Here is a 56,995-nt window from a genome sequence, read left to right as displayed (position 1 = left end):
AGCGCCGCGCCCACGCGCTCCGGCGCGCTGTCGGCGAGCGCCTCCTGCGCCACTGCGGACTGGAGCGTCACCACGGACATCGTGTGCCCCAGGGTGTCGTGCACCTCCCTGGCGATGCGCAGCCGCTCCGCCTCCACCTGCCGGGCGGCCTCCCGCCGCCGGTCCTCGGCCGCCACGAGCGCCTGCCGGGCCAGTTCGGCCCGCAGCGAGCGCCGGTTGCGGACGGCGTCGCCGAGGGCGACGACGGCCAGCATCAGCGCCGCCTCGGACCCGAGGCCGAAGCCGAGGACGATGGCGGTGTCGTCGCCCTCGGCCAGCCGCGTCACCACCGACACCACCAGCAACGCCCCACCGACGACCGCCGCCCATCGCACCCGGCCCCGCTCCGCCGCCGCGTACAGGACGGCGGCTGCCGGGGCGGCCAGGCCGATCGGCGGCAGGCCGAGCGTGTAGTACGCCGTGATGCCGAGCGCGGTCGCCAGCAGCGCCGGCACCGGCCAGGACCGGGCGACCAGCAGCAGGGCCCCGAAGCCCACCGCGAAGCCGTACGCCGCCGGGGCGGCCGGCCGGTCGCCGGTGGCCACGGCCGTCGCGACCAGGCAGAAGGTCGCCAGGCCGAGCAGGGCGTCGGTGCGGGTGGGGCGGGATACCGGCACGCCACGAGCGTAGGGCCAACCGGGCGTCGGCACCGTCGCCCGAGGGCGTCCGTTCGCGGTCGCGGGCTACGTCGGGAAGCGACCGCGAACGCGCGGGCGGGCGACCGGCCGGCGTCGACGTACGCCCGGAAGCGACCCGGATTCGCGCTTGCGGGCGGCAGACCGGCGACGGCCGGTCGGCCTAGCGTCGGCGACGACCACGCGGACGGCGCCCGCCGGCGCGACGGATCGGCAGGAGGAACCATGACCCGCAACAGGCTGACCTGGACGGTGCTCGTCGCTCTGGTGTGGGCGTCGATGCTGTCGTTCGGCGGCGTCGCCGCCGAGACCGTGATGCTCTACCCGAACATCTTCGACGACCCGCCGGCGTCGCTGGACCGCGCCCGTGAGTTCCTGGTGGCGGGCGGGCCGAGTGACTACTTCCCGCCGCTCGGCGCCGCCGTCGTCCTCACCTGTCTCGCCGCGGTGGTGCTCACCTGGCGGAACCCCCGGCTGCGGTGGTGGATCGTCGGGGCGGCGGCGGTGTTCGTCGGCTGTGAGTTCCTGTTCTCCGTGTTCTTCTTCTGGCCGCGCAACGAGATCATGTTCGTCGACCCGGTCGGCACGCACTCCCCGGAGTACCTGCGTCAGGTCGCCGCCGAGTTCGTCGCCGGGCACCGGGTGCGTCTCGTGGGCGGCGCGGTGACGTCCGCGCTGGCCTTCACCGCGCTGCTGCGGTGGGCTCGGGACACCGCGCCACGGACCTGAGCCGGACGGCCATCGGGGCGGGCGCGCGAGCGTCCGCCCCGTTCGTGTTCGCCCGCCCCGGCGGGCTCCGCACCCGCGCCCCGGACGGATGCACCTCTTTCGGTCGGGCTCCTGCCGTTCACCGGTGCGAACGCCGGCCGGGCCGGGCGAGAGCGGTCGGCGCCGGCACGTACTCGGCGGACAGGCCTTCCCGCGGCCGGCACGTGTCCGGTGGCGACCATGATCCGTTAGGTAGTGTCCCGCTCATGATCGCGCTGCCCCTCGCCTCGCGTTCATGGCGATTCCGCGCCGCATTGGCCCGCGCCGTCGTCGTGTCGTGCCTCGCGGTCCCCCGTCGGGCGGAGGCGGCCAGCCCTTCTTCGAGGAGGATCTGGTGATCAGAGCCAACGCGAAGGTCCTAGCCCTGATTGTCGGTGTGCTCTTCGTCCCGTTGAGCCTGGTCGGATGCGCGAGGAACGAGGACTCGGGGGAGACCAGGATCTTCGAGATCGAAAACACGGAGGAGGTCTTCGGCAAGGGGGATGAAGTAGACGTGACCGTCAGGAAGCACTACATGATCCTGAACCCACCCGAAGACCTGACGGAATTGAAGGAGTTGGTCGAGGAGTACGGCAAGGAGCACCCGATCGAAGGGGGGATCGACGTGGCGGAGGGGAAGTCCCGGCTCTTCCACATGTACTTCTACCGGGAGAGCGACGATTTGCCGAGGGACTGGCAGCCCGATGAGGGTTACCTGAGCACGGACCGGCTGGAACATCACAAGAACGATCTCATCGCGGCGATGAGATGGTCGGATGTCGACCCGCGGAAGAGATACGACATCTACGACAAGAGCAAGGACGGAAAGGTGGTCGAGAGGCTGCGGTTCGTCGAGGATCAGCTTGTCGAGTAGGGCCCGCGCCGAAACTTCGGCGCTTCGCACAGACACTCGCCGTCAATCGCTCACGGCCGGACGCCCCCGGCGAGCCTGTGCGCGGACACCCGTCGCCGGCCGCTTGATGGCCGGACACAGCCGGGCACACGAGAAAGGCCGCTCACCGGGCTTGCCTCGGTCAGCGGCCTTTGGTCGACTCTGGTGCCCCCGGCAGGATTCGAACCTGCGCCCCCGCCTCCGGAGGGCGGTGCTCTATCCCCTGAGCTACGGGGGCTCAGCGACTGGAGAAGAGTAGCAAACGCCTCCTGCGATCACCGAATCGGTATCCGCCATCCCGCCGTGTCGGGCACCCGCGCCGGGTTCCGCCGTCCAGAGCCCCGGCCCCGGCCGCCCCTTCGGTTGACCCTGACGCGGCGTCAGTGTCTAGCGTCGGCGGACATGACGATCACGGTTCTCGACACCTACCCCGCCATGCAGCGGATCCTGCGGGCCCCGGTCACGGATCGCGTCACCATGCTGCGCTCGATGCTCGAGCCGGCCAGGGGCATGTACCGCTACTTCCCCGGAGAGGTCGATCTGGTGGCGATGCACCGGATGGCGTCCGGATTTCCCCTCGACCGCGACGAGGCGCGTTGCCTCGACGCGCTGGAGACGCTGGCGACGGCCGGGGCCTGGGAACGGGTACGGCGCGCCCTCGACGACGCGCTCGCCGTGCAGTTGGCGGCGACGCCGGGGCTGGAGGTGCCGGACATCACCGTGCTGGTCGTGCTCGGTGACCCTGGTGACGACCACTTCATGGGGCCCAGCCTCGGCGTCACCGGGAACGGCGGGATATCGGGGTACATCCTGATCACGCTGTGGCCCTACCCGGAGAACGTGGCACGGTTGGCGGTCACCGCCGCGCACGAGCTGCACCACAACCTGCGCTACGGCCCGGGCGGGGTCGTGTGGAACCCGACGACCGTCACGGTCGGCGAGCACGTGGTCTCGGAGGGGCTGGCCGACGCGTTCGCCCGCCAGCTCCACGGTGACGAACTCGGCTACACCCGCATCGGGGTGCCGCACCTGCACGACGAGGCGGTCTTCGCCAAGGTGGTGTCCGGGCTCGGCGTGACCGGCATGGAGAACTTCACGGCCTGGGTGCACGGCGACGCCAGCGCGGAGCGCTTCGGCGCCGCTCCGGTGGGACTGCCGACCGGGGCCGGGTACGCCGTCGGCAACAGGCTGGTCGACACCTACCTGGCCGCGACGGGGCAGACGGCGGCGCAGGCCCTGCACGCGGACAGCTCGGAGATCATCGCCACGGCGCTGCACGCGGTCACGGGCCGCCCGGCACGTCCGGTGGCTGCCCCGTAGCCGTCACGGGCACGCGCCCGCCGCGCCCGAGGGGGCGGCGGGCGCCCGCGTCCATCCGGGGGCCGGGGCGCGTCGCCCTCCCCGGCGGGTGGATCGATCAGGCGGCGAGCGAGCGACCGCAGCTCGGCAGCGGGTGCAGCACGATGCGGCGGGGCAGGCGGCGGGGCCACTCGTTGCGGGGCCAGGAGCCGTCGACGATCAGGTGCACCGTCCGCTGCTCCTCGCCGCTGAGCCGCAGCACGAAGTCGCGGGGGAGCGGCGGGTCGACCGACGGCGTGGTGATCATGAAGCGCACCCGGCCCCGGGACGAGACGGCGGAGATGACGTCCGCCGCCGGCATGGTGCCGCGCAGGCGTACCCGGCCGATCCAGTAGACCTCGGCGAGGTGCTCCTGCGCCGCCCGGGTGATGGCCGGGTACTCGCTGCGCACCCAGCGCTCGACCGCACCGACGCAGAGCCCGCAGGCCCGCTCCCGGGGCTCCCGCGGACCCAACCCCCAGGCCCGCAGGTACGCCCCGACCGCCCCGGCGTCCATGGCCGCCTCGAAGCGGCCCTGGATGAGGGTGTGCAGGCTCTGCCGCGTCCACAACTCCTCGTCCAGGCCCAGGTCGTCGGGGTAGACGCCCCGCAGGACGTCGATCAGTTCGAGTTCCTGTTCGCGGCTGAGCGTCCCCGGCTCGCCCTGCCGCTGTCCGCGACGGACGGCTGCCACCGCCCCGTCACCGCCGATGGTGTGGCGCCGGCACCAGCTGGTGACGGAACGCCGTGCGTCTCTCAGTGCAACCCCCACGTCCTGCGCAACGAGCCCGAATCGCAACTGGTCACGATATGTGTGGAGAAAACTCTCTTAGTGTCGTAATCGGTCGGACCGCACAGTCGTCTCGTATGGCACCAAACCGGGCAGGGGGGACTGCGGCGGAACGGGCGAGAGGTCCGCGTCGGCCGGAAACCGGCGGTGACGCGGACCTCTCGACGGACAGCGGACGGGCGGCGGGGTCAGCCGCCCAGGCGCTCCAGCGCGTTCTGGAGGTTGGTCAGGTCGTTGCGCTGGGTGTTCTTCATGGTCTGGGCCGTCCTGACCACGTCGGCCTCGTCGCTGGCGTCGAGCACGCCGTCGATCATGTGGATGCCGCCCAGGTGGTGCTTGATCATCATCCGCAGGAAGAGGGTGTCCAGCTCGCGGCCCTCGGCCGCGCGCAGCTTCGCCATCTCCTCGGGGGTGGCCATGCCCGGCATCAGGCCGTCCTTGACCAGCCCGGCGCCGTCGGACATCCAGGACATCGCCGGCTGGCTGCCCGTGGGGTCGAGCCCCCACGAACGCAGCCACGTCTGCATCGTGCCGATCTCACCCTGCTGGGCGGCGGCGATGTCGCCGCCGATGCTGCGCACCTCGGGGTCGGTGCCCTTGTCGAAAGCGATCATGCCCATCTCCACCGCCTGCGCGTGGTGGGTCATCATGTCCCGGGCGAAACCCGCCTCGACCGAGGCGTCGCCCGGCCGGGTCAGCCGGGGCGTCAGCAGGCCGCCGGCGTACCCGAGGAGCAGCCCGACCACGACGGCGAGCGCCAGCGCGGCCGTGCCCCAGCGGCGCCCGGACGGCCGCCGCTGCTCCGGAACCGGGCCGTCCAGCTCACTGGCCTCGATCGTGGTCGGGATGCTCATCGCTCTCCTCAGCCCTGCGGCATCTGGTTGCCGTCGCGCGGGGTGGTGCCGGTGGCGGTGATGCCCTCGCTGCACAGCGCGGTCGGGCCCTCGATCGAGGCGTTGACCCGCAGCGTCTTGATGAACTCGTCGATCCGGCTGTCGTCGGCGTTGTCGACCTTGAGCTGGTAGCCCCAGGCCTGCAGGGAGATCGGCTTGTCCAGCCCCTCGAACGGGCTGAGCATCATCTTCTCCTTGCCCTGCACCTTCTCCTTCAGCTTCGCCACCTGGTCGGCGGGCAGGTCGGGCCGGTAGGTGATCCAGACCGTGCCGTGCTCCAGGCTGTGCACCGCGTGCTCGTTGGCGATCGGGGCGTCGTAGGCCTCGCCCATGCAGTTCTGCCAGGCCGCGTTGTGCGGGCCGGCCACCGGCGGGAGCACCGAGTAGGTGATGGCACCCGCCTGGTGGTTGCCGCCCTCGACGAGCTTCTTGTCCTTCTCGCGGAAGTTGACGATGCCGTCGATCGCGGCCGCCCGGTCCTCCCACGGCTTGGAGCCCTGGAACGCCGCCCAGGCGCCGTAGCCGATGATCGACGCGGCGAGCACGCCCACGGCGACGAAGAGCGCGATCGGGCCCCAGGAGCGGCCCTGGCTCACCTTCACCGGCGTGACCGGCTTGCGGCCCTTGCCCCCGGCGCCCGGACGGGGACCCGTCGGCTTGCCGGACCCGGCCTTGGCGCCGGCGGCCGGCCGGCCCGCCGCCGGCTTCTTGCCGGTGCTGACCACGGTCGGACGGCGCTCGGGGCCGCCACCCGGTGTGCTGATGCTCATCGTGCCTCGTCAGGTCGGTCGGTCAGGGGATCCGGCGGGCCGGTTCACACTCTGGGTCGCCGCCGCGGGTGCCGAGTCTACCCCCGATAACATGGATCGGTGACTCCCGCAGAACTCGCCGAGGTCGTCCTCTCCGCAGCCCACGCCGTCTTCACCGAGCGGGGCCTGGACCGCTCCGCCCTGCCGGGCTCCACGGCGGTGGAGCGACCCCGCAACCCCGAGCACGGCGACTACGCCTCGACGCTGGCGCTCCAGCTCAGCAAGAAGGTGGGCGTCCCGCCGCGCGAGCTCGCCACCGCCCTCGCCGAGCAGCTCGGCCGGGCCCCGGGGGTCAAGTCGGTGGAGATCGCCGGTCCGGGATTCCTCAACATCCGGCTCGACGCGGCCGCCGCCGGCCAGCTCGCCCGGACGATCGTCGAGGCCGGCGAGGAGTACGGCCGCGGCGACCGGCTCGCCGGCCAGAAGATCAACCTGGAGTTCGTCTCGGCGAACCCGACCGGCCCGGTGCACATCGGCGGCGTCCGCTGGGCGGCCGTCGGCGACGCGCTCAGCCGGCTGCTGCGCGCCACCGGCGCCGACGTCGGCACGGAATACTATTTCAACGACGCCGGCTCGCAGATCGACCGCTTCGCCCGCTCGCTGCTGGCCGCCGCGAAGGGTGAGCCCGCCCCCGAGGACGGCTACGCCGGGGCGTACGTCACCGAGATCGCCGGCGCCGTCCGGGGCATCCGTCCCGATGTGCTGGAGCTGGACGACGCCGCCGCCCAGGAGGTCTTCCGGACCGAGGGCGTCGCGCTGATGTTCGCCGAGATCAAGTCCTCGCTGCGCGGCTTCGGGGTCGAGTTCGACACCTACTTCAACGAGAAGGACCTGCACGACCGGGGCGAGCTGGACCACGCGCTCAACCGGCTGCGCGAGCAGGGCCACACGTTCGAGGCCGACGGCGCGACCTGGCTGCGCACCACCGACTTCGGTGACGACAAGGACCGGGTGTTGCGCAAGTCCAACGGCGAGTGGACGTACTTCGCCGCCGACTGCGCCTACTACCTCGACAAGCGCGAGCGCGGCTTCGAGCGGGTCGTGATCATGCTGGGGGCCGACCACCACGGCTACATCGGCCGGATGAAGGCGATGGCCGCGTGCTTCGGTGACGATCCGGAGCGCAACCTGGAGATCCTGATCGGCCAGCTGGTCAACCTGGTGCGCGACGGGGCTCCGGTCCGGATGAGCAAGCGGGCCGGCACCGTGGTGACCCTGGAGGACCTGGTCGACGCGATCGGCGTGGACGCCTCCCGGTACGCGCTGGCCCGCTACTCCAGCGACTCGCCGATCGACATCGACGTGGAGCTGTGGACCCGGGCCACCCGCGACAACCCCGTCTACTACGTGCAGTACGTGGCGGCCCGGACGGCCAGCGTGGGCCGCAACGCGGCCGAGGTGGGGCTGACCCGGGGCGACGCCGAGGCGTTCCGTCCGGAGCTGCTCGCCCACGAGAAGGAGAACGAGCTGCTCAAGGCGCTCGCCGAGTTCCCGGCCGTGGTCGCCACGGCGGCCGAGCTGCGGGGGCCGCACCGGGTGGCGCGCTACCTGGAGGAGCTGGCCGGGGCCTACCACCGGTTCTACGACGAGTGCCGGATCCTGCCGCGCGGCGACGAGGAAATCACCGACCTGCACCGTGCCCGGCTCTGGCTCAACGACGCCACCCGCACCGTGATCGCCAACGGGCTGCGCCTGCTCGGCGTCTCCGCGCCCGAGAGGATGTGACATGCGAGCTCACGAGGCCGGCGCCCTGCACGGGGACATCGGCAGCCGGGGGCCGGCGTGGCTGCGTACCCCGGCCGACGTCAACGCCCTGGTGCCGCAGCTGTGGCCGCGCAACGTGACGCGCGGCGCGGACGGCGCGCTCGCCGTGGCCGGGCTCGGCGTCCGCGACCTCGCGGCCGAGTTCGGCACCCCGGTGTACGTGCTCGACGAGGGCGACCTGCGCTCGCGCTGCCGCGACTTCCGCGACGCCTTCGCCGGCGTCGACGTCTACTACGCCGGCAAGGCGTTCCTCTGCCGCGCGGTGGTGCGGATGATCGACGAGGAGGGCCTGCACCTCGACGTGTGCAGCGGCGGCGAGCTGGCCACCGCGCTGGCCGCCGGGATGCCGGCGGAGCGGATCGGCTTCCACGGGAACAACAAGTCGGTCGCCGAGCTGACCCGGGCGCTCGACGTCGGGGTGGGGCGGATCATCGTCGACTCTTTCACCGAGATCGACCGGCTCAGCGCGCTGGCCCGCGAGCGGGGCGTCCGGCCGAAGGTGCTGATCCGGGTCACCGTCGGCGTCGAGGCGCACACCCACGAGTTCATCGCCACCGCGCACGAGGACCAGAAGTTCGGCTTCTCGCTGGCCGGCGGGGCCGCCGCGGCGGCCGCCTTCAAGATCCTCGACGAGGACGTGCTGGAGCTGCGCGGCCTGCACTCGCACATCGGGTCGCAGATCTTCGACGCCAGTGGCTTCGAGGTCTCCGCCCGCCGGGTGCTCGCCCTCCAGGCGCAGATCCGCGACGCGCGCGGGGTGGAACTGCCCGAGCTGGACCTCGGCGGCGGCTTCGGCATCGCGTACACCACCCAGGACGACCCGTCCACGCCGCAGGACCTGGCCAAGCGGCTGCGCAAGATCGTCGACGGGGAGTGCGCGGCCGAGCAGCTCGCCGTGCCCCGGCTCTCCATCGAGCCGGGCCGGGCGATCGTCGGGCCGGCCGTGTTCACCCTCTACGAGGTCGGCACGGTCAAGGACGTCGACGGAATCCGCACGTACGTGAGCGTGGACGGCGGGATGAGCGACAACATCCGCACCGCGCTCTACGACGCGTCCTACTCCGCGACGCTGGCCTCCCGGGCGTCGGCTGCCGAGCCGATGCTCGCCCGCGTGGTGGGAAAGCACTGTGAGTCCGGGGACATCGTGGTGAAGGATGAATTCCTGCCCGCCGACGTGCAGCCCGGAGATCTTGTCGCGGTGCCCGGCACGGGCGCCTACTGCCGGAGCATGGCCAGCAACTACAACCACGTGCCCCGGCCCCCCGTGGTCGCGGTGCGGGACGGCCAGGCACGCCTGATCGTCCGGCGGGAAACCGAAGAGGACCTGCTCGCATTGGATGTGGGATGACGTCACCTGTGCGCCTGGCGCTGCTCGGCTGCGGCACGGTCGGCAGCGAGGTGGTCCGGCTGCTGCACGAGCAGTCGGCCGACCTCGCCGCCCGGATCGGCGCCCCGCTGGAGATCGCCGGCATCGCCGTACGCCGTCTCGGCCGCGACCGGGGCGACCTGCCGGTCGACCCCACGCTGTTCACCACCGACCCGCTCGGGCTGATCAAGCGCGACGACGTGGACGTGGTGGTCGAGGTGGTCGGTGGAATCGAGCCGGCGCGGGGCTGGCTCGTCGAGGCGCTGCGGGCCGGCAAGAGCGTGGTCACCGCCAACAAGGCGCTGCTCGCCGAGGACGGCGCGGCCCTGCACGACGCGGCGGCCGAGGGCGGCGGCGACCTCTACTACGAGGCGTCCGTGGCCGGGGCGATCCCGCTGCTGCGCCCGCTGCGCGAGTCGCTGCACGGTGACCGGATCAACCGGGTCACCGGCATCGTCAACGGCACCACCAACTTCATCCTCTCCGCCATGGACGCCACCGGCGCCGGCTTCGCCGAGGCGCTGGAGGAGGCCACCGAGCTGGGGTACGCGGAGGCCGACCCGACCGCCGACGTGGAGGGCTTCGACGCGGCGGCCAAGGCGGCCATCCTCGCCTCGCTGGCGTTCCACACCCGGGTGAGCGCCGCCGACGTGCACCGGGAGGGCATCACCGAGGTGACCGCCGCCGACGTGGCCAGCGCCAAGGCCATGGGGTGCACCATCAAGCTGCTCTGCATCGCCGCGCGGGGCACCGACACGGGTGGCCGGGAGACGGTCAGCGTGCGGGTGCACCCGGCGATGATCCCGCTGACCCACCCGCTGGCCAGCGTCGGCGACGCGTTCAACGCGGTCTTCGTCGAGGCCGAGGCGGCCGGCCAGCTCATGTTCTACGGCCGCGGCGCGGGCGGCGCGCCGACCGCCAGCGCGGTCCTCGGCGACGTGGTGGCCGTCGCCCGCAACCGCCTCGCCGGGGTGCGCTCGGCCAGCGAGTCCGCGTACGCGGACCTGCCGGTGCGGCCGATGGGGGAGGCGCTGACCCGCTACCACGTCAGCCTCGACGTGGCCGACCGTCCCGGTGTCCTGGAGGCGGTGGCCGGGGTCTTCGCCCGGCACGACGTCTCGATCGCCACGGTGCGGCAGGGCCCGGCGGGCGGCGGCGCGGCCGGTCGCGGCGAGGACGCGGACCTGGTCATCGTCACCCACGTGGCGCCGGACGCGGCGCTCGCCGCCACCGTGCGCGAGCTGCGCGGGCTGGACATCGTCCGTTCCGTGGCGAGCGTGCTGCGGGTCGAGGGCGAGGCGTGACCCGTTCCGGCCCGCCGGTGCCCCCGCGCGTCGCCGGCCCCGGGCAGCCCGGGGGCCGGTCCGCGCGACGCGCGCGGGCCGGCGGGGGCCCGGCCGCGTTCGCGTCTCGCCAGGTGGTTAACGCCGGGTGCGCCGCCGTCGGGCCGGGCAGGCTGGTCCACGCTGAGGGTGCCCCCGGCCCGACGGGGCGATAGAGCGAGGAGAGCGACATGTGGCGGGGCCTGATCGACGCGTACCGGGATCGTCTGCCGGTCACCGACGCCACCCCGGTCGTGACCCTGCACGAGGGGAACACCCCGCTGCTGCCCGCGCCGGTGCTCTCCGCCCGGCTCGGCTGCGACGTGCACCTCAAGGTGGAGGGGGCCAACCCGACCGGCTCGTTCAAGGACCGGGGCATGACGCTCGCGGTCTCCAAGGCGGTCGAGGCCGGCAACAAGGCGATCATCTGCGCCTCCACCGGCAACACCAGCGCCTCCGCGGCGGCGTACGCGGCCCGCGCCGGCCTGACCTGCGCGGTGCTCGTGCCGCAGGGCAAGATCGCGCTGGGCAAGCTGGCCCAGGCGCTGGTGCACGGCGCGAAGCTGCTCCAGGTCACCGGCAACTTCGACGACTGTCTGGCGCTCGCGGCGAAGCTCGCCCAGGACTACCCGGTCGCCCTGGTCAACTCGGTCAACATCGACCGGCTGCACGGCCAGAAGACGGCCGCGTTCGAGATCGTCGAGGCGCTCGGCGACGCGCCCGACATCCACTGTCTGCCGGTCGGGAACGCCGGCAACGTCTCCGCCTACTGGTTGGGCTACTCCGAGGAGCTGCGGGAGGGCAACGCCACCCGCGCCCCGAAGATGTACGGCTTCCAGGCGGCCGGCGCGGCGCCGATCGTCACCGGCCAGGTGGTCCGCGAGCCGTCCACGATCGCCACCGCCATCCGGATCGGCAACCCGGCGAGCTGGACCAGGGCCCTCGACGCCCGCGACTCCTCGGGCGGCCTGATCGCCGCCGTCACGGACCGGGAGATCCTGGCCGCGTACCGGCTGCTGGCCCGCGAGGTCGGGGTCTTCGTCGAGCTGGGCAGCGCCGCCAGCGTGGCCGGTCTGCTCCAGCAGGCCGCCGCCGGCAGGATCCCGCCCGGCTCCACGGTCGTGTGCACGGTGACCGGCCACGGCCTGAAGGACCCGGAGTGGGCGATCTCCACCGCCCCCGCCCCGATCACCATCGCCAACGACCCCCTCGCCGCGGCCCGTTCGCTCGACCTGGCCTGAACCACACCTGCACCGCGCCCGGTCCCGCCCGTCCTGTGAGCGGGACCGGGAGCGGGGGCGGCCGGTGCGGGGCGGAGCGGGTGGGGGACACTTTTCCCGCCCCGCAACCGTTTCCTCCAGGAGTGAGCCACGCCGATGTCGCTGCTCGCCAGATTCAGCCTCGCCAATCGAGGGCTGATCGCCCTCATCGCGGTGGTGACCACGGCGTTCGGACTGTTCGCCGTGCCGTCGCTGAAGCAGCAACTCCTGCCGTCGCTGGAGTTCCCGGCCGCGTTCATCGTGGCGGCGTACCCGGGCGCCGGCCCGGAGGTCGTCGAGTCGCAGGTCACCGAGCCGATCGAGAACAGCCTCCAGGCCATCCCCGGCCTGGACAAGATCACCTCGACCTCGCGCGAGGGCTCGACGACCGTCCAGGTGCAGTACGAGTTCGGCACCGACCTGGACGACGTGGTCAACAAGATGGAGACCGCGCTCAACCGCATCGACACACAGCTGCCGGAGGGCGTCGACCCGCAGGTCATCGCCGGCAGCACCGACGACCTGCCCGCCGTGGTGCTCGCCGCGTCCGGCGGCGGCGACCAGCGAGCCCTCGCGGAGAAGCTGCGCGGCGCGGTCGTGCCGGAGCTGGAGGCGATCGACGGCGTGCGGTCGGTCGACGTGACCGGCGCCCGGGACGACGTCGTCGTGGTCACCCCGAACCCGGCGAAGCTGGCGGCGGCGAAGCTCCAGCCGACCGCGATCGGCGCCGCGCTCAAGACCAACGGCGTGACGGTGCCGGCCGGCGCGGTGGCCGACGGCGGCCGGGCGCTCCCCGTGCAGGTGGGCACCCCGCTCGCCACGCTGGACGACCTGCGCGGCATCGTCGTCGCGCCGGCGGCGGGGAAGACGGCGCCGGTCCGCCTCGGCGACGTGGCCGCCGTCGAGCAGCAGCTCGCCCCGGCGACCGCGATCACCCGGACCAACGGCAGGGACAGTCTCGGCATCGCGATCACGGCCGCCCCGGACGGCAACGCGGTGGAGATCTCGCACGAGATCCGGGACCGGCTGGCCGAGCTGCGCGAGGCCTCCGGTGCCGAGCTGACCGTGGTCTTCGACCAGGCGCCGTTCGTCGAGAAGTCCATCGAGAGCCTGACCACCGAGGGCCTGCTGGGCCTGGTCATGGCCGTCATCGTCATCCTGGTCTTCCTGCTGTCGATCCGCTCCACCGTGGTCACCGCGGTCTCCATCCCGCTCTCGGTGGTGGTCGCCCTGATCGCGCTCTGGATCGGGGACTACTCGCTGAACCTGCTCACCCTCGGCGCGCTCACCATCGCGGTCGGGCGGGTGGTCGACGACTCGATCGTCGTGCTGGAGAACATCAAGCGACACCTGGAGTACGGCGAGCCGAAGCGCGAGGCGATCCTCGCCGCCGTCCGCGAGGTGGCCGGCGCGGTGACCGCGTCCACGCTCACCACGGTCGCCGTCTTCGCACCGATCGCGCTCGTGGGCGGCTTCGTCGGGCAGCTGTTCGCGCCGTTCGCGATCACCGTCACCGTGGCCCTACTGGCCTCGCTGCTCGTCTCCCTGACCGTCATCCCGGTGCTCGCCTACTGGTTCCTCAAGCCCTCCGGCGGCACGGCCGACGACGCCGCGGTGCGCCGGGCGGCGGAGGAGAAGGAGCTGCGCAGCCCGTTGCAGCGGGCGTACCTGCCGGTGATCGGGTTCGCCACCCGCAAGCGGGCCACCCGCTGGATCACCCTCGGGCTCGGCGTGCTCGTGCTGTTCGGCACGTTCGGCCTGTCCCGTCAGCTGGAGACCAACTTCATCGACGACTCCGGCCAGGACACCCTGAGCATGACGCAGGAGCTGCCGGCGGGCACCGGGCTGGCCGGCACCGACGCGGCGGCCCGCCAGATCGAGGCGGTGCTGGAGCGCACCGACGGCATCGAGACGTACCAGGTGACCGCGGGCGGCGGGGACAACCCGTTCGCGGGCGGCGGCAACAACGTCGCCACCTGGTCGCTGGCCCTCGGCGGCGAGACCGACGCCAAGGAGATGCGGGAGGTCCTGCGCAAGGAGATCGACGCGCTGGGCGCGGCCGTCGGCGAGGTCAGCTTCGGCGCCGGGCAGGGCGGAGCCGCCGCCAACCAGCTGGAGGTCGTGGTCCAGGCCACCGATCCGGAGGCGCTGACCCGGGCCGCCGACGAGGTCCGGGCGGCGATGGCCGCGGTGCCCGACGTGGAGGACGTCTCCACCAGCCTCGCCACCCGGGTGCCGCGCGTCGACGTCACCGTCGACCGCGTCGCCGCCGGCCGGGTCGGGCTCACCGAGGCCGCAGTCGGCCAGTTCGTGGCGCAGGCGTTCCGGGGCGCGCCGCTGGGCCAGGTGACCCTGGACGGCGGGCAGCGGGACGTGGTGCTGCGGTACGCGGGCAAGGTGCCGGTCTCCGTCGAGGAGCTGCGCGCGCTGCCGGTGGGGCCGGTGAAGCTGGACGACATCGCCGAGGTCACCGTGGCCGAAGGGCCGCAGCAGGTGACCCGGATCGCCGGTGAGCGCAGCGTCTCCGTGACCGGTACGGCCACCGGCTCCAACCTCGGCGCCACCACCCAGGAGCTGCAGAAGAAGCTGGACGCCATCGACGTGCCGGGGGCGACCTTCGCCATCGGCGGCGTCAGCGCCGACCAGGAGGAGGCCTTCGCCGACCTGGGCCTGGCCGTGCTCGCGGCAATCGCGATCGTCTTCCTGATCATGGTGGCGACGTTCCGTAGCCTGACCCAGGCGCTGATCCTGCTGATCTCCGTCCCGTTCGCGGCGACCGGCGCGATCGGCCTGCTGCTGGCCACCGGCACCCCGCTGGGCGTGCCGGCGTTGATCGGCGTGCTCATGTTGGTCGGCATCGTGGTGACGAACGCGATCGTGCTGCTCGACCTGATCAACCAGTACCGGGCGCAGGGCATGGGGGTCCGGGAGGCGGTGGTCGAGGGCGGCCGGCGCCGGCTGCGACCGATCCTGATGACCGCGGTCGCCACCATCTTCGCGCTGCTGCCGATGGCGTTCGGCCTCACCGGGGAGGGCGGCTTCATCTCCAAGCCGCTGGCGATCGTGGTGATCGGCGGCCTGCTCAGCTCGACGCTGCTCACCCTGATCCTGGTGCCGACGCTCTACACGATGGCGGAGAACACCAAGGAGAGCATCCGCTCCTGGCGGGCCCGCCGCTCCGGTGGCGCGCCAGCCGCCCCCGCCGCCCCGCCGACCGACGCCCCGGCGACGGGGCCGGAGTCCGGCGAGCCGGCCCGGGTGCCGGCGGCGGCGTCGACGGCGGCGTCGACGGGCGCGGAGGCGTCCGCCCAGCCGGCGTCCCGGCCGGCGCCGTCGGCCGCCCTGCTGGACGGCACCGACCAGTTCGAGGTGCTGCGGCTGCCGAAGAGCCGCCGGTCCCCGCTGCCGCCGGCGGAGTAGCACCCGGCACGTCCGCGAACGCCCCCGACGGGTCCGCCGTCGGGGGCGTTCGCGTTCGGTCAGGTACCCGCCGCAGGTCGTGGCGGGTCGGCCGCCGCCGGGTAGGGTCCGGACGTGCCGTCCACCGTCTCGGTCCTCGCCCGCAACCGCAACTTCCGCAACCTCTTCCTGGCGGAGCTGGTGGTCTTCGGCGCCGACTGGTTCGTCATGGTGCCGCTGCTGGTGCTCCTGCCGGACCTGACCGGCAGCGGCGTGTGGGGCGCCCTGGTGCTCGCCGTGGACACCGGCATCGTGGCGCTGCTGCTGCCGTACACGGGCACGGTCGCCGACCGGTTCGACCGGCGCAAGATCATGATCGGCGCCAACGTCGCGTCCCTGCTCGGCGTGCTGCTGCTGCTCGGTGTGCGCAGCGCCGGCACGGCCTGGCTGGCGATGGTCGGGATCGGCGTGGTGGCGGTCGCCAAGGCGTTCTACTCCCCGGCGGCGCAGGCCGCCCTGCCCAACGTGCTCGACCCCGACGAACTGGCCGCGGGCAACGCCGTCGCCGGGTCGGCCTGGGGCACCATGACCGTCGTCGGCGCATCGCTCGGCGGCGTGCTCAGCGCCGCCGCCGGCCCGTACGCCTGCTTCTGGGTGGCGGCGGTCGGCCTGGCGGTCGCGGCGGGCCTGGCCGGGCTGATCCGCCGGCCGTTGCAGGCGCCCCGCGACGCCGACCGGCCGGCGCAGCAGACCTGGGCGGCGATCCGCGAGGCGCTCGGCTACATCGGGCACCGCCCGAGGGTGCTGGCGCTGGTCACCGTCAAGTCCGCGGTCGGCCTGGGCAACGGTGTGCTGACGGTCTTCCCGCTGCTCGCGGCGGTGTACGGCGTCGGGCCGGTCGGGACCGGGCTGCTCTTCGCGGTCCGCGGGGCGGGGGCGCTGGTCGGGCCGATCCTGATGCGCCGGGTGCTGACCAACCGGGCCTGGCTCCTGTCCGGGCTGGCGCTGTCCATGTCCCTCTACGGCCTGGCCTACCTCGGCATCTCGGTCGCCGGCTGGTTTCCCCTGGTGCTGGCCCTGGTCTTCGTCGCCCACTTCGCCGGGGGCAGCAACTGGGTGATGTCGAACTTCGCCCTGCAGGGCGAGGTGCCCGACCGGTTGCGCGGCCGGGTCTTCGCCACCGACATGATGCTGGCGACCCTGGCCATCTCGGTCAGCCAGCTCGCGGTGGCGGCCGTCGTGGACGCGGTGGACGAGCGGGTGGTGCTGGCCGGCTGCGGCCTGGTCACGCTGGTCTACGCGGTCGGCTGGCGCGTCGCCACCCGCGGGCTCTCCCTCACCGACCCGGTCGGGGACCCGACCCCCGCGCGCTGACCCGTCCGACGGTCAGAGCTGTCCCGCCCCGCCCGTCCCGTCCGGCCGGGACCGGCCGCCCCACTGACCCGGCGCCCCCGGCACGGCGGAGGCGTCCGCCGTCCACCCGGGGGTGGGCGCGGGCTGCCCGGTGGGGGCCGGCGCGGGCCCGCCGGGCGGCCAGCCGCCCCAGGGGCCGGCCTGCGCGTCGCCCGCCCGGCGCCCGGTCAGCACCGCCGCGATCACCAGACCCAGCCCGAGCGGGTAGGCCAGGCCCTGCACCACGCCGTACGCCGTGTTGACGAGCTGGAAGTTGGACCGCCCCCAGTCGGCGGTGAACATGCGGGGCATCAGCACGATCCAGGCCAGGCTGAGCGCCGACGTGACCAGCAGCACTCCCAGCCCGGACAGGGCCAGCAGCCGGGGTCGCCGGGGCAGCCGGCGCCCGGCCGTCGCGGTCAGCACGATGCCGACCAGCAGCACCAGCACCGTGGGGGCCTCGACGGCAGTCACCGTCGCCACGTACCCGAAATCGCGCACCCTGCCTCCCGCCGCCGACGCTCGGGTCAGGCTAGCGGAGCGGCGCCAGTCCGACCGCCCGCTGCCGCCCGGCGGTGCCGGGGCGCGATCGTCCGGCCGGCGCGCGACCCGTCCCACCCGGCGGGCGGAAGGCCGCGACGTCGGTGCGGAGCCCTAGCATGAGCCCGTGCCGACATTCGCCTCCGATCCGGTCCGGGTCCGGGTCCCCGCCACCAGCGCCAACCTGGGGCCGGGCTTCGACGCCCTGGGGCTCGCCCTGGCGCTCCACGACGACGTGGCCGCCGAGGTCACGGCGGCGGGCGTCACGGTGGCCGTGACGGGGCAGGGCGCCGGGGAGCTGCCGGCCGACGACCGGCACCTGGTCGTCCGCGCCATGCGGGCCACCTTCGACGCGCTGGGCGGCCAGCCGCCGGGACTGGCGGTGGAGTGCGTCAACCGCATCCCGCAGGCCCGGGGGCTGGGCTCCTCCTCGGCCGCCATCGTCGCCGGCGTGCTGCTGGCCCGGGCCCTGGTGACCGACGGGGAGGTCCGGCTGGACGACGCCGCCGCGCTGCGGCTCGCCGCCGACCTCGAGGGCCACCCGGACAATGTGGCGCCCTGCCTGCTCGGCGGCTTCACCCTGGCCTGGACGGAGCCGTCCGGGGCGCGGGCGGTGTCGCTGCCGGTCGCCGCCGGCGTACGGCCGACGGTCTTCGTGCCGCAGGAGCGAGGGCTGACGGCGGCGGCACGGGCCGCGCTGCCGGCCACCGTGCCGCACCGGGACGCGGCGCTCAACGCCGGACGGGCCGCGCTGCTGGTGCACGCGCTGACCGCCGAGCCGGCGCTGCTGTTGCCGGCGACCGTCGACCGGCTGCACCAGGACTACCGCGCCGACGGCATGCCGGGCAGCGCCGCCCTGGTCAGGGCGCTGCGTGCGGCGGGTGTGGCGGCTGTGGTCAGTGGGGCGGGCCCGACCGTCCTGGCCCTCGACGGGCCGCCCGAGGGCTTCGAACCGGGAACAGGTTGGCAGGTCTGGCGGTTGGACCCGGACGGGAGCGGCGCACGGGTTGCTCGGGGTAGACTGGGACACGCGGAGCGGGACCCTGTTGCCGCAGGTCGGAAGAGTTGATTACGCTCTAGACTTAGCACAGCCGCGAAGCATGCGATCTCCCTGCGGGTCGGCGCACCCCCGAAGCTTTCGGCGGTCAGCCCGTCACCCCTGCCTAGGCCCACGCCGCACCGCAGTCTTCACAGGTCGCCGCAGACGGCGAGACCTGCTCACCGACGTCGGTGAGTCGGGAAACCGACCGGCTGCTGTGTCACAGACTCCCGCGACGCGTCCATGCGAGGCGGGTGCACCGAGGCCGCCTGGCCACCTTGCTTTTCGACTCCGGGCAGTCCCGGCCTATCGAGGGAAGGAATCCATTGAGCGACACCACCGACGTGACGTCGGATGTTTCCAACGTCGCTGGCGATGCCACCACCGCCGCCGCCCCCGCCCGTCGTCGGCGTAGCGGCACCGGCCTGTCGGCGATGCTGCTGCCGGAGCTGCAGAGCCTGGCCGCGTCGCTCGGCATCTCGGGCACGGCTCGCATGCGTAAGGGCGAGCTGATCAGCGCGATCTCCGAGCGGCAGGGCGGCGCCGCCGCCGGGACCCCTCGACCGCGGGCCGAGGTCGCGGCCGCCGCCGCTCCCGCCCGTGAGGAGGTCCACGCCGGGGTCCGCGAGGCCACCGAGCGGCCGGAGGCCGAGCGGCGGACCGCGGAGCAGGCCCCGGCGGAGCCGGCGGCAGTCGAGACCGAGGGTCGTGGCCGCACCCGGCGCAGCCGGGCCGCCGCCGCCGAGGCACGGGCCGCCGAGGCCCGTCCCGCGGAGACCCGCACGGAGGAGGCCGAGGCCGGCGAGCGTGCCGACCGGGCCGAGGGCCGTGGCCGCGAGCGCACCGAGCGTGGCGACCGCACCGAGCGTGGCGAGCGTGGCGACCGTGCCGAGCGCGGTGAGCGTGCCGACCGCACCGAGCGTGCCGACCGCACCGAGCGTGCCGACCGTGCCGAGCGCGGTGAGCGTGGCGACCGTGCCGAGCGCGGTGAGCGTGGCGAGCGTGCCGAGCGGGGCGACCGCAACGAGCGTGCCGAGCGGGGCGAGCGTGCTGAGCGCAACGAGCGCGGTGAGCGTGCCGAGCGGGGCGACCGTAACGAGCGGGGCCAGCGCGCCGAGCGTGACACCGACGGCGACGACGACGAGAGTGGCGGCCGGCGTGGCCGGCGCAGCCGGTTCCGGGACCGTCGCCGTGGCCGGGGCGAGCGGGCCGAGGGCGGCGGCGACGCCGGGCGCGAGCCGCAGGTCGGCGAGGACGACGTGCTCGTCCCGGTGGCCGGCATCATCGACGTGCTCGACAACTACGCCTTCGTGCGGACCACCGGCTACCTGGCCGGCCCGAACGACGTCTACGTCTCGATGTCGCAGATCAAGAAGTACGGCCTGCGGCGCGGTGACGCCATCACCGGTGCGGTGCGCGCCTCGCGCGACGGTGAGCAGCGGCGGGACAAGTACAACCCGCTGGTGCGGCTGGACACCATCAACGGGATGGAGCCGGACGAGGCGAAGCGCCGGCCCGAGTTCTACAAGCTCACCCCGCTGTACCCGCAGGAGCGGCTGCGGCTGGAGACCGAGCCGCACATCCTCACCACCCGGGTGATCGACCTGGTCATGCCGCTCGGCAAGGGCCAGCGCGCGCTGATCGTGTCGCCGCCGAAGGCGGGCAAGACGATGGTGCTGCAGGCCATCGCGAACGCGATCACGCACAACAACCCGGAGTGCCACCTGATGGTGGTGCTGGTGGACGAGCGCCCCGAAGAGGTCACCGACATGCAGCGGTCGGTGAAGGGCGAGGTCATCGCGGCGACGTTCGACCGTCCGCCGCAGGACCACACCACGGTGGCGGAGCTGGCGATCGAGCGGGCGAAGCGCCTGGTCGAGCTGGGCCACGACGTGGTCGTGCTGCTCGACTCGGTGACCCGGCTCGGTCGGTCGTACAACCTGGCGGCGCCGGCCAGCGGCCGGATCATGTCGGGTGGTATCGACTCCACCGCGCTCTACCCGCCGAAGCGCTTCCTGGGCGCGGCCCGCAACATCGAGAACGGCGGCTCGCTGACCATCCTCGCCACCGCGCTGGTGGAGACCGGGTCCATGGCGGACACGGTCATCTTCGAGGAGTTCAAGGGCACCGGCAACGCGGAGCTGAAGCTGGACCGGAAGATCGCCGACAAGCGCACCTTCCCGGCCATCGACATCCACCCGTCCGGCACGCGTAAGGAGGAGATCCTGCTCGCGCCGGAGGAGCTGGCCATCATCCACAAGCTCCGCAAGGTCCTGCACTCGCTGGACTCGCAGGCGGCGCTGGACCTCCTGCTCGACAAGCTCAAGCAGACCCGCACCAACATCGAGTTCCTGATGCAGATCGCCAAGTCGACGCCGGGGGAGTGAGCCCTCCCGGGCGAGGCAGGTGAAAAGGGCACGGCCACCGCGGCCGTGCCCTTTTCGCGTCCCGGCCTCCCTGCCGCCCCGTCCGAGGGGTGGAGTTTTCCTTCGGTTTGGTTGACAGGTATTGAAACTTCTATTCATAGTCCGGTTGACTGTCGACCATGCGTACCCGCAGACGATCCGCCCGTCTTGCCGGCGTCCTGCTGCTGACGCCGCTGCTCACCATGGCCGGCACCGTGCCGGCGACCGCCGGTGCGCCGAATCCGGCCACCGATCCCTCCGTCACCGCGGCCGAGGACGCCCCTCGCGCCTCCTCGTACCCCGCGGACTCCGTGACGCTCTCCGGCGACCCGGCCGCGGGCGCGGCGGCCGCCGGATCCCCGACCGGTGTGGAGCCGGCCGGCGGGCTGGAGACCGCCAAGACCACCCGCCCGGTCGCCCCGGGCCTCCAACTGACCTCCTTCGACCGGTACGACGCCGACGGCTGGCTGCGCGCCGACGCGCTGACGGCCGACCTCACCGGCGGCGTCACCGTCGACTACGTGAACTCCGGCGCCGTCAGCCGGGCCGAGCCGCTGCGCCGCGCGGTGGACGCCTCCCGCGCGGTGGCCGCCGTCAACGGCGACTTCTTCGACATCAACAACTCGGGCGCCGCCCAGGGCGTCGGCATCCGGGACGGCCAGCTGGTCCAGTCCGCCGTGAGCGGACACCGCAACGCCGTCGCGATCACCACCGAGGGGCTCGGCCGGGTGATCGAGGTGAACTTCGACGGCACCGCGACGCTGCCCACCGGCCCGGTGACGCTGACCCAGTTCAACAACATGATCCAGGCGAACGGGATCGGCGTGTTCACCGCGCTCTGGGGTTCGTACACCCGGGAACGCGCGGTGGCCGGCGCCGCCCGCGTCACGGAGGTCGCGGTGGTTGACGGCCGCGTCGCCACGGTGGGCACGACGGCCGGCAGCGGGCCGATCCCCGCCGGCACCACCGTGCTGCTCGGCCGCGACGCCGGCGCGGACGCCCTCGCCGGGCTGCGCCCCGGCGACCCGGTGACGGTCGCCTGGCAGCCCAAGCCGGCCGACGGCAGCAACCTGCACGCGGCGGTCGGCGGCGGCAACGTGCTGGTCCGCGACGGCGTGGTGCAGAGCATCGCCGACGCGTCGCTGGCCCCGCGCACGGCGGTCGGCTTCTCCGCCGACGGCCGACGCATGATCATGCTCACCGTGGACGGCCGGCAGGTCGACAGCCGCGGCGTCACCCAGACCGAGATGGGCCGGATGATGGCCGAACTCGGCGCCCACCACGCGCTCAATCTCGACGGTGGCGGCTCGTCCACGCTGCTCGCCCGCGAGCCGGGCGCGGAAGCCGTGCAGGTGGAGAACAGCCCGTCCGACGGCACGGAGCGCGCGGTGCCCAACGGCCTGGCCCTCTACGCGCCCAAGGGCAGCGGCCGGCTCACCGGGTACTGGCTGGAGACCGCCAGCGACCCGACCAGCGCGCCGGGCGTCGCGCCGGTGCGCGGCGGCCGCCCCGACCGGGTCTTCCCCGGACTGACCCGCCGGCTCACCGCCGCCGGCCACGACGAGACGTACGGCCCGGCGGCCGGCGCCCCGAAGTGGCGGGCCAACCCGGCGGTGCACGGCACGGCCGACGACGGCGTCTTCCGGGCCGGCGTGCCCGGCCGCGCCACGGTCACCGCCTGGCGGGACGAGGCGAGCGGCACCCTGGACCTCACCGTGCTCGGCCCGCTGGCCCGGATCGACTCCACGGTGGACCGGGTCGGCCTGGACGGCGCGCAGGGCAGCGCGCTGTTCGGCGTGGTCGGCTACGACGCCGAGGGCAACACCGCCCCGATCGAGCCCGCCGACCTGAAGCTCGACTACGACCGGGACCTGCTCCGGGTCACCCCGACCGCCGACGGCAACCTCGCCGTCACCGCGCTGCGGGACACCGGTTCGGCTCTCGTCACCGTCACGGTCGGCCGCCGCAGCACCGTCCTGCCCGTCACCGTCGGGCTCACCGACGTGCCGGTCGCCACCTTCGACGACGCGGCGGCCTGGAAGTTCAGCCAGGCCCGGGCCAGCGGCGCGGTCGCCCCGGCGCCCGGCCACACCGGCACCGGCCTGAAGATGACGTACGACTTCAGCCAGTCCACCGGCACCCGGGCCGCGTACGCCGACCCGCCGGCCTGGATCGACGTGCCCGGCCAGCCGCAGGCGTTCGGGATGTGGATCCACGGCAACGGCACCGGGGAGTGGCCCAGCCTGCACCTGCACGACGCGCAGAACACCCAGCACGTCCTGCGTGGCCCGCTGATCACCTGGAAGGGCTGGAAGTACGTCGAGTTCGCCGTGCCCGCCGGGGTGCAGTACCCGGTGCGGATCCGCCGGTTCTACGTGGCCGAGACCAACGCCGCCGCGCAGTACCGCAGCGAGGTGGTCATCGACGACCTGGTGGCGAAGGTGCCCCCGACGCTCGACGCGCCGGCCGAGGCGCCGCGCACCGACCGGGTGGTGCTCCGCGACGGCACGGTCGACGGCGCGCCCTGGCGCTTCGCGGTCATGTCCGACGCGCAGTTCGTCGCGGCGGACCCGGACAGCGACCTGGTCGCCCAGGCCCGCCGTACGCTCCGCGAGGTCAAGGCCGCGAAGCCGGACTTCCTGGTGATCAACGGCGACTTCGTGGACACCGCGTACCCGGCCGACTTCGCGCTGGCGAAGCGGATCCTGGACGAGGAGCTCGGCGGGGAGCTGCCGTACTACTACGTGCCCGGCAACCACGAGATCATGGGCGCCCCGATCGCCAACTTCCGGGCCGCCTTCGGGGACACCCAGCGGGTCTTCGACCACAAGGGCACCCGGTTCGTCACGCTGAACTCGTCGACCGGCTCGCTCCGCGGCGGCGGCTTCGACCAGGTGCGGATGCTGCGCGAGGCGCTCGACTCGGCGGCCGGCGACCCGGCCGTCGGCTCGGTGGCCGTGCTGCACCACCACCCGCCGCGCGACCCGAGCCCCGCCAAGGCCAGTCAGCTCGCCGACCGGAAGGAGGCGGCGCTGCTGGAGCAGTGGCTGGCCGACTTCCAGCACCGCACCGGCAAGGGGGCGGTCTTCGTCGGCGGGCACGTCGGCACCTTCCACGCCGACCGGGTCGACGGGGTGCCGTACCTGATCAACGGCAACGCGGGCAAGAACCCGTCCACCCCGGCGGACCAGGGCGGCTTCACCGGGTGGACCGAGTTCGGCGTGGACCCGGTGAGCCCGGCCGAGGCCGACCGGGCCCGGCGGAACCCGCTCGTGGAGGGCCCGCGCTGGGTCGCCGCCGAGTTCCACGCGCACGTCGACCGGCTCGCGCTGGCCGCTCCGGCCAGTGTCGCCGTCGGCGCCCCGGCCCGTGTCACCGCCACGGTGACCCAGCCGGGCGGGCGTGCGGTGCCGGTGGCGGCGCCGGTGAGCGCGGACTGGTCCGCCTCGCCGAACGTGCACGTCGGCTCGATCCTCGGGCTGAAGCCCTGGCACGTGGCCCGCTTCGACCCCGCCACCGGCACGCTCACCGCCCTGCGTCCCGGCGCCCAGGTCAAGCTGGCCGTCGACGTCAACGGCGCGCGCGCCGAGGCGACCGTCACCCTGACCGCCGCCGCCGAGGCCCCCGCCGCCTGACGCGCGGCCGAGGGCCCCTCCCGACGCCCGGCGCGCGGGAGGGGGACCGGACCGGCACCGCCCGAGGCCCGCACCGACTCCGGTGCGGGCCTCGGGTGTCCGTCGGGCTCAGAAGTCGCCCTCGGCCACCTGGAAGACGGTCAGGCCGAGGGCGCGCCACATCCGCACCACCTGCTGGCGGTCGTCGAAGACACCCACCACCCGGTAGCGGTCGGCGACCTCGCGCTCGTAGATCTCCCGCTTGACCACCGAGTCCTTGCGGTTGTCGCCGACGGCCCGCAGGTGCAGCCCGAGGTAGGGGACCCGGACGTGCCGCGCCAGCCACGCCTCGGTGGCGGGTCGGGCGGTGGCGTCCCGGCCGGAGCAGAAGACCACCCCGTACCCGGCGGCGTGCATCGCCCGGACCGCCGCGATCACCGCCGGGTTCGGCTCGTCCTCGCCGACGCGGGTCATGTCGTACGGGCTGCGCGAGACGTTCAGCGCGACCGTGCCGTCGATGTCGACCAAAACGATCTCCGGCGGCTCGGTCGACGGGGCGTGCACCGTGGCCGGCCGCCCCGTGCGGGCCTGCGGCACCGGCAGCGGCAGGGGGCGCCCCTCCAGGTAGCGCTCGTGCAGCCGGCGGATCCACGCCTCGCCGACCCGGTCGGCCTCCGGGCGGGCGGCGTCGCGGCGCAGGCACTCCGCCAGCGGCACGTCGGTGAAGTCGTGCACCTCGAACTCGGCGCCGTGCCGGGCGGCCAGGTCGGCCCAGTCCCGCAGGGTCCGCGACCGCAGGTTGGTGTCGTCGACGCAGACGTCCGCCCGCGCCCGCAGCAGCGCCTCGACCTGCGCCCGCTGCACGACGGTCACCTGCCACTCGGCCCACTGGGTGAACAGCCGCTCGCCGTGCAACATCCGGCGCAGGTCGTCGCGGTTGACGCGGACCACGGACGGTTGCAGCGTCCGGGCGAAGGTGGTCTTGCCGGAGGCGGGCAGTCCCCGGGTGGCGATCAGGCGGCTCATCGCTCCTCCGTGTCGTACGTCTCGGCGGGCGGGCGGCGCGTCCGCCCGAGGCGTGCCCCGGACGGGGCACCGCCGCCGGCGGCGGCCGTGCCGGGTGAATGCCCCGCCAGGCGGCGGGAATGCGGGAGACGGGGCGTGCGTTGTCGATGCCGGACCAGCCGTGCGGCCCGATTGCCGGGCCGGCCCGCGCCCATGGCACACTGGTCAATCGGCCACCGGTTCCGGTTCACGCCCGAGCCCGTCGCACGTGGCGACGGACACCGACGGCGACCCGGCGACCATCCACGAAAGGACCGAGGCGACATGAAGCCCAACATCCACCCGGAGTACGTGACGACCGAGGTCACCTGCTCCTGCGGCAACACCTTCAGCACCCGCAGCACCGCCAAGGGCGGCGCGATCCACGTCGAGACCTGCAGCGCCTGCCACCCGTTCTACACCGGCAAGCAGCGCGTCCTGGACACCGCCGGGCGGGTCGCGAAGTTCCAGCAGAAGTACGCCAAGGTTCAGGCCAAGAAGGCCAAGTAACTCCTCGTTCGGCGCCCGCGCCCGGTTTCGTGCCGGACGCGGGCGTCGTCCGTATCCACCCTGGTTCCGTCTCCCGCCCGTCGTCGCCGAAGGAGCTTCCCCAGCATGAGCAGCGAGCGCCTGGCCGCCCTCCTCGACGAGTACGCCGAGCTGGAGAAGCGGCTGGCGGACCCGGCCATCCACGCCGACCAGGGCGCCGCCCGCCGGGTCGGCCGTCGGTACGCCGAGCTGGTCCCGCTGCACAAGGCGGCCGGGGAGCTGGAGCAGGCCCGCGCCGACCTCGCCGCCGCCCGGGAGCTGGCCGCCGAGGACCCGTCCTTCGCGGCCGAGGCGGACTCGATCGCGGCGACCCTGCCGGCGCTGGAGGAGCGGCTGGCGGAGCTGCTGATCCCGCGCGACCCGCACGACGCCAAGGATGTGATCGTCGAGATCAAGGCCGGCGAGGGCGGTGAGGAGTCCGCGCTCTTCGCCGGTGACCTGCTGCGGATGTACACCCGGTACGCCGAGCGGCGCGGCTGGCTCACCGAGGTGATCGACGCGCAGGACTCGGACCTCGGCGGGGTGAAGGACGTCTCGCTGGCGATCAAGACCAAGGGCGTGCCGGAGGGTGGCAACGGCGTCTGGTCCCGGCTCAAGTGGGAGGGCGGCGTGCACCGGGTGCAGCGCGTCCCGGTCACCGAGTCGCAGGGCCGGATCCACACCAGCGCCGCCGGCGTGCTGGTGCTGCCCGAGGCCGAGGACGTCGACGTCACCATCGACCCGAACGACCTGCGGATCGACGTGTTCCGCTCGTCCGGGCCGGGCGGCCAGTCGGTGAACACCACCGACTCGGCGGTGCGGATCACCCACGTCCCGACCGGCATCGTGGTCTCCTGCCAGAACGAGAAGTCCCAGTTGCAGAACCGGGAGCAGGCGATGCGGATCCTGCGCGCCCGGCTGCTGGCCGCGGCCCAGGAGCAGGCCGACGCGGCCGCCTCGGACGCCCGCAAGGCGCAGGTGCGCACCGTGGACCGCTCGGAGCGCATCCGCACGTACAACTTCCCGCAGAACCGGATCACCGACCACCGGATCGGCTACACCGCGTACAACCTGGACCTGGCCCTCGCCGGCGACCTGGACGGCGTCCTCGACGCCCTCGCGGAGGCCGACCGCGCCGCCCGCCTGGCCGGCGACACGGAGCTGAGCCGCCGCTGACCGTCCGGTCGGCGGCGCCCGCCACCCGCGAACCCCGCCGCCGGACCGGTGCGGGCGGGTCAGGAGGCGCGGGGGCGGGTCTTCGCCCGGAGCATCTCGCGGTCGGCGGCCTCGAAGGCGGCGCTGAGGGCGTCGCGCAGGCCGGGGCCGGCGCCGCCCACCTCGGCGAAGCCGACGCTGACCCCGACCGGGGTGCCGGGCACCAGCGACTCCCAGTCCTCCGTGCGCACCGCGGCGTCGATCCGGCGACCCACCTCGGCCGCCTCGGCCATCCCGGCGTGCGGGAGCACCACCACGAACTCGTCGCCGCCGTAGCGCGCCACGAAGTCGCCCCGGCGCATCACCCGGTTGATCACCCCGGCGACGCGCTGGAGCACCAGGTCGCCGGAGTGGTGGCCGTGCCGGGTGTTGACCGCCTTGAAGCCGTCCAGGTCGCAGACGCCGATCACCACCCGGTCGCCGCCGGCGACCACCGTGGCGATGTAGCGCTCCAGCCGGCGCCGGTTGGGCAGCCCGGTCAGCGGGTCGGTCAGCGCCTCGCCCTCGAAGCGGGCCGCCTCGCGGCGCATCTCCTCGTGGTCGATGCGGGCCGCGATGCCGTCGATGTAGACGTCCCGGAGCCGGTCGTTGCGCTGGGCGGCCAGCCGGAACGCCAGCCGGTCGGCCCGGTGCGCCCCCGCGTGGTCGCCGGAGCGGGCCAGGGCGATGCTGCGCAGCCGCGCCGGCTCGGCCGCGCCCAGCGTCTCGCTGGAGATCTGGACGGTGTCCAACCGGGCGACCGCCTCGATGGGCCGCCCCTCCGCGACGGCCAGGCAGACCTGGCCGAGCTGGCGCATGTCGCGGGCCCGGGCGCTGTCCCCGCCGTGGCCGAGCAGCCGCGCCGGGGCGGCGTCCGTGCCGGCCTCCAGCCGGTCGCCGAGGGCTCCCCGCCGGGCGGCGGCGTAGCCGTACGCGGCCAGGCTGCTCGGGCGCAGCCTCCCGGCCCGGCCGCTGCGCAGGAACCGGTCCAGGTCGGCGGCGACGTCCCGCAGCACCCGCAGGCAGCCGTCGCTGTCGCCGTTGTGGTCCAGCGCCACCGCGTTGCGCAGCCGGATCCCCGGGGCGGCGAACGTCTCCTCCGGGATGCCGGCGGCCGTCCCGAGCTGCCGGGCCCGCTCGATCGCCCCGAGGGCGTAGCCGTGGAAGCTGAGGTAGGAGTAGGCCATCGCCAGGTCGTGCCAGCCCCACGCGGTGTCCCGGTCCGGGTCCGCCACCGCGCCCAGCGCCCGGGCGGCCTTCACCAGGTGGGTGACGCAGCGGTCCAGCGCGCCCTGGTGGTGCGCGGCGAGTGCCGCCAGCGCGTTGAGGTGCCCGTGCAGGTAGGGCTCGGCGAGGTCGCGGACCGCGCTGGAGGCCTCCTCGACGGCCCGCGTGTACTCGGCCGTCCGCCCGAGGTTGATCACCGCCGAGAGGCGCTGCACCAGGGCGTCGGCCCGCGCGTACGGGTCGGTGGTGGTGCCGATGACGCGCTCGAGGATCGCGTACGCCTCCGCGGAACGGCTGGACTCCTGCAACGCCCGCGACCGCGTCAGGGCGTCAACCTGGTCGGTGACCCGGTCGAGCCAACCCACCCGCGACCTCCCGTCGGTGTGCGCCCGGACGCATCCGCTCGTGATGTCCGCCGCGACGCCCCATGATTATCTCGTGACGACCGCGCCGCAACAGCCGTCCGAAGGGACGAGACGACAACGCCCTTCCGTGGCGGTGGCCCGGGCGGCACGGGCGCTCGCCGACGCCGGGATCGAGGCGGCCCGCGCCGAGGCCGAGCAGCTGGCCGCGTACGTGCTGGGGGTGCCCCGGGGGCGGCTGGCGCTGGCCGACGGCTTCACCGCCGAGCAGCTCGACCGGTTCGACGGGCTGGTCGCCCGGCGGGCCGACCGGGAGCCGTTGCAGCACCTCACCGGCGTCGCCGGCTTCCGGCACCTGGACCTGGCCGTCGGGCCGGGCGTCTTCGTGCCCCGGCCGGAGACCGAGCTGCTCGCCGGCTGGGGGATCGCGCGGGGCCGGGAGCTGGCCGCGCCGCTGGTGGTGGACCTGTGCAGCGGCTCGGGCGCCATCGCCCTGTCGGTCGCCCAGGAGCTGCCGGCGGCCCGGGTGGTGGCGGTGGAACGCTCGGCCGACGCCCTGCCCTGGCTGCGGCGCAACGCGGCCGCCCGCGCCGCGGCGGGGGACCGGCCGATCGAGGTGGTCGAGGCGGACGTCACCGCCCCGGACCTGCTGGCCGACCTCGTGGGCCGGGTCGACGTGCTGCTCTGCAATCCACCGTACGTGCCGTCCGACGTGCCCGTACCGCCTGAGGTGGGTCGGCACGACCCGGCGAGCGCGGTCTTCGGCGGGACGGACGGCCTGGCGGTGATCCGCCCGCTGGTCGTCCGGGCGGCGGCCCTGCTGCGCCCCGGCGGGGTGTTCGGCGTCGAGCACGACGACACGCACGGCACGGCGGTGCCCGACCTGCTGGCCGCGGACGGCCGGTTCGAGGCGGTCACCGACCACCGGGACCTGGCGGGGCGACCGCGCTTCGCGACCGCGTCCCGGCGGGCGGACGGCCCGCACGCCCGCGCCGACGCGGCGTGGCAGACTGACTCCTCGTGATGCTCTACGACTGCCGGTCGCCCGCCGACCGGGACCGCGGCATCGCCGCGGCCATCGAGGCGGTCAAGAACGGCGAACTGGTCGTCCTGCCGACCGACACGGTCTACGGGATCGGCGCGGACGCGTTCACCCCGTACGCGGTCAAGGCCCTGCTGGACGCCAAGGGCGGCCGCCACGTGCCGCCGCCGGTGCTGATCGGCTCCCGGCACACCCTCGACGGCCTGGTCTACTCGCTGCCCCAGGCGGCGCGCGACCTGGTGGAGGCGTTCTGGCCGGGCGCGCTGACCATCGTCGTCGAGCACTCGCCGAGCCTGCGCTGGGACCTGGGCGACACGTCCGGGACGGTGGCGGTGCGGATGCCGCTGCACCCGGTGGCGCTGGAGGTGCTGCGCGAGACCGGCCCGATGGCGGTCGCCTCGGCCAACAAGACGGGCCAGCCGGCCGCGCTCACCGCCGAGCAGGCCCGCGACCAGCTCGCGTACTCCGTCCGGGCCTACCTGGAGGCCGGCCCGTGCCCGGACCCGGTGCCGAGCACGATCGTCGACCTCACCGGCGAGGCGCCGCGGGTCCTCCGGCCGGGCGCGGTCCCGCTGGAGAAGCTGCGCGACGTGGTGCCGGACATCCTCGCCGGCCAGGGGGTCTGAGTGCCGCCGTTCACCGTGTTGCACGTCTGCATGGGCAACATCTGCCGGTCCCCGATGGCCGAGCGGCTGCTGGCCCTCGCCGTCCGGGAGCGGCTGGCCCGGCGGGAGGCCGACCCGGGCCGCGCCGACGAGCTGGTGCACAGCCACAGCGCCGGCACCGGCGGCTGGCACGCCGGCGAGGAGATGAACCCGCCGGCCGCCCGCCAGGTGACCAACCGGGGCGGCAGCGTCTCCGGGTTCGCCGCCCGCAAGCTCCGCTCGGACCACATCGACGCCGCCGACCTGGTGCTCACCGCCACGGCGGACCAGCAGGAGTACGTGGTGGCGCTGCGTCCGGACGCCGCGTCGCGCACGTTCGTGCTGGGTGAGTTCGGCCGGCTGCTCGCCGCGGTGGACGCGGCCGGGCTGCCCCCGGCGGAGGCCACCCCGGAGGGGGTGTACGCGCGCGGCGTGGCCCTGGTGGCCGCCGCCCACGCCGCCCGCCAGGGCGCCACCGCGCTGCCCACCGACGATCTCGACGACCCGTGGGGGCGCGGCGACCAGTGCTTCAGCCGGGTGGCCGACGAGATCGAGGAGACCGTCCACCCCCTGGCCGCCGCGCTCCTGCCGTAACGGGGGCCAGTCCTCGCGTGCGCGCCCGCTGTGACGGCGGCCAGTCCTCGCCCGCGCGCCGCCGTGACGGGCCGCTCGCCGTCGCGCTCCTGCCGTAACCCGCGCGAGGTACCCCGCGCGTGAGTTTCCTGCGGGTTTGGGGGAAAGGGGCGATGAAGAGGGGCTTTCGGGTCATTCTGGGTGGGTCCTGACCGGCTCCTGCGGGGAGAGCTGATGACCCGGGCACGCCTCGACAAACTGTTTACCGTACTGATCGCCGGCGTGCTCGCCGGCCTGGTGCTCGCGGCGGCGGCCCTCCCGGTCGCGCTGGTGTTCGGGGTCGGGTTCTCGGCGCTCGCCGCGCCGTACTCGGAGCTGCCCAACACGCTGCGCACGCCGCCGACGCCCCAACGGTCGAACCTCTACGCCAACGACGGCACCACCCTGATCACCTCCTTCTACCAGGAGGACCGGGTGGACGTGCCGCTGGCCGAGGTCGCGCCGGTGATGCGCCAGGCGATCATCGCGGCCGAGGACGCCCGGTTCCACGAGCACAGCGGGGTCGACCTGCGCGGCGTGGTGCGGGCCTTCACGGTCAACAAGGGGGCCGGGGAGACCCGGCAGGGCGCGTCCACGCTGACCATGCAGTACGTCCGCAACGTGCTCAGCAACGACCCCCGGCTCAGCGAGCGGCAGCGCGCCGCCGCCACCGAACTCACCACCGCCCGCAAGATCCAGGAGATGCGGTACGCGCTGGCCCTGGAGCGGGAGCTGACCAAGGACGAGATCCTCACCCGATACCTCAACATCGCCTACTTCGGCGCCGGGGCGTACGGGGTGGCCGCCGCGAGCAAGCGCTACTTCTCCAAGACGCCGGCGGACCTCACCCTGGCCGAGGCCGCGCTGTTGGCCGGGCTGGTCCGCTCGCCGCACTCCGACGACCCGATCAACGGCGACGCGGACGCGGCGCTCGCCCGCCGGGCGTACGTGCTCGACCGGCTGGTCGAGTCGGGGCACGTCCCGGCCGAGGCGGCGGCCCGGGCCGGGGCCGAGCAGTTGCGCCTGCGCCCCAGCCAGACGCCGAACGACTGCACGGCGGTGCCGGCCGAGCACAACGACTGGGGCTTCTTCTGCGACTGGTTCACCCGCTGGTGGAACGCCCAGCCGGCGTTCGGCGCGACCGTCGACGAGCGGCAGCTCACCCTGCGCCGGGGCGGCTTCTCCATCGTCTCCTCGCTCGACCCGGCGGTGCAGCGCGCCACCACCGAGCAGGTCCGCCGGATCTACCAGGTGGACGACCGCCGGGCGGCGCCGACGGCCGTGGTCCAGCCCGGCACGGGCCGGGTGCTCGCCATGGCGGTGAACCGGAACTACAGCGTGACGGGCAACCCGGCCGGACAGAAGAACCACCCGAACACGGTGAACCAGTTGGTCGCCGGGGGCGGGGCGATCGACGGCTACCAGGCCGGCTCGACGTTCAAGATCTTCACCATGCTGGCCGCGTTGGAGGCCGGGCTGCCGCTGAGCACCGAGTTCGACGCGCCGGGCCGGATCGTGACCGACTTCCCCGTGACCGGGTCGGCGAGCTGCGACGGGTACTGGTGCCCGAAGAACGCCAGCGCCTCGATGGACGGGCGGCACAGCATGTGGACCGCCTTCGGCGAGTCGGTCAACACGTACTTCGCGTGGCTGACCGAGCGGGTCGGCGCGGACCGGGTGGTGGAGATGGCCGAGCGGCTCGGAATCGTGTTCCGGGCCGAGGACGACGCCCGGCTGGCCCGCCACGGCGCGCGCGAGTGGGGCCCGTTCACCCTCGGCGTCTCGGCCACCACGCCGCTCGACCTCGCCGGCGCGTACGCGGCGGTGGCGGCCGAGGGGACGTGGTGCGCGCCGCTGCCGGTCGTCTCGATCGCCGACGCGGCCGGCCGCCCGGTGGCCGCCGCGCAGCCGGACTGCCGGCAGGTGGTCGACCCGGACGTGGCCCGGGCGGCGGCGGACGCGGCCCGCTGCCCCGTCGGCGACCAGTCGATGTACCGGGAGTGCGCCGGCGGCACCGCCACGGGGCTGCGCCGGCAGCTCGGCCGGCCGGTCGCCGGCAAGACCGGCAGCTCGGACGGGTACGCGACCGAGACCGTGGTCGCCTTCACCCCGCAACTGGTGGTCGCCTCGATCGCCGCCAACCCCGACGACCCGCGCGACACGGTCGGCCGGCGGGTGCAGCGCCAACTCGTCGAGGCGGTGGGCGAGGTGCTCTCCTTCACCCTGCGCGACCAGCCGGTCCGCGACTTCGTGCCGCCCAGCGAGCTGATCGCCTTCCAGGTCTCCGGCGCCCGCACCGGCAACTGAGCCGGCCGCCCGCCGGGGCGTGACCGGCCGCGCGGACGGCCCGGACGAGGGGAGCCGCACGGGTGGATCGCGCGCGGCGGCGCGGACGAGGGGATCCGCACGGGTGGATCGCGCGCGGTGGTCGCCGGTCAGCGGCGTCCGGACGACACGGCCGGTCGGTGGGCCGCCTGCTCCGCGCCCCGGGCGATGTTGCGGGCCATCCCGCCGAAGACCACCGCGTGGAAGGGCGCGACGGCCCCCCAGTAGGCGTGCCCGGCCAGTCCGCGGGGCAGGAACACCGCCCGCTGGTGGTATCGGCTGCGCCCGCCGTCGAGCGGGATCACCCGCATCTCCAGCCAGGCCCGGCCGGGCAGCCGCATCTCGGCGCGCAGCCGCAGCAGCTCGCCCGGCACGATCTCCTCCACCCGCCAGAAGTCGAGCGCCTCGCCGACCCGGAGGCGGTGCGGGTCGCGCCGGCCGCGGCGCAGCCCGACGCCGCCGACCAGGCGGTCCAGCCAGCCCCGGGCCGACCAGGCCAACGGGAACGAGTACCAGCCGTGCTCCCCGCCGACGCCCTCGACGACGCGCCACAGGGCGTCCGGCGGCGCGTGGACGGCCCGCTCGCGCACGTCGGTGTAGGCGGTGCCGCCGGACCACTGCGGGTCGGTGGGCAGCGGCTCGGCGGGCGCGTCCGGGCCGCTCGCCGTCGACCAGCGGGTCTCCACCTCGCCGTCGCGCACCTTCGCCAGGGCCATGGCGACCGCCTCGTCGAAGCCGGTCAGCCCCTGCGGCGGGTCCGGAACGTACGCCGCGATGTCGTGCTCGCGGGCGACGGCCTCGTGGACGAGGCTCTCCACCAGCGGCCGGGCGATCGCGTTCGGCACCGGGGTGACCAGCCCGACCCAGTACGAGGAGAGCGACGGGGTCAGCGGCCGCACCGGCAGGATGACCCGCCGGCGCAGCCCGGCGACCCGCGCGTAGCGCTGCATCATGTCCTGGAAGGTGAGGATGTCCGGCCCGCCGATGTCGAAGCCGCGGTTGACCTCCGGCGGCAGGTCCGCGCAGCCGACCAGGTAGCGCAGCACGTCGCGGACGGCGATCGGCTGGATCCGGTTGCGGACCCAGCGCGGGGTGACCATGCCCGGCAGCCGCTCGGTCAGGTAGCGCAGCATCTCGAACGAGGCCGATCCGGATCCGATGATCACCGCCGCCCGCAGCACCGCCGTCGGCACCCCGCTGTCGAGCAGGATCCGCCCGACCTCGGCCCGGGACCGCAGGTGCGCCGACGGGACGTGGCGACCCGCTGCCGGCTCCGGCCCGCCGAGGTAGACGATCCGGCGTACGCCGGCGGCGCGGGCCGCGGTCGCGAAGTTGGCCGCGGCCTCCCGGTCGGCGGCCTCGAAGCCGGCCTGCCCGAGCGAGTGGACCAGGTAGTAGGCGACGTCGACGCCCTCGAACGCGGCCGGCAGTGTCTCCGGTCTGCGCAGGTCGCCCTCGGCGATCTCGGCCCGCGCCGTCCACGGCACGTCCCGTAGCCGGCCGGCTTTGCGGGCGAGGCAGCGCACCGCGTGCCCCTCGGCCAGCAGCCGGGGCGCGAGCCGCCCGCCGATGTAACCCGTCGCTCCGGTGACCAGGCATCTCACGGCCTCCAGTGTGCGGCCCAATAGACTCTGGCGTTGTGGCTATTGAGACGAGCACCTTCTGGGGGCCGGACTTCGAGCAGCTCCGCGCGACGGACCCGGAGATCGCCGGGGTGGTGCTCGGCGAGCTGGACCGGCTCCGGGGCGGCCTGCAACTGATCGCCAGCGAGAACCTCACCTCGCCGGCGGTACTGGCGGCGCTCGGCTCCACCCTGACCAACAAGTACGCCGAGGGCTATCCGGGCCGGCGCTACTACGGCGGCTGCGCCGAGGTGGACCGGGCCGAGGAGATCGGCATCGCCCGGGCGAAGGAGCTCTTCGGCGCCGAGCACGCCAACCTCCAGCCGCACTCCGGCGCGAGTGCCAACCTGGCCGCGTACGCCGCGCTGGTGCAGCCGGGGGACACCGTGCTCGCCATGGACCTGCCGCACGGCGGCCACCTCACCCACGGCAGCCGGGTGAACTTCTCCGGCAAGTGGTTCCACACCGTCGGCTACACCGTCCGGCGGGACACCGAGCTGATCGACTACGACGAGGTGCGCGACCTGGCCCTCGCGCACCGTCCCAAGATGATCATATGCGGGGCCACGGCGTATCCCCGGTTGATCGACTTCCCGCGGTTCCGCGAGATCGCCGACGAGGTCGGGGCGTACCTGATGGTGGACGCGGCGCACTTCGTCGGGCTGGTCGCGGGGAAGGTCGTCCCGTCGCCGGTGCCGCACGCCGACGTCGTCTGCGCCACCACGCACAAGGTGCTGCGCGGGCCGCGCGGCGGCATGATCCTCTGTCGGGAGTCGCTGGCCCAGCGGATCGACAAGGCGGTCTTCCCGTTCACCCAGGGCGGGCCGCTGATGCACGCCGTCGCGGCCAAGGCCGTCGCGCTGCGCGAGGCCGCCCAGCCCGAGTTCCGGGCGTACGCCGCCCAGGTGGTGAGCAACGCCCAGGCGCTCGCCGCCGGGCTGGCCGCCGAGGGCATGCGCCCGGTCTCCGGGGGCACCGACACCCACCTCGCCCTGATCGACCTGCGCGAGGCCGGGGTGACCGGCGCGGACGCCGAGGCGCGCTGCGACGCCGCCGGCATCACCCTGAACAAGAACGCCATCCCGTACGACCCGCAGAAGCCGATGGTCGCCTCCGGCATCCGCGTCGGCACCCCGAGCGTGACCACGCAGGGGATGCGGGAGGGGGAGATGCACCGGATCGCCGGGCTGATCGCCCGCGCCGTGCGCACCGACCCCGCCGCCCCCGGGGGCACAGCCGAGCTGACCCGGATCGCATCCGAGGTGACCGCCCTGGTCGCCGACTTCCCGGCGTACCCCCGTGGCTGAGCCCGGGGTGCGCGAGCCGGTGGCGACCGCGGCGGCCGACCGGCGTTGGCGGCTGCGGCACCTGCCGGTCCTGCTGGCGGCCACCGGCCTGCTGGTCGCGGTGGCCGCGCTGGTCGGCGCGCTGACCGGCGGCGCGGAGGCGGCGCTGGGCGCGGCGGCCGGAGTCGGTGTCACGGCGGCCAGCTACACCCTGACGACCGTGGTGCTGGCCTGGGCCGACTCGGTGAACCCGCAGCTCGTGCTCCCGTTCGGCCTCGGCCTGTACGCGGCCAAGATGACCCTGCTCGGCGTCGTGCTGGTGGCCGTGGCGTCGACCGGCTGGCCGGGGCTGATCCCGCTCTGCCTGGGCATCGCCGCCGGGGTGGCGGTGTGGACCGGCGTGCACATCTGGTGGCTCACCACCGTGCACGCCCGACGCGTCCGTCCCTGAGCGGCGCCGTCGTCCCTGAGCGGCGCCGTCCCACACATCGGACGGCACGCGAACGTGTCGTGTACCGGTCGTTTCCAGGTTGGCGGAAGGGGAGTAGCGTGCCCACAGACGACGCTGCCCGCCAGAGGCCCACACAACGACGGTTGTGCGGGGGGCGAGGCACAGCCTCGTAATCCCGACTGATATCGTTCGCCCCGTCATGGCTGGTGACCAAACCCCCCGACCCAGCGGCGGCCCGGACGACGTTCCGCCCGGCGCCGGCCAGGGTTGGACCGCGCTCAGCTATCTGATCGCGGGCATGCTCGTGTGGGGCTTCATCGGCTGGCTGGTCGACCAGTGGCTCGACTCCGGGGGCGTCGCCACCGGGATCGGCGTCGTGCTCGGCATGGCCGGGGGAATCATCCTGGTCGTCCGCAAGCTCGGCACGCCTACTTAGGAAGGGACGCGGTGTTCGGACAGGCGAACGTCCTGGCACAGGGCGAGGCAGCATTCCCACCCAGCGTGGACGACTTCTACCTGCCCAGCATCCTCCCGTGGGGTGCGGAGAACTCCTACTGGTTCACCAAGATCACGGCGATGGTCTGGCTGGCCGTCGGCGTCCTGATCATCTACTTCCTGGTCAGCTACCGTAAGCCGCAGCTGGTCCCCACGAAGAAGCAGTGGCTCGCCGAGTCGATCTACGGCTTCGTGCGCAACAACATCGCGGTCGACATGATCGGGCACGCGGGTGTGCGGTTCGCGCCGTACTTCACCACGCTGTTCCTGTTCATCCTGCTGACCAACTTCTTCGCGATCGTGCCGGGCCTGCAGATCTCGCCGAACTCGCACATCGCCTTCCCGGCGATCCTCGCGGTGATCAGCTACGTGCTCTTCATCTACGCCGGCATCCGGCACCACGGCGCGGGGAAGTTCATCAAGAACTCGCTCATCCCGCCGGCGCCCTGGTACATCCTGCCGCTGCTGATCCCGATCGAGTTCTTCTCGACCTTCCTCGTCCGGCCGTTCTCGCTGGCCGTGCGTCTCTTCGCGAACATGTTCGCCGGCCACATGCTCCTGCTGGTCTTCACGCTCGGCGGCTTCGCGATGTTGAACGCGAACGCCTGGCTGGCGCCGGTCTCGCTGCTGTCCTGGGTGATGACCGTCGCGCTGACCTTCCTCGAGTTCCTGGTGATCTGCCTGCAGGCGTACGTCTTCACGGTCCTGACCGCGAGCTACGTGCAGGGCGCGCTCGCCGACGAGCACTGATTCATCCCGCACCAACCGTTGTCGTCCCGCGTGACCGTCACGCGTGATAACCAGGAGGAACCAACCAATGGACGTTCTCGCCGCGGTAGAGGGCAGCACCGCCGCCATCGGCTACGGCCTTGCCGCCATCGGCCCGGGTATCGGCGTCGGCCTGGTCTTCGCCGCCTACATCCAGTCGACCGCCCGTCAGCCGGAGTCGTCCCGGATGACCCTGCCGTACGTCTGGATCGGCTTCGCCGTCATCGAGGCGCTCGCCCTGCTGGGCATCGCGTTCGGCTTCATCTGGGCCGGCTGACCCCCGCCCCTCGGACCGGGAGGTAACCCATGTACCACCTGCTCGCCGCAGAGGGTGGTGAGTCGGCGCACAACCCGATCCTGCCCATCTGGCAGGAGATCGTGGTCGGCACGATCGCCTTCGCGATCCTCTGCTTCGTGCTGATGAAGTTCGTCTTCCCCCGGATGGAGCAGACGTTCCAGGCGCGGGTCGACGCGATCGAGGGTGGCATCAAGCGCGCCGAGGCCGCCCAGGCCGAGGCCAACCAGCTGCTCGAGCAGTACCGCGCGCAGCTCGCCGAGGCGCGCACCGACGCCGCCAAGATCCGGGACGACGCCCGGGCCGACGCCGAGGGCATCCGCCAGGACATCCTCGCCAAGGCGCGGGAGGAGTCCGACCGGATCATCGCGGCCGGCAAGGAGCAGCTCGCCGCCGAGCGGGCCACCATCGTGCGCGAGCTGCGCACCGAGGTGGGCACCATCGCGGTGGACCTGGCCAGCAAGATCGTCGGTGAGTCGCTCGCCGACGAGGCGCGTCGCAAGGGCACCGTCGACCGGTTCCTGAGCGGTCTCGAGAGCACGGGGGCCCGCTGATGCAGGCCGCCAGCCGGGAGTCGTACAAGGTCGCGGCCGAGCGCCTCGACGCGTACGTCCGCGGCGCGGAGCCGTCGGCGGTGGCCACCACCGCCGACGAACTCCTCTCCGTCGCCGACCTGCTGCGGCGCGAGCCGCGGCTGCGCCGGGCGCTCTCCGACCCGGCCCGCTCGGCCGCGGACCGCGCCGCCCTGCTCGGCGAGGTGCTCCGCGGCAAGATCAGCGCCGAGGCGTTGGACCTGCTCGCCGCGCTGGTCTCCGGCCGGTGGTCGGCGCCGTCGGAACTGCTCGACGCCGCCGAGCGGCTGGGCATCGACGCGCTCCTGGCGAGCGCGGACTCCGCGGGCGAGCTGGGCGAGGTCGAGGACGAGCTGTTCCGCTTCGGGCAGGTCGTCGCCGGTTCGCCGGAACTGTCCAGCGCGCTGTCCAACCCGACCGCCCCCGCCGCCCGGCGGGGGATGCTGGTCGACCAGTTGCTCGCCGGCAAGGCCCGGCCGGTCACCGGCTACCTCGTCGGGGTCGCGCTCGCCGGCTTCGGCGGACGCAACTTCGCCGGGGCGCTCACCCGGCTGGTCGAGCTTGCCGCCGACCGGCGGGACCGGCAGGTGGCGTACGTGACCGTCGCGGCCCCGTTGAGCGAGGAGGAGGAGCGCCGGCTGGGCGCGAGCCTCTCCGCGATATACGGTCGAGAGGTTTCCGTCAAGCAGACGGTGGACCCCGAAGTTCTCGGTGGCGTGAGCGTGCGGGTCGGCTCCGACCTGTACGACGGCACCGTCCTGCGCCGCCTCAACGAGAGCCGCAACGCGCTCGCGAAGCGCTGAGCGGCCCTGCCGCCCAGCGCCCTGATAGACGCCATTCGGACCGGTCGGTACTAGGTATCCCGGGCCCCTGATACTTAAGGAAGCAGAGGATGGCCGAGCTGACCATCTCGACGGAGGAGATCCGCGGCGCCCTGGAGCGCTACGTCTCCTCCTACTCGTCCGAACTCTCCCGCGAGGAGGTCGGCACCGTCGCCGACACCGGCGACGGCATCGCCCACGTCGAGGGTCTTCCCTCGACCATGACCAACGAGCTCCTGGAGTTCGAGGACGGCACCCTCGGTGTGGCGCTGAACCTCGACGTCCGGGAGATCGGTGTCGTCGTTCTCGGTGACTCCGCCAAGCTCGAAGAGGGCCAGCGCGTCAAGCGCACCGGCCGGGTGCTCTCCGTGCCGGTCGGCGACGCCTTCCTCGGTCGCGTGGTCGACGCGCTCGGCCAGCCGATCGACGGCCTCGGCGACATCGCCAACGAGGGCTTCCGCGAGCTGGAGCTCCAGGCCCCGAACGTGATGTCCCGCCAGTCCGTCTTCGAGCCGCTGCAGACCGGCATCAAGGCCGTCGACGCCATGACGCCGATCGGCCGGGGCCAGCGCCAGCTGATCATCGGCGACCGGAAGACCGGCAAGACCACGGTCGCGCTGGACGCCATCCTCAACCAGCGGGACAACTGGCGCTCCGGCGACCCGAAGAAGCAGGTCCGCTGCATCTACGTCGCCATCGGCCAGAAGGCCTCCACGATCGCCTCCATCAAGGGCGTCCTGGAGGAGGCGGGCGCGATGGAGTACACGACCATCGTCGCCTCCCCGGCCTCCGACCCGGCCGGCTTCAAGTACCTGGCCCCCTACACCGGCTCGTCCATCGGGCAGCACTGGATGTACGGCGGCAAGCACGTCCTGATCGTCTTCGACGACCTGAGCAAGCAGGCCGAGGCGTACCGCGCCGTGTCGCTGCTGCTGCGTCGCCCGCCGGGCCGCGAGGCGTACCCGGGTGACGTCTTCTACCTGCACTCCCGCCTGCTGGAGCGCTGCGCGAAGCTCTCCGACGAGATGGGCGGCGGCTCGATGACCGGCCTGCCGATCATCGAGACGAAGGCCAACGACATCTCGGCCTTCATCCCGACCAACGTCATCTCCATCACCGACGGCCAGATCTTCCTCGAGACCGACCTGTTCAACCAGGGCGTCCGGCCGGCCATCAACGTCGGCACCTCGGTCTCCCGGGTCGGTGGCGCCGCGCAGGTGAAGCCGATGCGGAAGGTCGCCGGCTCGCTGCGGCTCAACCTGGCCCAGTTCCGCGAGCTGGAGGCGTTCGCCGCCTTCGCCTCCGACCTGGACAAGGCCTCCCGCGCCCAGCTGGAGCGCGGCGCCCGCCTGGTCGAGCTGCTCAAGCAGCCGAACTACTCGCCGTACCCGGTGCAGGAGCAGGTCGTCTCGGTCTGGGCCGGCACCGAGGGCAAGCTGGACGACATCCCCGTGGGTGAGGTCCGCCGCTTCGAGTCGGAGTTCCTCCAGTACCTGCGCCACAAGCACGAGGGTGTCCTGGCGGGCATCGCCGACAACAAGTGGGACGACGAGATCGTCGCCTCGCTCGACCGCGCCATCACCGAGTTCAAGCAGGTCTTCCTCGGCAAGGCGGACGAGCGTCGGATCAACGAGGCCCCGGCCGCGCCGCTCGAGGGCGAGGAGAACCGCGAGACGGTGACCCGCTTCCGCGACGGCACGACCGACCGCCCGGTCGAGAACCAGTAAGGGCTGATTCATGGCGGCCCAGGTACGCGTTCTTCGTCAACGGATCCGCTCGGCGAAGGGGATGAAGAAGATCACCAAGGCGATGGAGCTCGTGGCGACGAGCCGGATCGCCAAGGCCCAGGCCCGGGTGGAGGCGTCCCTGCCGTACGCCCAGGCCATCACCGGTGTGCTCACGGCGCTGGCGTCCAACGCGCGGATCGACCACCCGCTGCTCACCCCGCGTCCGCGGGTGCGGCGGGCGGGCGTCCTGCTGGTGACCGCCGACCGTGGCCTCGCCGGCGGTTACAGCTCCAACGCGATCAGGATGGCGGAGTCGCTGATCGCGCGGCTCCGCGCGGACGGCAAGGAGCCGGTGCTCTACGTCATCGGGCGCAAGGGTGTGGGCTTCTTCCGCTTCCGTGACCGGCCGATCGAGGCGAACTGGACCGGGTTCTCGGAGCAGCCGTCGTTCGCCGACGCGCGCACCGTGGGCGAGACGCTGATCAAGGCGTTCACGGCCGGTGCGGACGACGTCGACGGCGGCGCGGGGGCGGACGGGGTGCTCGGGATCGACGAGTTGCACATCGTCTACACCGAGTTCCACTCCCTGATGACCCAGACCCCGGTCGCGAAGATCATCGGGCCGATGCAGGTCGAGGACCGTCCCCGGTCCGAGGGCCTGCTGCCGGCGTACGAGTTCGAGCCGGAGGCGGAGGCGCTGCTCGACGCGCTGCTGCCGAAGTACATCAACACGCGGATCTACGCGGCGTTGCTGGAGTCGGCGGCGAGCGAGTCGGCGGCCCGTCGGCGGGCGATGAAGAGCGCCACCGACAACGCCGAAGAGATGATCGAGAAGTACACGCGTGAGATGAACTCGGCCCGCCAGGCCGGGATCACCCAGGAGATCAGTGAGATCGTCGGCGGCGCGAACGCGCTGGCCGCGTCGGGAAGTGAAGTGTGATGACTGCCCTAGTAGAGACCAAGACGGCCACGGGTCGCGTGGTCCGGGTCATCGGCCCGGTCGTCGACGCCGAGTTCCCGCGCGACGCCATGCCGGCCCTGTTCAACGCCCTGCACGTGACCGTGACGCTCTCCGGCGGCGAGAAGACGCTGACCCTGGAGGTCGCCCAGCACCTGGGTGACAACATGGTCCGCGCCATCTCGATGCAGCCGACCGACGGCCTGGTCCGTGGCGCCGAGGTGCGCGACACCGGCTCGCCGATCACCGTTCCGGTGGGCGACGCGGTCAAGGGCCACGTGTTCAACGCGATCGGCGAGTGCCTCAACCTCACCGAGGGCGAGACGCTCAACCCGGACGACCACTGGGGCATCCACCGCAAGGCCCCGGCCTTCGCGGACCTGGAGCCGAAGACCGAGATGCTGGAGACCGGCATCAAGGTCATCGACCTGCTCGCCCCGTACGTCAAGGGCGGCAAGATCGGCCTGTTCGGCGGCGCCGGCGTGGGCAAGACGGTGCTCATCCAGGAGATGATCACCCGTGTCGCCCGGAACTTCGGTGGTACGTCGGTCTTCGCCGGCGTGGGTGAGCGGACCCGCGAGGGCAACGACCTCATCGCCGAGATGACCGAGTCCGGCGTCATCGACAAGACCGCGCTGGTCTACGGCCAGATGGACGAGCCGCCGGGCACCCGGCTGCGGGTGGCGCTCTCCGCGCTGACCATGGCCGAGTACTTCCGCGACGTGAAGAAGCAGGAGGTGCTGCTCTTCATCGACAACATCTTCCGCTTCACCCAGGCGGGTTCGGAGGTCTCCACCCTGCTCGGCCGCATGCCGAGCGCCGTGGGTTACCAGCCGACCCTGGCCGACGAGATGGGCGAGCTCCAGGAGCGGATCACCTCCGTCCGGGGCCAGGCCATCACCTCGATGCAGGCGATCTACGTGCCGGCGGACGACTACACCGACCCCGCCCCGGCCACCACGTTCGCCCACCTCGACGCGACCACCAACCTGGAGCGGTCGATCTCCGACAAGGGCATCTACCCGGCGGTGGACCCGCTGGCGTCCTCGTCCCGGATCCTCGCCCCGGAGTTCGTCGGCGCCGAGCACTTCGCGGTGGCGACCGAGGTCAAGCGGATCCTGCAGAAGTACAAGGACCTGCAGGACATCATCGCCATCCTCGGCATCGAGGAGCTCTCCGAGGAAGACAAGGTCACGGTCGGCCGGGCCCGCCGGATCGAGCGCTTCCTGTCGCAGAACACCTACGCGGCGGAGCAGTTCACCGGCGTGCCGGGCTCGACGGTCCCGATCAAGGAGACCATCGAGGCGTTCAAGAAGATCAGCGAGGGGGAGTACGACCACTTCCCCGAGCAGGCCTTCTTCATGTGCGGCGGTCTCGAGGACCTGGAGCGCAAGGCAGCGGAGCTGATGAAGGGCTGACCTGTCGGTCCTGAGAAAGGCCGCCCCGGCAATGCGGGGGCGGCCTTTCGTTCATCTTCAGGCCCTATCATCTCCGCTGCCCGGTTCCGCACGGTCGGCGATCACGCCGGACGCGAGGTACCGTCGATCCGCGCGCCCGCCGGTCGCGGGCGTCGATCTGTGCAACCAATCGGCTGCGCGCGCCCGTCTCCTGATCGTGGGCGTGACGAACGGAGATGATCGTGGGTAAGGCCGGCAAGGGCGGCGGCAAGTCGTCCATGTGGTCGGGGGTGCCGCGCTGGGCCCGGGTCTGCACGGTGTTCGGTGCCGTTCTCATGCTGCTCAGCGGCGTGGTGCTGGTCGGCGCCGAGGCGCTGATGGCCCGCTACGAGGGCGCGGTGGGCAAGGCCGACCTCTTCGGCGACCAGGCCGCCGGGGCGAAGGAGCGCAAGAGCGACATCAAGGGCCCGCTCAACATCCTGCTGGTCGGCATCGACCCGCGCAAGCCGGAGACCCCGCCGCTGGCCGACTCGATCATGGTGCTGCACGTGCCCGAGGCGATGGACCGGGCGTACCTGTTCTCCATGCCCCGCGACCTGATCGTGGACATCCCCCGGTTCGACAAGGCCGGCTTCAAGGGCGGCCGGGCCCGGATCAACGCGGCGATGTCCGAGGGCAGCGACGTGCAGGGGCAGAACCCGAGCGCGGCGCAGGGATTCGAGCTGCTCGCCCTGACCGTGCAGCAGGTCACCGGGATCAAGCGCTTCGACGCCGGCGCGATCATCAACTTCAACGGCTTCCAGAAGATCGTCGACGCGATGGGCGGCGTCGACATGTACATCGAGCGCGAGGTGCGCTCCGAGCACCGGGAGCCGGACGGCAAGCACCGCAAGGGCAACCCGTACGGCGACGGCTACGTCGGTCCGCAGGCGGTCTACAAGAAGGGCACCCAGCACCTCAACGGCTGGCAGGCCCTCGACTACGTCCGCCAGCGCTACCCGAAGAACGGGGTCCCCGACGGCGACTACGGCCGCCAGCGCCACCAACAGCAGTTCGTCAAGGCCATGGCGGGCCAGGCGCTCAGCGCCGACGTGGTGACCAACCCGATCAAGCTGGACCGGGTACTGCGGGCGGCCGGCCAGTCCCTGGTCTTCAGCGGCCGCGGCCACAGCGTGGTCGACTTCGGTCTGGCGCTGAGGAACCTCCGACCGGAGACCATCCAGATGGTCAAGCTGCCGGGCGGCGGGGTCACCGAGAACGGGAAGTACCAGGGCGAGCGCTTCGAGCCGGAGGTCGAGGACTTCTTCACCGCCCTGCACAACGAGCAGCTCGACGCCTTCCTGCTGGAGCACCCCGACTTCCAGAACAAGACCAAGTAGCCGTGGCGCAGGTCTCGCCACCCGCGTTGGGGGCGCGTCGGCGGCAAGACTAGACTTTCGACAATCCGCCGCCGCAGCAAGGAGACAGCGTGGCACAGCAGCTTCACGTCGAGCTCGTAGCCGTCGAGGAGAAGGTCTGGTCCGGTGACGCCGAGATGGTCGTCGCCCGGACGACCGAGGGTGAGCTGGGTGTGCTGCCGGGGCACGCGCCCCTGCTCGGCCAGCTCGCCGAGCCCGGCCAGGTGCGCATCAGGCTCGCCGGCGGCGAGCAGGTCTCCTACGAGGTCGCCGGTGGCTTCCTCTCCGTGAGCGCCGAGGGCGTCACCATCCTGGCCGAGAGCGCCACCCCGGTTTCCGCCGCGCAGAGCCGCTGAGCCGCACCGCCGATGGGGATCGTCGAAGGGATCGGAATCGGCGTCGCCGTCATCCTCGGCGCGCTCCTGATCCTCTTCGCCCGTCGGGCGGTCGTCACGCGGAGCGGGGGCATCATCCGCCTCGGCGTCCGGACCTCCACGATGCTCGACGGTCGCGGCTGGTCCCCCGGCTTCGGCCGGTTCGTCGGCGACGAACTCCGCTGGTACCGCATGTTCAGCTTCGCCGTACGCCCCACCCGGGTGCTCTCCCGCAAGAAGCTGGCGGTGGAGCGGCGGCGGCTGCCCGAGGGGCAGGAGCGCCTCTCGATGCCCGCCGACTGGGTCATCCTCCGCTGTACGAGCGACCACGCTCCGGTGGAGATCGCCATGGCCCGGTCCACCGTCACCGGGTTCCTCTCCTGGCTCGAGGCCGCCCCTCCGGGGGCGGTCTCGCCGCGTATGGCCTCCCAGGACTGGCCCGCCGCCTGACGTCCCCTCGTCCGTTGGGGGTTTCCGGGGAGCCCACCCGCTCCGGGCGGTCAGGCTTGGTCCCTCCGCGGGCGGGCTCCCGGGAAACCCCTGCCGTCGCGCTGTCCGCGGCCCGGCGCACTCTTACACCACCTGCGCTGTTACCGGGCTCGTCAGGTGACCCGCTGAACTACTCGGGTGGGGAGGCGACCAGTTCGACCTCGTAGCCCTGGCCGTCGGTGAGGTAGGCGGCGTAGGTCTGTGGGCCGCCGGCGTGCGGGTGAAGCTCGGGGAAGAGCAGGGTCCAGCCGTACGCCGGCGCGGCCTCGACCAGCCGGTCCACGACAGCCGGCGGGCCGGCGTGGAAGGCCAGGTGGTTGAGTCCCGGGGCCCGCCGGTCGTGCCGCCGCCCGCGTAGCGCCGGCGACTGCTCCAGCACCAGGTACGTCGGGCCGAGCCGCCAGGAGCGGCCGGCCGGCCACTCCTGGTACGGCGTCCAGCCCAGCTCGCCGAGCAGCCAGCCCCAGCTGCGGATGGCGGCGGCCAGGTCGGGTACCCAGACCTCGACGTGGTGCAGCGTGCCCACCGGCGCCCTCGGCGGGCCCGGGTGCCCCGTGGTCAGCGCTTGCCGCCCGGCACCCATAGCACATCGCCGCCCGGATTGGCCGTTCTTGACAGGATGAACAGCAGGTCGGAGAGCCGGTTGAGATACTTTGCCGGGAGCGAGCTGGTCCGATCGGGGTCGTGCGCGACCAGGGCCCACGCCGCCCGCTCCGCGCGCCGGGCCACTGTCCGCGCCACGTGCAGCAGCGCCGCGCCCGCGGTGCCGCCGGGGAGGATGAAGGAGTCGAGCTTGCTCAGGCGTGCGTTGTACTCGTCGCACCAACCCTCGAGGCGCTCGACGTACTCCTCGGTGACCCGCAGCGGCGGGTACTTCGGGTCCGGCTCGACCGGGGTGGCCAGGTCGGCGCCCACGTCGAACATGTCGTTCTGGATCGACGCCAGGACGCCCCGCAGCTCGTCGTCGAGCTGCCCGAGGGCGAGCGCCACGCCGATCGCGGCGTTGCACTCGTCGACGTCCGCGTACGCGGTGATGCGCGGATCGGTCTTCGGCACCTGCTCGTTGTTGCTCAGCCTGGTCATGCCGGCGTCGCCGGCCTTGGTGTAGATGCGCGTGAGGTGGACGGCCATGACGCACAGCCTACGGATACCGGACCTGACGATCCCGGCGCGTCCGGGCGGAGCCGCCCTGCGGCCGACCGGGTTGGGCCCCGGTGACGCCGGTCATCCGGCGGTCAACGACGTCGACGTCATCCGGGTGCGCGGCGAGGCCCGCCTGGCGGGCACGGTGCATGTGGTCGGCGCCAAGAACTCGGCGTTGAAGCTGATGGCCGCCGCGCTGCTCGCCCCGGGCCGCAGCGTGATCACCAACGTCCCGCGGATCACCGACATCGCGATCATGGGCGAGGTGCTCCGCCGGCTGGGCTGCGGCATCCACTTCGACGCCGACGACCCGGTCGACCCGATGGTCGCGAACGGCGGGGTCGCCCGGTCCCGGTCGGTCGTCATCGACGTGCCCGACCAGCCCGGCACCGAGGCCGACTACGACCTCGTCCGCCGGCTGCGCGCCTCGATCTGCGTGCTCGGCCCGCTGCTGGCCCGCCGGGGGTACGTGCGGGTGGCGCACCCCGGCGGGGACGCCATCGGCTCGCGAGGGCTGGACATGCACATCGCCGGGCTGACCCGGATGGGCGCCGAGATCTCCGGCGAGCACGGCTTCGTGATCGCCTCGGCGCCGCACGGCCTGCACGGCGCGGAGATCGTGCTCGACTTCCCCAGCGTCGGGGCGACGGAGAACCTGGTCATGGCGGCGGTGCTGGCCCGCGGGGCCAGCGTCATCGACAACGCCGCCCGGGAGCCGGAGATCGTCGACATCTGCACGATGCTCAACCAGATGGGCGCGCGCATCTCCGGCGCCGGCACGTCGACCCTGCACATCGAGGGGGTGCCGGGGCTGCGGCCGGTGCGGCACGCCACGGTGGGGGACCGGATCGTGGCCGGCACCTGGGCCTTCGGCGCGGCGATGACCCGGGGGGACGTCACCGTGACCGGGGTGGATCCGCGCTTCCTGGAGGTCGCCCTCGACAAGCTGGTCTCGGCCGGCGGCCTGGTGGAGACCCGGGGCGACGCGTTCCGGATCCGGATGGACGACCGGCCCAAGGCCGTGGACGTGGTCACCCTGCCGTACCCGGGCTTCGCGACCGACCTGCTGCCGATGGCGATCGGCCTGGCCGCCGTCAGCGACGGGGCCTCCCTGATCACCGAGAACATCTTCGACGGCCGGTTCATGTTCGCCAACGAGATGATGCGGCTGGGCGCGGACATCAAGACCGACGGGCACCACGCGGTGGTCCGTGGCCGGGAGCAACTCTCCGGCGCCCCCGTACGCGCCACCGACATCCGGGCCGGCGCGGGGCTGATCATCGCCGGGCTCTGCGCCGAGGGGGTCACCGAGGTCTCCCACGTGCACCACGTGGACCGGGGCTACCCGGACTTCGCCGCAGACCTGCGGGCGCTCGGCGTCGAGGTGGAGCGGGGCACCGCCCCCGAGGAGCCGGAACTCACCATCTGAGCCTCGCCGCCACCCCGCCGTCGGCCGCGGCGGCACGCCTTAGCATCCGTTCAGGCGTGCCGACTAGGGTGCTGGCAGACACTCAATCAGGCGAGGGAGAAGCAGATGGCGGGTCGACTCGCGGTCGTCGGGGCCGGGCTGATGGGCTCGGGCATCGCCCAGGTGGCGGCGCAGGCGGGCTGGCAGGTGACGCTGCGGGACCTGGACGACGCGGCCACCAGGCGGGGCGTGGACGGCATCCGGAAGTCGCTGGAGAAGTTCGCCGAGAAGGGGAAGATCCAGGCGTCCGACGTCGAGGCGGCGCTGGGCCGGATCACCCCGACCACCGACCTGGAGGCGGCGGCGGACGCCGACATCGTCGTCGAGGCGGTCTTCGAGAAGCTCGAGATCAAGCACGAGGTGTTCCGGGCGCTGGACAAAATCTGCAAGTCCGACGCGATCCTGGCCACCAACACCTCGGCCATCCCGGTCACCCAGATCGCCACGGCGACCGAGCGGCCGGAGTCGGTCGTCGGCACCCACTTCTTCTCGCCGGTGCCGATGATGAAGCTCTGCGAGCTGGTGCGCGGCTACAAGACCAGTGACGAGACCCTGGCGACGGCGAAGGCGTTCGCCGAGGGGATCGGCAAGACCGTCGTGGTGGTCAACCGGGACATCGCCGGCTTCGTCACCACCCGGCTGATCAGCGCGCTCGCCATGGAGGCGGTCAAGCTGGTCGAGTCCGGCGTGGTCTCCGCCGAGGACCTGGACACCGCCTGCAAGCTGGGCTTCGGCCACGCCATGGGCCCGCTGGCCACCATCGACCTGACCGGCGTGGACGTGCTGCTCAACGCCACGAAGAACATCTACACCGACACCGCGGACGAGAAGTTCTTCCCGCCGGAGCTGCTCCAGCGCATGGCCACCGCCGGCGACCTGGGCCGCAAGACCGGCAAGGGCTTCTACACGTACTGACGCCCGTCCGGGGGCGGCGGCGTTCCCCGGCCAGCTCAGCGGACCGCCTCCGCCGGCGCGGGGGCGGTCCGTCGCAGCCCCGAGGTGAGCGCGACGGTGGCGGCCAGCGACGCCGCGGCGAACAGCGCGACGGCCCGGTGTGCCGGGACCAGGTCCGCGACCGTGCCGGCGAGCACCGCGCACACCGCCTGCCCAGCCAGCATGCCGTTGTGGTGCAGGCCGAGCACCTGGCCACGGGCCTCGGGTGGCGAGTGGGTGATCAGCCGCTCCTGCAACGGCAGCCCGGCGGCGAAGCCGACCGAGGCGACCAGTGCGACGACCATGGCCAGCGGTAGCGGCGGCGACAGCAGGAAGACCAGATAGGGGACTGCGAGCAGCAACCGCAGCGTGGGAACCCACCGCTCCCGGCGGGCCCCGGTGAGGAACCGCCCCACCACCACGTCGCCGATCAGCATGCCGAGGGCGGCAGCGGCGAACAGGAAGCCGGCGCGATCACCGGCGTACGGGACGAAGAGCGCCTCGCACCCGACGATCAGACCGCCGGGTACCCACAGGTTCAAGAAGAGCGACCGGCGGCCCCGGTCCGCCCAGAGTTCCCTGTTCACCCGCACGGTACGCGCGATCGTCGTCCGCTCGGTGACCCGCACCGGGCGTTCGGACAGCCCGAACCAGCCCACCGCCGCGGCCACCGCCCGGAGCACCGCGGCGAGCAGGAACACCTGGTCCGGGCTCAGCAGGACGAGCAGGGCACCGGCCAGTCCGAACCCGGCGATCTGCATCACCCCGACGCTCGTGTTCATGGTGGCCCGGGCCAGTACGTAGGCGTTGGCCGGCAGGATCTCGGTGAGCAGCGCCCACCTGGCCCCACCGGTGATCGAGCCGACGTACGCGCTGGCGAAGATGATCGTGAACCGGGCCCACAGTGGCAGCCCGGGCACGGCCTGCACCGCCGCCCCGATGGTGACCAGCACCGCGGCCAGGGTCAGCGCCCGGCGGGGCGGCAGGCTGTCCGCGGCCGACAGCAACGTCAGGCTGCCGAGCACGCCGGCCAGCGGTGCGCCGAACATGCTCAGCGCGGTGAGCAGCGCCGAGCCGGTCGACGCGTAGGTCAACGCGCCCAGCGCCAGCGCCGACGTGGTGTGCGCTGCGATCCCCGCGCAGTTGGCGAGGAACAGGTTGCGGAATTCACGGGTCGCGAACAGCTCTGCGTACGTTCTCACGGGCACGATCGTGTGGGGCGCCGGGCGGATCTCGTAGAGTTACGTCTGGAGGCGAAACGTGGGAGTCTGGCACGTGCCGTCGGACCTGCTTGCGCGGAGCCGCTTCACGGTCTCGCCGATGGTCGACACGGTCGCCGCGCTGCGCGCGCTGCACGACCCGCGCAGTCCCTGGCAGCGTGCCTGGCGAAGGCCCCACATCGAGGCATTCCGGCGGATGCTGGCCGCCCGGCCAGTGGCCCGGGCGCTGCTGCCCGCGTCGTTCAACCCCAGGTGGACCGCGGATTTCCTCACCATCGCGCCAACCTCGCCCGAACCGACGTTCCCGACGGAGCTGGCGGCCGTCGCGCGGTTGTCCGACGAGCGGATCCGGACCGACCTGCGGGCCACCCACCCGGCACCGCTCGCCGCCGAGTTGCTGGCGGACGGTCTCACCGGTGCGGTGGTGGAGCTGCTCGACTGGGTCTGGACGCACGCCGTCGAGCCGGAGTGGCCGGAGCGGGAACGCCGGCTCCGGGCCGACATCGTGGCCCGCACCACCGCGTTGAGCACAGGCGGCTGGGCGGGGGTGGTCGCCGATCTCAACCGCAACATGCGGTGGCTGGGCGACGGCCGTCTCCAGGTCAACGACTATCCGGAGCCACCGCTGTCGCTGGACGAGGCCGAGCAGCTGGTCTTCGTGCCGGCACACTGCCGGCGCGGCTGGGTGGTGTGGGACATGCCCACCCGGTTCGGGATGGTCTATCCGGCACGCGGCATCCTGGTGGACCCCGACTCACCGGCGCCGGACGGCCTCGCCCGACTGATCGGCGCGAACCGGGCCAACATCCTGGCCCGGCTGGACGCGCCGCTGAGCACCTCGCAGCTGGTGGCGGTGACCGGGCTGTCCCTCGGGACGGTGAGTGACCACCTGCGGGTGCTGCTCGACGCGGGCGCCGTCAGCAGACGGCGGTCCGGGCGCGAGGTGCTCTACTGGCGTACGCCGCTCGGTGCGACGCTGGTCGGCGGTGGGTGAGCGGGGCCGCCCGGCCGGCGCGCCGGAACCGCTTGGGCGGATCAGCCGTCGCGCTTGGTGGTCCAGCGGAAGGTGGTCAGGCAGAGCACCAGGCCGATCACGCACCAGGCGACGAGCACCAGGGCGACCCGGTCCAGCTCGAACGAGCCGCCCGGCTCGCGCGCGCCGAAGCTCTCCGGCAGGAAGACCGCGCGCAGGCCCTGGCACATCCACTTGAGCGGGAAGAGCGCCGCCACCTGCTGCATCCAGCTCGGCAGCTCGGTGAAGACGAAGAACACCCCGGAGATGAACTGGAGCACCAGCGCGACGGGGGTGACGACGGCCGGGCCGCCACGGGCGGTGCGGGCCAGCGACGAGATGGCGATTCCGCACAGCGTGCAGGCGGTGACGCCGAGCACCGACACCCAGCCGAAGGTGAGCCACTTCGCGGCGGTGCCGGGCAGCGCCAGGTCGAACATCGCCACCGAGACGGCGAGCAGCAGCACGGTCTCCGCGACGCCGATGGCGACGACCATCAGCACCTTGCCGGCGAACCAGACCCACTTCGGCATCGGCGTGCCCCGGTAGCGCTTGAGCACCCCCCGGTCCCGCTCCATCGGGATCCAGATGCCGAGGTTCTGGAAGCTGACCGTCATGAGGCCGGTGGCGATCATGCCGGTGATGAAGTACTGGGTGTAGCTGACGCCGGGCGCGATCTGGTCGCCGAAGATCGACGCGAAGATCACGATCATGATGACCGGGAAGCCCATCGTGAAGACGACGGACTCCCGGCTGCGCAGGAACTGGGTGATCTCCAGCCGGCCCTGCCGCAGGCCGAGGGTGACCGGGCCGGGCCGGCGGGCGGGGGCGGTGGCCGGCGGGGCGGGCGTGGTCGTGGTGGTGGTCATCGGTGTCCGATCATCCGCAGGTAGACGTCCTCCAAGGTCGGCCGGGTCACCGTCAGGCCCGGGACCTCGCCGCCGAAGCGCGCGGCCAGCTCCGCCACCAGCGCCGTCGGCGTCGCACTCTCCACCGCCTCCGGCTTCCCGTCCGGCGTACGCCAGGAGACCGTCGCCAGGGCCGCCTGCCGGTCGCCCAGCCGGTCCGGCGCGGCGACCTCGATCACCCGGCCGGCGGCGATCACCCCGACCCGGTCGGCCAGCGCCTCGGCCTCGTCGAGGTAGTGGGTGGTCAGCACGATGGTGGTGCCGGCGGCGGCCAGGTCCCGGATCAGCTCCCAGAACTCCCGGCGCGCCTCCGGGTCGAAGCCGGTGGTCGGCTCGTCCAGGAAGAGCAGCTCGGGGCGGCCGATGATGCCGAGCGCGACGTCGAGCCGGCGCTTCTGCCCGCCCGAGAGGGTGTGCGTGCGCGCCTTCGCCTTGCCGGCCAGCCCCACCCGCTCGATGACCTTGTCGGGATCGTCGGCGCCGGCGTAGAAGCCGGAGAAGTGGCGCACCACCTCGGCGACGGTCAGCTCGTCGAACTCGCCCGTGCCCTGGAGCACGATGCCCACGCGGGAGCGCCAGTCGGCGGCCGGCTGGGCCGGGTCGCTCCCGAGGACGCGGACCTCGCCGGCGTCGCGCTGCCGGTAGCCCTCCAGGATCTCCACCGTGGTGGTCTTGCCGGCGCCGTTGGGGCCGAGGAGGGCGAACACCTCGCCGCGGTGGATGTCGAGGTCCACGCCCGCCACCGCGACGTTGTCGCCGTAGGCCTTGCGCAGCCCCCGGACGGAGATCGCGAGCTCGTCATGCATGTCGTCAAGTGTGCGGCCTGGCCGTGGCCGCGGCCCCGCCGGGGTGTGGCGGTCCGGCCCATGTCGGGGGCTTCGCACCCGGCCGTCCGCTCCATGGATCTGTGTGGTTTTCCACAGCTCCGGTGACTGAACGGTAACTTAGACTCCCGCCATGGACGAGAAGGCTCTCCCGGGTCGGCTGCCCGAACGCGACCGCCCGTGGGTGATGCGCACCTACGCCGGGCACAGCTCGGCCGCCGCCACCAACGCGCTCTTCCGCCGCAACCTGGCGAAGGGGCAGACCGGCCTGTCGGTCGCCTTCGATCTGCCGACGCAGACCGGCTACGACCCCGACCACGAGCTCGCCGCCGGCGAGGTGGGCCGGGTGGGCGTACCGGTGGCGCATCTCGGCGACATGCGGGCCCTCTTCGAGGGCATCCCGCTGGCCGAGATGAACACGTCCATGACCATCAACGCGCCCGCGATGTGGCTGCTCGCCCTCTACGGCACGGTCGGTGCCGAGCAGGGGGCCGAGCTGTCCCGCTGCGCCGGCACCACCCAGAACGACATCATCAAGGAGTACCTCTCCCGGGGGACCTACATCTTCCCGCCGGCGGCGTCGCTGCGGCTGACCGCCGACGTCATCGCGTACACGCTGCGCGAGATGCCGCGCTGGAACCCGGTGAACATCTGCTCGTACCACCTCCAGGAGGCTGGCGCGACGCCGGTGCAGGAGGTCGGCTTCGCGCTCTCCACGGCCGTCGCGGTGCTCGACGCGGTCCGCGACTCGGGTCAGGTGCCCGCCGAGCGGATGGGCGACGTGGTGCAGCGGATCTCCTTCTTCGTCAACGCCGGTGTGCGCTTCGTCGAGGAGATCGCCAAGATGCGCGCGTTCGGCGCGCTCTGGGACGAGATCACCCGCGAGCGCTACGGGGTGGAGAACCCGAAGCAGCGCCGGTTCCGCTACGGCGTGCAGGTCAACTCGCTGGGCCTGACCGAGGCGCAGCCGGAGAACAACATCCAGCGCATCGTGCTGGAGATGCTCGGCGTGACCCTGTCCCGCGACGCCCGCGCCCGCGCCGTGCAGCTGCCCGCCTGGAACGAGGCCCTCGGCCTGCCCCGGCCGTGGGACCAGCAGTGGTCGCTGCGCATGCAGCAGGTGCTCGCGTACGAGTCGGACCTCCTGGAGTACCCGGACCTCTTCGCCGGCTCGCACGTCATGACCGCGCTGGTCGACGAGATCGTCGCCGGGGCCCGGGTCGAGCTGGAGAAGGTGCTGGAGATGGGCGGCGTGGTGGCCGCCGTGGAGACCGGCTACCTCAAGAGCGCGCTGGTCGCCTCGCTGGCCGAGCGGCGGCGCCGGATGGAGGCCGGCACCGACGTCGTGGTCGGGGTCAACAGGTACACCGAGACCGAGCCGTCGCCGCTGACCGCGGCCGGCGCGGAGGCCGTCGAACAGGTCGACCCCGCCGTCGAGGCGGCCGCCACGGCCTCCGTACGCCAGTGGCGGGCCGGCCGGGACGGGGCGGCCGTCGAGGCGGCGCTGGCCCGGCTCCGCGCGGACGCCGCCACCACGACCAACCTGATGCCGGCGACGCTGGAGTGCGTGCGGGCCGGGGTGACCACCGGCGAGTGGGCCGGCGCGCTGCGCCAGGTCTTCGGCGAGTACCGCGCGCCCACCGGCCTGGCGGGCGCCGCCGGGGCCGGTGGGGACGCGACCCTGGCCGCCGTCCGGGAGCGGGTCGCCGCCACCGCCCGCGAGCTGGGCAGCGGCCGGTTGCGGCTGCTGGTCGGCAAGCCGGGCCTCGACGGGCACTCCAACGGCGCGGAGCAGATCGCGGTGCGCGCCCGCGACGCCGGCTTCGAGGTGGTCTACCAGGGCATCCGGCTTACCGCCGGGCAGATCGTCGCCGCCGCCGTGGAGGAGGACGTGGACCTGGTCGGCCTGTCGGTGCTCTCCGGCTCGCACCTGGCCGCGGTGCCGGCGGTGCTGGACGGGCTGCGTGCGGCCGGCCGGGCGGACCTGCCCGTGGTGGTCGGCGGGATCATCCCGGCCGGCGACGCCGAGCAGCTGCGTGCCGCCGGGGTGGCCCGGGTCTTCACGCCGAAGGACTTCGCCCTCACCGGCATCATCGACGAGCTGGTCACCGTCGTCCGGGAGGCCAACGGCCTGGGCTGAAAGAAGGTCCCCTGTCGGCGCCGGGCGTCGACAGGGGAGCGGTCCGGGCGGGTCAGCGGGCGGTGTAGGTCATGCAGTCGGCCATGTCGTTGTCCGGGCCGACCTTGATCGACGGCGCGTGGCACTCCAACTGGTCGTTGTGCCGGCAGTCCGCCCGCTGGCAGGCGCCGACCTGCGCGATGAGACCGTCCACGCCGGCCCGGACGGCGGGCATCTCGATGAACGTGTGGCAGTGCGCGTGGTCCGGGCTGCCGATCGTGATGGCGAAGGCGTGGCAGTCGTTGGTCTGGTTGTACGCGCAGGCCGCGACCACACACTCCTGGACGCGGGGCATCTCCATTGCTGCGGTCATCGCGGCCTCCTCAAGGGTCTTGCCCTGATTTTAGGCTTTTGGAGGTGTTCACGATGCGGATTCAGCCCTGTCCGAGCACCTCCGACAGCGGAGCCGGCTCCAGACCGCGCTCGGCGAGCCCCGCCAGGATGTGTGGCAGCGCCTCGTCCGTCATCGGCGCGTTCGCCTCCGTCACGTGCAGGACGATCACCGAACCGGGGCGTACGCCGGTCAGTGCCGCCCGCACGACCGGCCGCCAGGACGTCGCGAACGGGTCGCCACTCACCACGTCGCCGTCCACCACGGTCAGCCCCAGCGGCGCCAGCGCGGCCAGCGCCTTCCGGTCGTGGCACAGCCCCGGGAAGCGGAAGTACCGGGTCTGCCGCCCGCCGTACGCGGCCACCACGTCGAAGGTCCGCGCCACGTCCGCGGTCATCTCCCGCTCGGGGATGCGGGGCAGGCCGTAGCAGTCCGCGGTGAACGCGAGGTGCCCGTACGTGTGGTTGGCCAACTCGAAGCGCGGGTTCGCGGCGAGCCGCCGGGTCACCGCCGGGTACTGCTCGACCCACTTGCCGGTCAGGAAGAAGGTGGCCGGGACCCGCTCCCGTTCCAGCAGGTCGATGATCCTCAGGTTCGCGTACGACCGCACCGCGCCGCTGCGCAGCTGGTACCGCATCGCGTCCGTCATGTCCGCGTCGAAGGTGAGCGCCACCTTGTTCCCCGTACGCGGCCCGTGGTCGACGACCGGCGGCCTGCTCCCCGGCGGCGTGGCGCCGGGCACCGTCGGGGTGGGGGTGGGTGCCGCTGTCGGCCCCGAGGGCGTCGGCGTGACCTCCGGCCCTGCGCCCGGAAGCCGGACGATGCCGGCGGTGACCGGTGTGCGCAGCGGGGCCGGAGCGGCGAGGAGAGCCGCGGCGGCGACCACGGCGGCGACGGTCGCGGCCAGCGGAACGCGGGAGATCTTCACGGGCACCGGGAGATGATGTCAGCGCTTCGTGTTCTGCGTGTGCCCGGTGTGGGGGTTGTGGTTTCCGGTTCCGGCGATGTGGCTGAGGTCGCCGTTGGCTTGCGCTGCGGTGGGGGTGTTCGTCTGGCTTGCGCTGCGGTGGGGGTGGTCGGCGTCGGCTTGCGGTGCGGTGGGGG

General features: G+C 73.1%; 50 protein-coding genes and 1 tRNA gene (1 of these 51 cut by a window edge). 35 read left to right on the top strand and 16 right to left on the bottom strand.

Annotated features, from left to right (window positions below; genetic code table 11):
• A protein-coding gene (locus ACSNOB_RS12400; RefSeq protein ID WP_436686790.1) for a sensor histidine kinase crosses the window boundary here: on the bottom strand, positions 1 to 656 show its 5' portion. The gene continues 490 nt to the left of window position 1, outside the view; only the first 656 of its 1,146 coding nucleotides appear in the window; the start codon lies at positions 654 to 656; its stop codon lies off the left edge, out of view.
• A gap of 243 nt (positions 657 to 899) precedes the next feature.
• Between ACSNOB_RS12400 and ACSNOB_RS12395 the strand changes: the two genes are divergently transcribed.
• Positions 900 to 1,403, top strand: coding sequence for an anthrone oxygenase family protein (locus tag ACSNOB_RS12395; protein WP_436686789.1), 504 nt, complete (start codon positions 900 to 902; stop codon positions 1,401 to 1,403).
• 373 nt (positions 1,404 to 1,776) lie between these two features.
• Complete coding sequence (locus ACSNOB_RS12390) at positions 1,777 to 2,295, top strand: hypothetical protein (RefSeq protein WP_436686788.1); 519 nt, start codon at positions 1,777 to 1,779, stop codon at positions 2,293 to 2,295.
• Positions 2,296 to 2,476: 181 nt separating this feature from the next.
• Here ACSNOB_RS12390 and ACSNOB_RS12385 read toward each other — a convergent pair.
• Positions 2,477 to 2,551 (bottom strand) — tRNA-Arg (locus tag ACSNOB_RS12385).
• A gap of 164 nt (positions 2,552 to 2,715) precedes the next feature.
• Between ACSNOB_RS12385 and ACSNOB_RS12380 the strand changes: the two genes are divergently transcribed.
• On the top strand, positions 2,716 to 3,633 hold the full coding sequence (locus ACSNOB_RS12380) for a DUF2268 domain-containing protein (protein ID WP_436686787.1): 918 nt from the start codon (positions 2,716 to 2,718) through the stop codon (positions 3,631 to 3,633).
• Positions 3,634 to 3,730: 97 nt separating this feature from the next.
• Here ACSNOB_RS12380 and ACSNOB_RS12375 read toward each other — a convergent pair whose 3' ends face one another.
• The 3 genes from ACSNOB_RS12375 to ACSNOB_RS12365 all read right to left on the bottom strand — a co-directional run bounded on the left by ACSNOB_RS12375 (position 3,731) and on the right by ACSNOB_RS12365 (position 6,104).
• Positions 3,731 to 4,423, bottom strand: a complete 693-nt coding sequence (locus ACSNOB_RS12375; protein WP_393109638.1) for a winged helix-turn-helix domain-containing protein — start codon at positions 4,421 to 4,423, stop codon at positions 3,731 to 3,733.
• 206 nt (positions 4,424 to 4,629) lie between these two features.
• Positions 4,630 to 5,295 carry a DUF305 domain-containing protein gene (locus tag ACSNOB_RS12370; RefSeq protein WP_436686786.1) on the bottom strand — a complete coding sequence of 222 codons (666 nt, stop codon included), beginning with the start codon at positions 5,293 to 5,295 and terminating at the stop codon, positions 4,630 to 4,632.
• Between the two features lie 8 nt (positions 5,296 to 5,303).
• A complete protein-coding gene (locus tag ACSNOB_RS12365; protein WP_436686785.1) occupies positions 5,304 to 6,104 on the bottom strand; it encodes a DUF3105 domain-containing protein in 801 nt (266 codons plus the stop codon).
• A gap of 99 nt (positions 6,105 to 6,203) precedes the next feature.
• On the opposite strand from ACSNOB_RS12365, the gene argS reads away from it, so the two are divergent.
• The 6 genes from argS (at position 6,204) to ACSNOB_RS12335 (ending at position 16,627) form a co-directional block, all read left to right on the top strand.
• Positions 6,204 to 7,868, top strand: coding sequence for an arginine--tRNA ligase (gene argS, locus ACSNOB_RS12360; RefSeq protein WP_436686784.1), 1,665 nt, complete (start codon positions 6,204 to 6,206; stop codon positions 7,866 to 7,868).
• 1 nt (position 7,869) lies between these two features.
• Positions 7,870 to 9,255: a diaminopimelate decarboxylase gene (gene lysA, locus ACSNOB_RS12355; protein ID WP_393109543.1), complete on the top strand. Its 1,386-nt coding sequence runs from the start codon at positions 7,870 to 7,872 to the stop codon at positions 9,253 to 9,255.
• 8 nt (positions 9,256 to 9,263) lie between these two features.
• The gene (locus ACSNOB_RS12350) at positions 9,264 to 10,577 is read left to right on the top strand and encodes a homoserine dehydrogenase (RefSeq protein ID WP_393109640.1); all 1,314 of its coding nucleotides are present in this window, start codon (positions 9,264 to 9,266) and stop codon (positions 10,575 to 10,577) included.
• 209 nt (positions 10,578 to 10,786) lie between these two features.
• Positions 10,787 to 11,836 (top strand): threonine synthase, encoded by a 1,050-nt coding sequence (gene thrC / locus ACSNOB_RS12345; protein ID WP_436686783.1) that lies wholly within the window; start codon positions 10,787 to 10,789, stop codon positions 11,834 to 11,836.
• A gap of 135 nt (positions 11,837 to 11,971) precedes the next feature.
• A complete protein-coding gene (locus tag ACSNOB_RS12340; protein ID WP_436686782.1) occupies positions 11,972 to 15,274 on the top strand; it encodes an efflux RND transporter permease subunit in 3,303 nt (1,100 codons plus the stop codon).
• Between the two features lie 114 nt (positions 15,275 to 15,388).
• On the top strand, positions 15,389 to 16,627 hold the full coding sequence (locus tag ACSNOB_RS12335; RefSeq protein WP_436686781.1) for an MFS transporter: 1,239 nt from the start codon (positions 15,389 to 15,391) through the stop codon (positions 16,625 to 16,627).
• A gap of 12 nt (positions 16,628 to 16,639) precedes the next feature.
• On the opposite strand, the gene ACSNOB_RS12330 is transcribed toward ACSNOB_RS12335, so the two are convergent.
• Positions 16,640 to 17,146: a hypothetical protein gene (locus ACSNOB_RS12330; protein ID WP_436686780.1), complete on the bottom strand. Its 507-nt coding sequence runs from the start codon at positions 17,144 to 17,146 to the stop codon at positions 16,640 to 16,642.
• 166 nt (positions 17,147 to 17,312) lie between these two features.
• On the opposite strand from ACSNOB_RS12330, the gene thrB reads away from it, so the two are divergent.
• The 3 genes from thrB to ACSNOB_RS12315 all read left to right on the top strand — a co-directional run bounded on the left by thrB (position 17,313) and on the right by ACSNOB_RS12315 (position 24,264).
• Positions 17,313 to 18,254, top strand: a complete 942-nt coding sequence (gene thrB, locus ACSNOB_RS12325) for a homoserine kinase (protein ID WP_436686779.1) — start codon at positions 17,313 to 17,315, stop codon at positions 18,252 to 18,254.
• A gap of 296 nt (positions 18,255 to 18,550) precedes the next feature.
• On the top strand, positions 18,551 to 20,611 hold the full coding sequence (gene rho / locus ACSNOB_RS12320; protein ID WP_436686778.1) for a transcription termination factor Rho: 2,061 nt from the start codon (positions 18,551 to 18,553) through the stop codon (positions 20,609 to 20,611).
• A 158-nt stretch (positions 20,612 to 20,769) separates the two neighbouring features.
• On the top strand, positions 20,770 to 24,264 hold the full coding sequence (locus ACSNOB_RS12315; protein WP_436686777.1) for a phosphodiester glycosidase family protein: 3,495 nt from the start codon (positions 20,770 to 20,772) through the stop codon (positions 24,262 to 24,264).
• A gap of 108 nt (positions 24,265 to 24,372) precedes the next feature.
• Here ACSNOB_RS12315 and ACSNOB_RS12310 read toward each other — a convergent pair whose 3' ends face one another.
• On the bottom strand, positions 24,373 to 25,269 hold the full coding sequence (locus ACSNOB_RS12310) for an AAA family ATPase (protein ID WP_436686776.1): 897 nt from the start codon (positions 25,267 to 25,269) through the stop codon (positions 24,373 to 24,375).
• Positions 25,270 to 25,572: 303 nt separating this feature from the next.
• On the opposite strand from ACSNOB_RS12310, the gene rpmE reads away from it, so the two are divergent.
• Positions 25,573 to 25,797, top strand: coding sequence for a 50S ribosomal protein L31 (gene rpmE / locus ACSNOB_RS12305; RefSeq protein ID WP_393109560.1), 225 nt, complete (start codon positions 25,573 to 25,575; stop codon positions 25,795 to 25,797).
• A gap of 105 nt (positions 25,798 to 25,902) precedes the next feature.
• A complete protein-coding gene (gene prfA / locus ACSNOB_RS12300; protein WP_436686775.1) occupies positions 25,903 to 26,991 on the top strand; it encodes a peptide chain release factor 1 in 1,089 nt (362 codons plus the stop codon).
• Positions 26,992 to 27,050: 59 nt separating this feature from the next.
• Here prfA and ACSNOB_RS12295 read toward each other — a convergent pair whose 3' ends face one another.
• Complete coding sequence (locus tag ACSNOB_RS12295; protein WP_436686774.1) at positions 27,051 to 28,601, bottom strand: GGDEF domain-containing protein; 1,551 nt, start codon at positions 28,599 to 28,601, stop codon at positions 27,051 to 27,053.
• A gap of 73 nt (positions 28,602 to 28,674) precedes the next feature.
• On the opposite strand from ACSNOB_RS12295, the gene prmC reads away from it, so the two are divergent.
• The 4 genes from prmC to ACSNOB_RS12275 all read left to right on the top strand — a co-directional run bounded on the left by prmC (position 28,675) and on the right by ACSNOB_RS12275 (position 33,203).
• Entirely contained in the window at positions 28,675 to 29,622 is a 948-nt protein-coding gene (prmC, locus tag ACSNOB_RS12290; RefSeq protein ID WP_436686773.1) for a peptide chain release factor N(5)-glutamine methyltransferase, read from the top strand.
• The gene (locus tag ACSNOB_RS12285) at positions 29,622 to 30,266 is read left to right on the top strand and encodes an L-threonylcarbamoyladenylate synthase (protein ID WP_436686794.1); all 645 of its coding nucleotides are present in this window, start codon (positions 29,622 to 29,624) and stop codon (positions 30,264 to 30,266) included. Before prmC ends, ACSNOB_RS12285 begins: the two co-directional genes overlap by 1 nt.
• Positions 30,267 to 30,878 (top strand): phosphotyrosine protein phosphatase, encoded by a 612-nt coding sequence (locus ACSNOB_RS12280; protein ID WP_436686772.1) that lies wholly within the window; start codon positions 30,267 to 30,269, stop codon positions 30,876 to 30,878.
• 213 nt (positions 30,879 to 31,091) lie between these two features.
• Complete coding sequence (locus ACSNOB_RS12275; protein WP_436686771.1) at positions 31,092 to 33,203, top strand: transglycosylase domain-containing protein; 2,112 nt, start codon at positions 31,092 to 31,094, stop codon at positions 33,201 to 33,203.
• Between the two features lie 128 nt (positions 33,204 to 33,331).
• Here ACSNOB_RS12275 and ACSNOB_RS12270 read toward each other — a convergent pair whose 3' ends face one another.
• The gene (locus ACSNOB_RS12270) at positions 33,332 to 34,825 is read right to left on the bottom strand and encodes an SDR family oxidoreductase (protein ID WP_436686770.1); all 1,494 of its coding nucleotides are present in this window, start codon (positions 34,823 to 34,825) and stop codon (positions 33,332 to 33,334) included.
• Positions 34,826 to 34,860: 35 nt separating this feature from the next.
• On the opposite strand from ACSNOB_RS12270, the gene glyA reads away from it, so the two are divergent.
• The 13 genes from glyA (at position 34,861) to ACSNOB_RS12205 (ending at position 45,834) form a co-directional block, all read left to right on the top strand.
• Positions 34,861 to 36,150 (top strand): serine hydroxymethyltransferase, encoded by a 1,290-nt coding sequence (gene glyA / locus ACSNOB_RS12265; protein ID WP_436686769.1) that lies wholly within the window; start codon positions 34,861 to 34,863, stop codon positions 36,148 to 36,150.
• A complete protein-coding gene (locus ACSNOB_RS12260) occupies positions 36,143 to 36,580 on the top strand; it encodes a hypothetical protein (RefSeq protein WP_436686768.1) in 438 nt (145 codons plus the stop codon). The genes glyA and ACSNOB_RS12260 overlap by 8 nt, the downstream gene beginning before the upstream one ends.
• 199 nt (positions 36,581 to 36,779) lie before the next feature.
• The gene (locus tag ACSNOB_RS12255) at positions 36,780 to 37,016 is read left to right on the top strand and encodes an AtpZ/AtpI family protein (protein WP_393109578.1); all 237 of its coding nucleotides are present in this window, start codon (positions 36,780 to 36,782) and stop codon (positions 37,014 to 37,016) included.
• 11 nt (positions 37,017 to 37,027) lie between these two features.
• Positions 37,028 to 37,825: a F0F1 ATP synthase subunit A gene (atpB, locus tag ACSNOB_RS12250; RefSeq protein ID WP_393109580.1), complete on the top strand. Its 798-nt coding sequence runs from the start codon at positions 37,028 to 37,030 to the stop codon at positions 37,823 to 37,825.
• Positions 37,826 to 37,892: 67 nt separating this feature from the next.
• Positions 37,893 to 38,120 carry a F0F1 ATP synthase subunit C gene (locus ACSNOB_RS12245; protein WP_393109582.1) on the top strand — a complete coding sequence of 76 codons (228 nt, stop codon included), beginning with the start codon at positions 37,893 to 37,895 and terminating at the stop codon, positions 38,118 to 38,120.
• 29 nt (positions 38,121 to 38,149) lie between these two features.
• Positions 38,150 to 38,692 (top strand): F0F1 ATP synthase subunit B, encoded by a 543-nt coding sequence (locus ACSNOB_RS12240; protein ID WP_393109584.1) that lies wholly within the window; start codon positions 38,150 to 38,152, stop codon positions 38,690 to 38,692.
• Positions 38,692 to 39,513 carry a F0F1 ATP synthase subunit delta gene (locus ACSNOB_RS12235; RefSeq protein ID WP_436686767.1) on the top strand — a complete coding sequence of 274 codons (822 nt, stop codon included), beginning with the start codon at positions 38,692 to 38,694 and terminating at the stop codon, positions 39,511 to 39,513. The genes ACSNOB_RS12240 and ACSNOB_RS12235 overlap by 1 nt, the downstream gene beginning before the upstream one ends.
• An 89-nt stretch (positions 39,514 to 39,602) precedes the next feature.
• Positions 39,603 to 41,258 (top strand): F0F1 ATP synthase subunit alpha, encoded by a 1,656-nt coding sequence (gene atpA, locus ACSNOB_RS12230; RefSeq protein WP_393109588.1) that lies wholly within the window; start codon positions 39,603 to 39,605, stop codon positions 41,256 to 41,258.
• Between the two features lie 10 nt (positions 41,259 to 41,268).
• The gene (locus ACSNOB_RS12225; protein ID WP_393109590.1) at positions 41,269 to 42,198 is read left to right on the top strand and encodes a F0F1 ATP synthase subunit gamma; all 930 of its coding nucleotides are present in this window, start codon (positions 41,269 to 41,271) and stop codon (positions 42,196 to 42,198) included.
• A complete protein-coding gene (gene atpD, locus ACSNOB_RS12220; protein ID WP_393109592.1) occupies positions 42,198 to 43,634 on the top strand; it encodes a F0F1 ATP synthase subunit beta in 1,437 nt (478 codons plus the stop codon). Before ACSNOB_RS12225 ends, atpD begins: the two co-directional genes overlap by 1 nt.
• A 215-nt stretch (positions 43,635 to 43,849) precedes the next feature.
• A complete protein-coding gene (locus ACSNOB_RS12215) occupies positions 43,850 to 44,992 on the top strand; it encodes an LCP family protein (protein WP_436686766.1) in 1,143 nt (380 codons plus the stop codon).
• Between the two features lie 89 nt (positions 44,993 to 45,081).
• Complete coding sequence (locus tag ACSNOB_RS12210) at positions 45,082 to 45,366, top strand: F0F1 ATP synthase subunit epsilon (protein WP_436686765.1); 285 nt, start codon at positions 45,082 to 45,084, stop codon at positions 45,364 to 45,366.
• 12 nt (positions 45,367 to 45,378) lie between these two features.
• Complete coding sequence (locus ACSNOB_RS12205; RefSeq protein ID WP_393109598.1) at positions 45,379 to 45,834, top strand: DUF2550 domain-containing protein; 456 nt, start codon at positions 45,379 to 45,381, stop codon at positions 45,832 to 45,834.
• A gap of 169 nt (positions 45,835 to 46,003) precedes the next feature.
• Here the strand turns inward: ACSNOB_RS12205 and ACSNOB_RS12200 are convergent, their stop codons facing one another.
• Together ACSNOB_RS12200 and ACSNOB_RS12195 are read right to left on the bottom strand one after the other, a co-directional pair.
• A complete protein-coding gene (locus ACSNOB_RS12200) occupies positions 46,004 to 46,456 on the bottom strand; it encodes a VOC family protein (protein ID WP_436686764.1) in 453 nt (150 codons plus the stop codon).
• Positions 46,432 to 47,004: a cob(I)yrinic acid a,c-diamide adenosyltransferase gene (locus ACSNOB_RS12195; protein ID WP_393109602.1), complete on the bottom strand. Its 573-nt coding sequence runs from the start codon at positions 47,002 to 47,004 to the stop codon at positions 46,432 to 46,434. The genes ACSNOB_RS12200 and ACSNOB_RS12195 overlap by 25 nt, the downstream gene beginning before the upstream one ends.
• On the opposite strand from ACSNOB_RS12195, the gene murA reads away from it, so the two are divergent.
• Both murA and ACSNOB_RS12185 read left to right on the top strand, forming a co-directional pair.
• Positions 47,003 to 48,445, top strand: a complete 1,443-nt coding sequence (gene murA / locus ACSNOB_RS12190; protein ID WP_436686763.1) for a UDP-N-acetylglucosamine 1-carboxyvinyltransferase — start codon at positions 47,003 to 47,005, stop codon at positions 48,443 to 48,445. The two genes, ACSNOB_RS12195 and murA, sit on opposite strands and share 2 nt — an antisense overlap.
• Positions 48,446 to 48,550: 105 nt before the next feature.
• Positions 48,551 to 49,399 carry a 3-hydroxyacyl-CoA dehydrogenase family protein gene (locus ACSNOB_RS12185; protein WP_436686762.1) on the top strand — a complete coding sequence of 283 codons (849 nt, stop codon included), beginning with the start codon at positions 48,551 to 48,553 and terminating at the stop codon, positions 49,397 to 49,399.
• A 35-nt stretch (positions 49,400 to 49,434) separates the two neighbouring features.
• Here the strand turns inward: ACSNOB_RS12185 and ACSNOB_RS12180 are convergent, their stop codons facing one another.
• Complete coding sequence (locus ACSNOB_RS12180; RefSeq protein WP_436686761.1) at positions 49,435 to 50,619, bottom strand: MFS transporter; 1,185 nt, start codon at positions 50,617 to 50,619, stop codon at positions 49,435 to 49,437.
• Positions 50,620 to 50,677: 58 nt separating this feature from the next.
• On the opposite strand from ACSNOB_RS12180, the gene ACSNOB_RS12175 reads away from it, so the two are divergent.
• Entirely contained in the window at positions 50,678 to 51,631 is a 954-nt protein-coding gene (locus tag ACSNOB_RS12175) for an ArsR/SmtB family transcription factor (RefSeq protein ID WP_436686760.1), read from the top strand.
• Positions 51,632 to 51,672: 41 nt separating this feature from the next.
• Here ACSNOB_RS12175 and ACSNOB_RS12170 read toward each other — a convergent pair whose 3' ends face one another.
• Both ACSNOB_RS12170 and ACSNOB_RS12165 read right to left on the bottom strand, forming a co-directional pair.
• Entirely contained in the window at positions 51,673 to 52,518 is an 846-nt protein-coding gene (locus tag ACSNOB_RS12170) for an ABC transporter permease (RefSeq protein ID WP_436686759.1), read from the bottom strand.
• On the bottom strand, positions 52,515 to 53,363 hold the full coding sequence (locus ACSNOB_RS12165; protein ID WP_436686758.1) for an ABC transporter ATP-binding protein: 849 nt from the start codon (positions 53,361 to 53,363) through the stop codon (positions 52,515 to 52,517). Before ACSNOB_RS12165 ends, ACSNOB_RS12170 begins: the two co-directional genes overlap by 4 nt.
• A gap of 151 nt (positions 53,364 to 53,514) precedes the next feature.
• Here ACSNOB_RS12165 and ACSNOB_RS12160 point away from each other — a divergent pair, with 151 nt between their 5' ends.
• On the top strand, positions 53,515 to 55,521 hold the full coding sequence (locus tag ACSNOB_RS12160) for a protein meaA (RefSeq protein WP_436686757.1): 2,007 nt from the start codon (positions 53,515 to 53,517) through the stop codon (positions 55,519 to 55,521).
• A 52-nt stretch (positions 55,522 to 55,573) separates the two neighbouring features.
• On the opposite strand, the gene ACSNOB_RS12155 is transcribed toward ACSNOB_RS12160, so the two are convergent.
• Complete coding sequence (locus tag ACSNOB_RS12155) at positions 55,574 to 55,873, bottom strand: DUF1540 domain-containing protein (protein ID WP_436686756.1); 300 nt, start codon at positions 55,871 to 55,873, stop codon at positions 55,574 to 55,576.
• A 61-nt stretch (positions 55,874 to 55,934) separates the two neighbouring features.
• Positions 55,935 to 56,825: a polysaccharide deacetylase family protein gene (locus ACSNOB_RS12150; RefSeq protein WP_436686755.1), complete on the bottom strand. Its 891-nt coding sequence runs from the start codon at positions 56,823 to 56,825 to the stop codon at positions 55,935 to 55,937.
• Positions 56,826 to 56,995: the final 170 nt, after the last annotated feature.

Origin of the sequence: Micromonospora sp. URMC 106, assembly GCF_051386395.1 — a bacterium.
Classification (GTDB): Bacteria; Actinomycetota; Actinomycetes; order Mycobacteriales; family Micromonosporaceae; genus Micromonospora.
Note: the sequence above shows the minus strand (reverse complement) of the source record. Positions and strands in the feature narration are given on the sequence as shown.

Excerpts from the sequence above, each read along its gene's own strand:
- ACSNOB_RS12395 (WP_436686789.1), top strand. The coding sequence starts at position 900 with ATGACCCGCAACAGGCTGACCTGGACGGTGCTCGTCGCTCTGGTGTGG.
- ACSNOB_RS12380 (WP_436686787.1), top strand. The coding sequence starts at position 2,716 with ATGACGATCACGGTTCTCGACACCTACCCCGCCATGCAGCGGATCCTG.
- ACSNOB_RS12370 (WP_436686786.1), bottom strand. The coding sequence starts at position 5,295 with ATGAGCATCCCGACCACGATCGAGGCCAGTGAGCTGGACGGCCCGGTT.
- ACSNOB_RS12365 (WP_436686785.1), bottom strand. The coding sequence starts at position 6,104 with ATGAGCATCAGCACACCGGGTGGCGGCCCCGAGCGCCGTCCGACCGTG.
- lysA (WP_393109543.1), top strand. The coding sequence starts at position 7,870 with ATGCGAGCTCACGAGGCCGGCGCCCTGCACGGGGACATCGGCAGCCGG.
- thrC (WP_436686783.1), top strand. The coding sequence starts at position 10,787 with ATGTGGCGGGGCCTGATCGACGCGTACCGGGATCGTCTGCCGGTCACC.
- ACSNOB_RS12340 (WP_436686782.1), top strand. The coding sequence starts at position 11,972 with ATGTCGCTGCTCGCCAGATTCAGCCTCGCCAATCGAGGGCTGATCGCC.
- ACSNOB_RS12315 (WP_436686777.1), top strand. The coding sequence starts at position 20,770 with ATGCGTACCCGCAGACGATCCGCCCGTCTTGCCGGCGTCCTGCTGCTG.
- ACSNOB_RS12310 (WP_436686776.1), bottom strand. The coding sequence starts at position 25,269 with ATGAGCCGCCTGATCGCCACCCGGGGACTGCCCGCCTCCGGCAAGACC.
- rpmE (WP_393109560.1), top strand. The coding sequence starts at position 25,573 with ATGAAGCCCAACATCCACCCGGAGTACGTGACGACCGAGGTCACCTGC.
- prfA (WP_436686775.1), top strand. The coding sequence starts at position 25,903 with ATGAGCAGCGAGCGCCTGGCCGCCCTCCTCGACGAGTACGCCGAGCTG.
- ACSNOB_RS12285 (WP_436686794.1), top strand. The coding sequence starts at position 29,622 with ATGCTCTACGACTGCCGGTCGCCCGCCGACCGGGACCGCGGCATCGCC.
- ACSNOB_RS12275 (WP_436686771.1), top strand. The coding sequence starts at position 31,092 with ATGACCCGGGCACGCCTCGACAAACTGTTTACCGTACTGATCGCCGGC.
- ACSNOB_RS12255 (WP_393109578.1), top strand. The coding sequence starts at position 36,780 with ATGGCTGGTGACCAAACCCCCCGACCCAGCGGCGGCCCGGACGACGTT.
- ACSNOB_RS12245 (WP_393109582.1), top strand. The coding sequence starts at position 37,893 with ATGGACGTTCTCGCCGCGGTAGAGGGCAGCACCGCCGCCATCGGCTAC.
- ACSNOB_RS12240 (WP_393109584.1), top strand. The coding sequence starts at position 38,150 with ATGTACCACCTGCTCGCCGCAGAGGGTGGTGAGTCGGCGCACAACCCG.
- ACSNOB_RS12235 (WP_436686767.1), top strand. The coding sequence starts at position 38,692 with ATGCAGGCCGCCAGCCGGGAGTCGTACAAGGTCGCGGCCGAGCGCCTC.
- atpA (WP_393109588.1), top strand. The coding sequence starts at position 39,603 with ATGGCCGAGCTGACCATCTCGACGGAGGAGATCCGCGGCGCCCTGGAG.
- ACSNOB_RS12225 (WP_393109590.1), top strand. The coding sequence starts at position 41,269 with ATGGCGGCCCAGGTACGCGTTCTTCGTCAACGGATCCGCTCGGCGAAG.
- atpD (WP_393109592.1), top strand. The coding sequence starts at position 42,198 with ATGACTGCCCTAGTAGAGACCAAGACGGCCACGGGTCGCGTGGTCCGG.
- ACSNOB_RS12215 (WP_436686766.1), top strand. The coding sequence starts at position 43,850 with ATGATCGTGGGTAAGGCCGGCAAGGGCGGCGGCAAGTCGTCCATGTGG.
- ACSNOB_RS12205 (WP_393109598.1), top strand. The coding sequence starts at position 45,379 with ATGGGGATCGTCGAAGGGATCGGAATCGGCGTCGCCGTCATCCTCGGC.
- ACSNOB_RS12200 (WP_436686764.1), bottom strand. The coding sequence starts at position 46,456 with ATGGGTGCCGGGCGGCAAGCGCTGACCACGGGGCACCCGGGCCCGCCG.
- murA (WP_436686763.1), top strand. The coding sequence starts at position 47,003 with ATGACGCACAGCCTACGGATACCGGACCTGACGATCCCGGCGCGTCCG.
- ACSNOB_RS12195 (WP_393109602.1), bottom strand. The coding sequence starts at position 47,004 with ATGGCCGTCCACCTCACGCGCATCTACACCAAGGCCGGCGACGCCGGC.
- ACSNOB_RS12185 (WP_436686762.1), top strand. The coding sequence starts at position 48,551 with ATGGCGGGTCGACTCGCGGTCGTCGGGGCCGGGCTGATGGGCTCGGGC.
- ACSNOB_RS12170 (WP_436686759.1), bottom strand. The coding sequence starts at position 52,518 with ATGACCACCACCACGACCACGCCCGCCCCGCCGGCCACCGCCCCCGCC.
- ACSNOB_RS12165 (WP_436686758.1), bottom strand. The coding sequence starts at position 53,363 with ATGCATGACGAGCTCGCGATCTCCGTCCGGGGGCTGCGCAAGGCCTAC.
- ACSNOB_RS12160 (WP_436686757.1), top strand. The coding sequence starts at position 53,515 with ATGGACGAGAAGGCTCTCCCGGGTCGGCTGCCCGAACGCGACCGCCCG.
- ACSNOB_RS12155 (WP_436686756.1), bottom strand. The coding sequence starts at position 55,873 with ATGACCGCAGCAATGGAGATGCCCCGCGTCCAGGAGTGTGTGGTCGCG.